This is a genomic window from uncultured Jatrophihabitans sp., assembly GCF_964244045.1.
Taxonomy (GTDB): domain Bacteria; phylum Actinomycetota; class Actinomycetes; order Mycobacteriales; family Jatrophihabitantaceae; genus Jatrophihabitans.
Window position 1 is genome coordinate 122188 of record NZ_CAXTHK010000003.1, and the last position, 57137, is coordinate 179324.

Consider the following 57137-nt stretch of genomic DNA (forward strand, 5'->3'; position numbering starts at 1 on the left):
CGTTCGGGCCGGGCAAGCCGCCATACCCACGGTTCGCTCCGCAGGCGTCGCTCACGTGAGCACCTTGGCCAGCCGCAGCCGCACGATCGCGGCGAGCTCGCGGCGCACGACCTGGCGCTCGGTGTCGACGTCGTTGTCGAGCCGCTCGTTGAGAGCGTCGAGGATCTGGCGCGGAGTGCGGCCGGTGGCGCACACGAGAAAGACGTGCCCGAAGTGCTGCTCGTAGGCAACGTTGCCCTCGTGCAGCGCGGTGCTGTCGTCGACGGTCGCGGCCGAGGCCGAAGACTGCTCCTGGCGCGACCACGAGGACTCGCGGTCGGCTCCGGCCGCCCGCTCGCCGATGCGCGGGTGCGCGGTCATAGCTTCCTCGACGCCCGTCCACGGCACATCGGCGAGCACCGCGTCCGAGCGCTCGACGACCGCCCCGAACTTCCCGTAGGGCCGGCCGTCGGCGAGCGCCTGCAACCACTGCGTGCTCGCGCAGACCGGCCGGAGCAACTCGACCGCGGCGGGCGTCGAGACGGCGTCGAAGGCGACGACGTTGATCAGGGCCTCGCTCACAATCGCCGATCCTAGGGGCCGGCGGCGGCGGCTAGATCGTCGCGTCGACCACCACGGCCGGCACCGGTGCCGACCAGTAGTAGCCCTGGGCGTACACGAAGCCGTGTTCCCGCGCGGCGAGCAGATGCGCGGCGCCCTCGATGCCCTCGATGGTGGTGCTGATGTCCAGGTCGGCAGCCATTCCGACGACGGCGCGGCAGACCGCGTCGCCGGCTCGGGTGCCGAGCGCGGTCGTCACCGTCCGGTCGAGTTTGATCCCGTTGACGCCGAGCCCGATCAGCCAGTCCAGGCTCGACCAGCCGTTGGCGAAGTCGTCCAGCAGCACGCGCATGCCGGCGTCCTGCAATTCGCGCACGGTCGCGGTGGCCCGTGCAACGTCGGACAGCATCCGCGTCTCGGTGATCTCGATAACGAGCGCCGAAGGGTCGAGCCGGGCCGCCTCGGCGGCCTCGACGAGGTAGGACGCGCCGTCGGGCAGTTCGAGGTGGCGGGTGGACAGGTTGACACTGACCTGCAGCGACGGCTCGGTGCGCCGCCACCGGGCGAGGTCCTCGATGGCCGCACGCGCCACGGCGCGGTCGAGATCGACGACCAGGTCGCTGTCCTCGGCCGCGCCCACGAAGTCGGCCGGGTTGACGAAGGAGCCGTCTGGTCGGCGCCAGCGCGCCAATGCCTCGAAGGCCACCCGGGCGTCGGTGCTGAGCTCGACGACCGGCTGGTACCAGGGCACGATTTCGTCGTTGTCCAGCGCAGCGGCGATCATCGCGCTGACCTCGCGCGAGGCGTCGGTCTCGGCGTTGCGGCGGATCAGGTCGAGCTGATCCTCGACGATCTCGCCGAACTCGGCGAGACGCTGGATGTCGCCGGCCGTGATGTGCCGCGCACGGTTGTCGGCGACGCAGAGGCTGCCGATCATGCTTGCCTCCCGGCTGACCAACGCGACACCCAGGTAGCTGACGGCCACGCCCTGGTGCACGCAGGGCAGGAATCGGTAGCGCTCGTGCTCGCGCAGGTCGTCGACGGCCAGCACTGCGACGCCGTCGTCGATCAGGAACTGGCACATGCTCTCGTTGCGCGGTACGGCGGTGACGCCGCTGCCGTAGTCACCCACGACGGACAGTTCTCGATCGTCGAGAATGTTGATCTGCCCGATCGGAAAACCCAGCGAGCGAGCAGCCAGCGACACGGTCCGCTGCATGCGGGCGACGTCGCTGTCGCTGCCCCGCAGGTAGTGCCCCGCGAGCCGACGCTGGCGTGTCGGATCGGGACTGCGCTTGACAACTCTGGTCATGCTGGCCGCCTCCGCACCGTCCGACAGGAACCCCCTCTTAGGTATCTTGAGTTACTGCGTCGACAGTGTCAAATTCGCGTTAAGAACGGTTCGCGGCGGGACCCACGCGATTGCATTCTCGACATCAGACGTACACCCCGACATGACACGATGTGGCCGATGCCGATCACCGTCTTTCGCGCCGCTCGCGTCGTCACTGGCGGCGACGAGCGCCCGGCGAGCGTCATCGTGCGCGACGGCGTGATCGCCGACGTCGTGGCGGCTGCCGACCCGGGAGGCGCCGAGGTCGTCGAGCTGCCTGCCGACCGGGTGCTGCTGCCCGGGCTGGTCGACAGCCACGTGCACGTCAACGAGCCGGGCCGCACTGAATGGGAGGGCTTCGCGACGGCTACCGCCGCGGCGGCGGCCGGTGGGGTGACGACGATCGTCGACATGCCTTTGAACAGCGTCCCCCCGACGATCGACGTCGACGCCCTGGCCGTGAAGCGCGCCTGCGCTCAGGGGCAGCTCGCCGTCGACGTGGCCTTCTGGGGCGGTGCGGTGCCCGGCAACGCCGACCAGCTGGCGGCCCTGCACGAGGCCGGCGTCGTCGGGTTCAAGTGCTTCCTGCTGCCCTCGGGGGTGGACGAGTTCCCGCCGGTGTCGAGCGCCGACCTCGCGTTGGCCATGCAGACGATCGCCGGCTTCGACGGGCTGCTGATCGCGCACGCCGAGGACGAGCACGTCATCGCCGCCGCCCCCGAGCCGCACGGCCGGCACTACGCCGACTTCGTCGCCTCCCGGCCGCCGCAGGCCGAGGTCCGCGCCATCGAGGCGCTGCTGGCCGAGACGCGACGCACCGGCTGCCGGACGCACATCGTGCACGTCTCAAGCGCCGAGACCCTGCCGCTGCTGCGCGCAGCCAAGGACGAGGGCATGCCGGTGACGGCCGAGACCTGCCCGCACTACCTTGCCCTGCGGGCCGAGGACGTCCCCGACGGCGCGACCCAGTTCAAGTGTTGCCCGCCGATCCGCGACGACAGCAACCGCGACGCGCTGTGGGCCGGTCTGGCCGACGGCGCGATCGACTGCGTCGTGTCGGACCACTCCCCCTGCACGATTGCCGCCAAGCGCCTGGACACCGGCGACTTCGGCGACGCGTGGGGCGGCATCGCGTCCGTCCAGCTCGGCCTGCCGGTCATGTGGACGCAAGCCCGCGAGCGCGGGGTGCCCCTGGCCCGCCTGATGCACTGGATGGCCGAGACGCCGGCCGCCCTGACGGGGCTCACGGACCGCGGGACGATCGCCCCCGGCCAGCGGGCCGATCTGTGCGTCTTCGCTCCGGATGAGACGTTCGTGGTCGACCCTGCGAAGCTGCGGCACCGGAACCCGGTCAGCCCGTACGCCGGCCGGACCCTCTACGGCGTCGTCGAGCAGACGTGGTTGGCTGGGGTTCCGATCACCGACGACGCACGCAGGGGGCAGCTGGTGAGGGCGAGGTGACGGCGAAGGCCGACTTCCGGCGCCTGCCCGACCTCGCGTCACGCACGCTCGGCGGCACGGTGATGTTCTCGAACGACGACTTCTACGCCGACGCCCACCGGCTCATCGCCCCCGGCCCTGCACGACACGACCCCGACCTGTTCGGCGACCGCGGCAAGGTCTACGACGGGTGGGAGACCCGTCGCCGCCGCGGGCCCGACGCTGACGGGGCCACCAGTGACTTCGTGATCACCCGGCTCGGCGTGCCGGGCGTCGTCCGGGGCGTGAACATCGACACCGCGCACTTCAAGGGCAATTACCCGCCGCACGCATCGGTCGAGGCTGCGACCGTGCTCGGCTACCCGACGCTGGACGAGGTGCGCGCCGCCGAGTGGCAGACCCTCGTCGACAAGACCGATCTCGACGGCGACTCGGCCAACGTGGTGCCGGTTGCCGCCGAGCAGCTCGCGACCCACGTCCGGCTGACCATCCATCCGGACGGCGGGGTGGCGCGCCTGCGGGTCTTCGGCGAGGCGGTGCCCGACCCGCGACGCCTTGGCGGCCGCGTCGACCTCGGTGCCCTGGTGCACGGCGGGCTGGTCGAGGCGTGCAGCAACATGTTCTACAGCTCGCCGGCCAACGTGCTGTCGCCCGGCCGGGCACGCGTGATGTCCGACGGCTGGGAGACCGCCCGCCGCCGCGACGACGGCAACGACTGGCTGGTCGTACGGCTCGGTGCGCCGGGCGTGCTGCACGAGGTCGTCATCGACACCTCGCGCTTCGTCGGTAACGCACCGGGTTGGGCGTCGCTCACCGACGCCGAGTCCGGCGTCGAGCTGCTGCCCCGCACCCGTTTGCTGCCCGACACCGAGCACCGCTTCCGGCTCGCTGCCGCCCCGGCCGCCAGCCTCGTCCGGCTCGACATCTACCCCGACGGCGGCATCAGCCGGCTGCGGCTGCTCGGCTCGGTGCCGGACGACGCTCGAGACGCCGTCGCCCGGCGTTGGCTCGACCTGCTGCCGCCCGAGCAGGCTGCGTCGATCGATCCCGTCGACCTGTTCGCCTGATGCTGGACCCGGCACTGTTCGACCGGCTCGACGCCCTGCTCGCCGACGACGACGCCCGCCGGGCGCGGATGTACCCCGGCGCGCTCCCGCGTCGGCAGCCCGTGCACACCGTCTACGTCCCGGCCGACCGCTACGCCGAGCACACCGTCACCGAGTGGCGCGCCGGCGCGCTGGCCGCGCTCGACGAGCACGGGCCACTGCCCGGCGTCGACGCCGCACTCGAGGCCCGGGTGCGCGACAAGCTCGCGGTCGAGCCGATCGAGGACCTGCGGATCGACTTCGAGGACGGCTACGGCATCCGCCCCGACGACGAGGAGGACGCTGCGGCCCGCGCCGCCGGCACCGCGCTGGGCCGCAATGCCGGCACCCCGTTCGTCGGGCTGCGGATGAAGTCGCTGGAGGGCCCCACGCGACGCCGCGCGGTCCGCACGCTGGAACTGTTCCTCGAGGAGCTGTTCGCGTTCGGCAGCCTGCCGCGCGGCTTCCGCGTCACGCTGCCCAAGGTGACGTCGGTGGCCCAGGTCGAGGCCATGGTCGAGCTCTGCGCGGCGCTGGAGTCCGAGCTCGGCGTGGCCCGCCTGCCCTTCGAGATCCAGGTCGAGACCCCGCAGGCCGTGCTCGGCGCCGACGGGACGGCGCTCGTGGCGCGGATGCTGCACTCGAGCGCCGGGCGCTGCGTGGGGCTGCACTACGGCACGTACGACTACAGCGCCGCGCTCGGCGTCGCAGCGGCTTACCAGTCGATGGCCCACCCGGTTGCCGATCACGCCAAGGCGGTGATGCAGGTGGCCGCGGCCGGCACCGGCGTGCCGGTCAGCGACGGCTCGACGAATATCGTCCCGGTCGGCAGCCGCGAGCAGGTGCGCAGCGCGTGGGAGTTGCACCTGCGCCTCGTCCGCCGCTCGCTCGAGAACGGGCTGTACCAGGGCTGGGACCTGCACCCTGCGCAACTACCGACCCGCTTCGCGGCCACGTTCGCCTTCTACGCCGACGGCCTCGAGGCCGCCGCGCGTCGGCTGCGGGACTACCTCGCGCGCTCGTCGACCGGGGTGCTGGACGAGCCGGCCACGGCACGGGCCCTCGCCGGGTTCCTGCATCGCGGGTTGACCTGCGGTGCCCTCGACGAACCGGACGTGCGCCGGCTGGCCGGTGTGGGACCCGACGAGCTGGGAGCTCTCGTCACGGCGTAATTGCGCCGTCTTGACGTCATGCGTTCACGCTGACTGCCGGTCTTTGCCCCTAATACCCGGTATGTCGGATGCCCCGCGCCAAGCTGCGACTGAGACGCGCACAGCGACGTGCCAGACGGCATGATTCGGCGCATTCGTCGGTGTTCAAGGGGTTGATCGTGCGAGGCCAGGGCCGCCATGCCCACAGCAGGGGGGGTCGTAGGCCCACACCTGCCCAGCGCCGGGGCGCGTTCGCCGGTACGGCCGTCACTGCATTGGTGGCTGCTTTCGCCACCCTTGGGTTGCACGCCAGCGCCGCCAGCGCGGCGACGATCAGCTCGCCTGGCCCGCTGACGAACATCACGATCTCCACGGATCTCAACTGCTCGGTCAACCACGTGGGCGATTCGTCCGGCGAGTGGTTCGGCAGTACCGCATGCGGCACCCTGGTCGCGGTCGGCGACCTGCTGTTCGGGCCGGCGAACATCCCGGCCGGCGGGGGCGCCACCGGGAGTTCCGGCTATACGCCGTACACCCCGGTCTCGCAGTCCTCCGACCCTACGGGTGCAGGCACGGCCGAGAACCCTTACAGCATCACCACGACGGTGGCGCTCACCCCAACTCCGCAGCAGGAAGAGAACGCCAGGGTGGCCGGGACGTCGGCGACGGACAGCCCGAGCGAGGCCGACAACCCGACCCGGACCGACAACCCGACCCGGACCGACGATCCGACCCAAATCGTCGATCCGACTCCGACCGACGATTCGACCTCGAACAACCCCACGGGCAGCGCGAACTCGACGGGCGAAGCACCTGCGAGCGTTACAACCGACCCCACCCAGACCGACGACCCCACCCAGACCGACCCCAGCGACAGCACGAGCTCGACGAACCAGTCCGCCCCGGGTCAGATCAACGAACCCACCCAGACCGACCCCAGCGACAGCACCACCTCGGTCGAATCGTCGTCGGCGACGGAAGCTGCGCCGGCCGCAGCCCGGTACCGGCCACTGGCCGAGGGGGATCCAGCCGACGCCACCAGCAGCTCCAGCGGGTCCGCCAGTGAGAGCACCAGCGACGCCGACGAGCCGGTCGACGACACCAACTCGTCCGACGACACCGAGTCCGTGGCCGCGTTGGCCGAGACGACGCCGTTGCTCACCCTCACCGAGGTCGACACCTACGTGACCGGCGAGGAGAGCTATCGCACCAGCGTCACCCTGAACAATCCGGGCGGCGAGCCCGTCGACGCGATCATCTACCGCGCTGGCGACTGCTACCTGCAGGATTCGGACACCGGGCTCGGCGCGCTCCAGAACGGCGACTCGCCGGTGTGCCAGGCCGAGCCCGACTCGACCGATCCGAACCGCATCGAGGCGATGTACCCGCTGACCTCGGGCAGCCACTACCTCGAGGACAACTTCGACACAGTCTGGACTGCGCTCGGAGCCAAGACTGACCTTCCTGACACGATCTACCAAGGCAGCACCGACAACGGCCTGGCCCTGAGCTGGGGCAAAACAGTCGCACCCCAGGGCTCCACCTCGATCGCGGCGGTCACCACCTTTTCGCCGATCGGCGCGGCCCCGCTGACCTTCACCAAGACAGCTGACTCAGGCACGGCCACCCCCGGCGCCTCGGACGGCTACACCGTGATGGTGAGCAACCCGGGCGCGGTGCCAGCCACCTTGACCTCGGTCACCGACACGCTGCCGGCCGGATTCAGCTACGTTCCGGGGTCGTCAACAGCGGCGTTCGGCACGCCGACGGTGACCGGTCAGACAGTCACCTGGAATCCGCAGAATGTCGTCGTGCCCGCAGCGGACACCAGTCCGGGGACGCAGCAACTGCACTTCGACGTCACGGTGTCCACGACCCCAGGTACGTACACGAACTCAGTCACCGGAGAAGCCAGCTCGAACGAGCAGGCCGTCACCGTCTTCCCTGCGGTGGACACTGCCCCCATCACAGTCAGCGCCACCACATCGTCGGTCAACGCGGTCAACGACGCCTACGGCACCCCCGAGAACACGAGCCTCACCGTCGACGCACCGGGCGTGCTCGGCAACGACACCGGCCCGTCGGACACCCTCAGCGCGACCAAGCTGACCGACCCAACACACGGCACCCTGACCTTCAACACCAATGGCTCGTTCACCTACACCCCGAACGAGGGCTACACCGGGCCGGACTCCTTCACCTACCAGGCCCAATGCTGCGAAGGCTCCTCCTCAACGGCCACCGTGAGCATCACCGTCACCGATAGCAGCACGCAACCCACCGAGACCCCGACTCCGCCGTCGCCAACCGCCACCACACCGACGACCAGCACACCGCCAACCACCACACCGCCAACCACCACACCGCCAACGACGACACCGCCGACCACCCAACCGCCGGTCACCCAGCCCCCGGTCACCCAGCCCCCGGTGACCAACGAGCCGTCTTCGCCGAACACACCCGCCGTCACCACCCCGTTGCCGCAGGTCGTCCCGACGGCCGTGACCGAACCGTCAAGCTCGACGGTTCCCACGCCGCCGACGCAGGAGCCCAGCACGCCGGTGACGAACCCGCCCGCGAGCAGTGGCGTTGATTCACTGCGGCTCACCGCCCCGTCGGTCATCCCCGGCGGAGCTCTGCGCGCGGCCGGCATGGGCTGTGCGCCGAACAGCGCCGTTCAGCTCACCATCGCCGGACGGCCGGTCGGTAGTGGGACGGCCGACGCCGGCGGCCGGTTCACGGTGCCGGTCTCGACCACCGGTCTGGACGTCGGCTCGTACCGCGTCACGGCGACCTGCGGTGACCGCCAGTTGGCCGCCAACGTCGCCCTCGTCTACGTGACTGCCAACTCCAACGCCCCGACGGCACAGGCCCTGGTCGTGGCCGCGACGCTCGCCTTCTTCGTGCTGCTGCTCGGATTGATCGCCCGCCGCCCCACCTGATCGGCCCCCGGGTGCTGCCCGGGTGGTGCCGGGGAGGCGTGTTGATCACGTGTGCGCGGCTACCGCCCGCTTACCGCCGACGGAACCGGCCATCCCGCGCGCCAACCCGATCGACTTCGGCGACGGATGTCCCCACATTCACGTCGTCATTCACGCTGTCCGCCCGTCCCCATGCCCGAACGGGTCAAAGGGCGGACAACTCGGCCGGAGCAGCAGGCCGGAGCGGCGGGCGGGTCAGCGCAGGACGGGTGTGCGCTTGTTGATGCGGATGACGCGTCGGTAGGTGCCTGCGCGGGCGGCGGCCACCCCGAGTGCGATCCCGAACAGCGCACCGAGCACCGCGCCGACGATCGCCGTCGCGACACTGAGCTGGTAGCGACCGAGCACCCAGGCAAGACCGCTGAGCACCGCGCCGAGCAGCGCGCCGACGAGGCCCTGGCCCAACGCCGCCGACACCCGCCACTTGCCGAACTTCCACAGCGGGCGGGTGAGCGACTCGAGGTAGGCAAGGGCGAAGAGGACGGCCAGGACGAGCACGACGCCCGGGATGGTCAGGAAGCCGCTCTTGCTCGACTTCAGCGAGAAGTGTCGTTCGGCCACCGTCGTCTTGTCCGCGCTGCGCAGTTGCAGGTCGGCGTCAACGGGTCCGCCGACCAGGTACTTGGTCGAACCGAGTTTCAACGCAGCGCTGGACCCGGATGAGCTGCGGACGAGCGTGGCGTCGTCGGATGACCCGATCGATACCCCGTGCACCGTCAGAGTCGCGCGGGCGGTGGTCACACCCGCCGGGACGTTGCTGATGGTGAGCGGGATGTCCGAGCCCAGGTCGGCGGTGACGTCGCCCCCTCCGCTCACGTCGGTGCCTGCGACGGTCACAGCGCCAGTGGTCGTTCCGGACCCGTCCTTCGACGTGCCCAGACCGATCCACGTCACTACGAGCAGCAGGACGAGCAGCACTCCGGCCAGCGCGACCTCGAGGGCCGGGCGCCGCGGCACGTCCAGGATCTGGCGCACCGGCACCAGCGGCTGGGGCTTGGCCAGGATGGCGATCGATCCGACGAGGTGTTCGGAGTTCGCCGGCCGCACCGAGGGCAGCGCGGGGGCGGGGATCACCTCAGCAGGAACGATCTCGCCCGAGACGATCTCCCCGGAGTCGAAGCGCGCAGGCGGCCCGGCCTGGGCCGCGGGAACCGGCAGACCGGCGCCGCTGGACATGAAGTCCGGACGGGCAGGCGGAGCCTCGCCAGCGGGCAATCCGGGCTCGCGGCGCGTCTCGCGTCCGTCATGATCACCCTGGGCGAACAACCCGCCCGCTTGCGTCCTGGGCGACCGGTCGACCGTTTTCGGGGACTGCTGCACGGTGTTGGGTGACTGCTGAACCGTCGCCGGCGAGCTGTTCACCGTGCTTGCCGAACCGCGGCGCAGGCCCGGGCTGGTGAGCGTGCTCATCACGCGGTCCGACCCGATGACCCGCAGGCCCGACGCCGAATACCAGTCGCCGCCGAACCCGTCGACCGCCGCCTCGCCGATCGCGACCGCGAACTCCTCGGCGGTGCCGAAACGGTCCGCCGGCTCCCTTGCGAGGGCTCGCATGACGACGTCGGCCACCTGGCGGGGCACCTGGGGGGCGGTGTCCTGCAGCGGGATCGGTGCCTCGTGCAGGTGCCGGTAGACGATGGCCAGGCCGCCGCCCTCCTGGGAGTAGGGCAGTTGCCCGGAGAGCAGCTCGTACAGCATGACGCCGGCGGCGTAGACGTCGGCTGCGGCCGTCAGGTTGCCACCGACCGCTTGCTCGGGCGCCATGTAGGCCGGGGTGCCCAGGATGTCGCCACTGCTGGTGGCCACCGCGTCGGCACCACCGATCACCTTGGCAATACCGAAATCAGTGACCTTGAGGTGCCGGTTCGCCGTCAGCAGCAGGTTCTCGGGCTTGACGTCGCGGTGCAGCACCCCGTTGACGTGCGCGTGGTGCAGCCCCGCCGCAGCGGCAACCACGATGACGCAGGCATGGCCCGGGTTCATGCCCTCCTTGCGGAAGACGTCCCAGACGGTGCCACCGGGCAGGGACTCCATGACCAGCAGGCACAGGCCGTCGGCCTCGACGAAGTCGTAGACCGGGACGATGTGCGGGTGATCGAGCGCGGCGAGCACCCGCGCCTCGGTGACGAAGCGGTCGCGGATCTCTTCGTCATTGGCGAACGCGGGCGGTAGTTGCTTGATCGCGACCTCGCGACCCAGCCGCTTGTGCCGACCGCCGTAGACGATGCCGAAGCCGCCACGTCCGAGTTCGGTGCCGATCTCGATGCCGGGCAGGGCCGCGGCGAGGGTGCCCGCTGCGGTCATCGTTGGTCGCGGTCGTCGGGCCGGAACTGCGATCCGAAGATCGAGTCCACGTCGGACCGCGAAGCCTGAACGGTGGTGTCGCGACCGGGCTCGGCGTTGGAGTCCGGTGCCGCGGACGGCAACTGCCCCTGCTCTTCGCCACCCAGTGCAGGCGGGTGCTGGGGACCGGCGTCGACCGCCGACTGGGGCGTCGCCGTCCCGAGCTCGGGCTGCGCGCCGTGGCGGTCGAGGTACCGATCGTCCGAGCCGCCGCTGATGCGCGCGTACTGACGTTCGCGCGCGGCGATGAAGTCCGCTTCCTCGTCCGGATCAACGAGGCGCGGGCCGGGCGTGATGTAACCGACGGCGAGCCCGATCGCTCCAGCGCCGAGAACGAACGGTGCCCAGACGGCAGCGCTGGGAGTGAGCAGGCGCAGGGCCGAGACGCTGAAGGTCAAGGCCAGCCCGACACCGAAACCGGCAGCGCTGAACTGCACACCGCGCTGCCACCGGTTCGCCGGCAGGGCCCGCCGGCTGACCCGGTAGAGCAGCGACACGAGCCACAGCAGCGTGATGGCGGCAATGGCCAACCCGAAGATGCCGTAGATCGACGTCAGCTTGCCCTTGACGTCGACGGTGATGTCCTTCGAGACGATCTCGTCAGAGTTGCGGTCGAGCAGCGCGACCTCGGTAGGCAACAGCCCGTCGGCCTGATCGGCCAGCCCGGTGAGACCGACCTGGAACTTGGTGCTGCGCGAGCTGTTGGGCGCGATCACGAGGTTCAGTTGCGTATCGAAGCTGAAGAAGCTCAACCCCATGACCCGACCCTGGACCCGCGCCGCGGCGATGGTGACCGCCCGCGTGGAGCTGTTGCGCACTGTCAGTGCCACCGTCAACGGTGAGCCACGACGCAGCACCAGTGGGTCATTGGTGCTCAACGACGAGGTCGACCGCCCGTTGAGGGTGGCACTGAAAGACACTGAAGACGCCGCTTGTGCCGCCGTGACCGGCAGCGTCAGCAGCGCACCGGCCACCAGCGCTGCCGCCCACAGTCGTATCGCAAACCCACGCATGGCGACGACCGTAAACCCCCACTGCGTCCAAATGAATAGCGTGCAGTCGACGCTCCGAGATCCGGCACTCAAGGCCCAGGTGCATATCGGACAGAACCGGTAAACCCTGCGGATCTGTGCTGCGGCGCGGCGTACTGGCCGGCGCGGCTGGTGGACAGCCCCATTCGCACGAGGGACTCGGCGGCGCCGGCCGCAGCGGCCACGTCGTCGATCACCGGGACGCCGAGTTCGTCCTGCAGCGCGGCCGCGAGCCCGGCCATGCCAGCACAGCCGAGCACAATGACGTCCGCTCCATCGGACTCGATGGCCTCGCGCGCCTCGTCGCGTACCTGCTTGAAGGTCTCCGGATTACCGTCCAGATCGAGGACGGCGATCTCGGTGGCCCGCACGCTGCGGCACTGCGCACGCACGCCGTAACGATCGAGCAGCCGCTGCGTGTGCGGCACCGTGCGACGCAGCGTGGTGATCACGCTGAACGCCCCGCCGAGGTAGCCCGCCGTGCGCATCGCCGTCTCGGCGATGCCGACAACGGGCCCGGTCGCCAGCTCACGAACAGCGTCCAGTCCCGGGTCACCGAAGCAGGCCAGGACGTAGGCGTCGGCCCGAGGCCCGGCCGCGATCTCGTAAAAATAGGTGCCCTTCTCGTCGAGGGTGAACAGGTCGTCGACGATGATCTCCTGCTTGCGGATCAGGTAGAAGTCGCAGATCAGGCCTCGTTGGTCGGGCGCGGGTGATAACCCGCCTTGATCTGCGCACCGCCCAGGTCGGCGGCGCCGGCGCCCGGTGGTTGGCTTGTCGAAGCGACCGGCGCGGCGGCCGGACTCGTGAGCTGGTCGGCGGTCTGGGTCATCGGCACTCCTCGGGTGAGGGCGGAGAGCGGGACGGCGCCGGCCCGGTCGTTCGGGCAAACCTGAGACGCGGGTGTTGCCCGTCGATGACCGAATCGATATTTCCGGCGGATATATCCGCCCCTCAGCACAGCAGTTCGATCAACACAACGGGCCGGTTTCGCGGGGCACCGAGACCAGCGCCTCCTGCAGGCGGCGGTAGTGCAGCGCAGACGCTTCGGTGAGCGCGGCCGCGTCGCGCGCCAAAAACGCCGCGAGGATGACGTCGTGGTCGGAGCAGGCGCTGCGTCATGTCCGCGGACACGAAGGACATCGGCTGCAGCGGCTCGGTGATGTTCCACGCGGACTCGAACATGCGCAGCAAGCGGTGCATGCGCGACGGCGCGGCCAGGGCCACGTGGAAACGCCGGCTCTTGCGGTCGTGACCGCGCGAGTCGCCGCGCAGGATCGCCGTGCTCAGCGCGTCGTGCGCGGCAGCCACCTCGGCGTCGTCGGCCGGTGTGGCCTGCCGTACGGACACAGCCAGCGCCGCGCCCTACAGCGCCTCGCGCACCACGTAGAACTCGACCAGCTCGTCGTGGGTCAGTTGGCGACGACGTACCCCGCCCGTGGTCGATGGTCGACCAGTCCCTCGCCGACCAGCGTCTTCAGCGCCTCTCGCACCGGAATGCGGTTGACAGCGAACCGCCCGGCCACGTCGTCGACGTTGATGACGACTCCGGGCGGCGCATGACCCGCCAGGATCACCGTCCGCGACTCGTCGAGCACCACCTCGTGCACGGTGCCCTCACGGTCGACGGCGAGCCTGAGCAACCACGGCGCAGGACGTCGACGCGATGTCACCCGGGGCAAGCTAGTGCGCAGGTGTTACACCGCGAAGTCCGAAGCCCTGGCGCCCCTCGCGCGCTTGTCCGTCAAGATGGTCGCGAAAAGTCGGTCTGGCGCGACCATCTCGACGGACAAGCGCAGAACTTGAGTCAGAAGGAAGCCTCGGCGACGTCCATCAGCGCGTTGTCGATGCTCTCGGCCACCTGTCGGCGCGCCGACAGCTCGGGCAGCACGGTGCTGGCAAAGAAGTGCGCCACGGCCGGCTTGCCGGCGTAGAAGGTGCGGTCGGCTGCCGAGAGACCGTTGCCGTCGAGCTTGGTCAGCGCGACTGAGGCCTGGCGCAGCAGCAGGTAGCCGACCATCAGGTCGCCCGCCGACATGAGCAGGCGGGTGGCGTTCTGGCCCACCTTGTAGACGTTGGCGACGTCCTCCTGGCCGCTCATCAGCTGCTGGAACATGGCGCCCACGATGCCGCCGAAGTCCTCGAGCGCCTTCTGCAGCGAGGCCGCGTCCTCCTTCAACCGGCCCTCGTCGGCGATCGACTCCAGGAACGAGGTGATCTCCGCGGACAGCGCGCCGAGGGCGGCACCCTTGTTCTTGACGATCTTGCGGAAGAAGAAATCCTGCGCCTGGATGGCGGTCGTGCCCTCGTAGAGCGTGTCGATCTTGGCGTCGCGGATGTACTGCTCGAGCGGGTAGTCCTGCAGGTACCCGGAGCCACCGAAAGTCTGCAGCGCCTGGGCCAGCTGGTCATAGGAGCGCTCGGACCCGACACCCTTGACGATCGGCAGCAGCAGGTCGTTGATGGCCTCGTCCAGCGTGGTGTCAGTGCCGTTGTGCTCGCCCACGATGATGCGGTCCTGCGCCGACGCGGTGTAGTAGACGAGCGCGCGCAGGCCCTCGGCGTACGCCTTGTTCTGCATCAGGCTGCGGCGCACGTCGGGGTGGTTGATGATCGTGACGCGCGGCGCGGTCTTGTCGCCGGCCTTCGTCAGGTCGGCGGACTGCACGCGGGTCTTGGCGTAGTCGAGAGCGTTGAGGTAACCGGTCGATAGCGTGGCGATGGCCTTGGTGCCGACCATCATGCGGGCGTTCTCGATGACCTGGAACATCTGCACGATGCCCTGGTGGACGTCGCCGACGAGCCAGCCCTTTGCCGGGATGTTGTCGATCTCACCGAAGCGCAGCTCGCAGGTGGTGGAGGCCTTGAGGCCCATCTTGTGCTCGACGTTGGTGACGAAGGCACCGTTGCGTTCGCCGAGTTCGCCGGTCTCGATGTCGAAGTGGAACTTCGGCACGACGAACAGCGACAGGCCCTTGGTGCCCGGCTGCGCGCCCTCTGGACGGGCCAGTACCAAATGGATGATGTTCTCGGTCATGTCCTGCTCGGCCGAGGTGATGAAGCGCTTGACACCCTCGATGTGCCACGAGCCGTCGGGCTGCTCGAAGGCCTTGCTCTTGCCCGCGCCGACGTCGGAGCCGGCGTCGGGCTCGGTCAAAACCATCGTCGCGCCCCAGCGGCGGTCGATCATCAGCTGGGCGATCTTCTTCTGGGTCTCGTTGCCGTTGTGGTGGAGGATGCCGGCGAATGGCGCTCCGGCGCCGTACATGTGCACGGCCGGGTTGGCGCCGAGCACCATTTCACCGGTGGCCCAGACGACGGTGCGCGGGACGAGCTGGCCACCGAGCTCGGGCAGCGTCTGCAGGCGCCACCACTCGCTGTCCAACCAGGTCTGGTACGACTTCTTGAACGACTCGGGCATCGTCACCGAGTAGGTGTCGGGATCAAACACCGGCGGGTTGCGGTCGGCGTCAACGAAGGACGCCGCCAACGGGCCCTCAGCCAGCTTCGCGACCTCGGCGATGATGCCGCGGGCGGTGTCCTCGTCGACCTCGTTGAACGGTTCGTGCCGCAGGGTCTCGTCGGTCCCGAAGACCTCGAACAGGTTGAACTCGATGTCTCGAACGTTGCTCTTGTAGTGGCTCATGCCGGTCTCCTTGCGAGTTACTCGTCAGTAACATAAGGATATTACCGGCCAGTAGCTTGTGCAACATGAGGTTGCTTACGCGAGCTACCCGCGCACCTTTACCCCCGGGTGGTCGCGTTGCGGGCTGCGTGAGAGCGCCTCAAAGGGGAAAACCGGAACCCAGCCGCCGACCCTGCTCGTCCCCCGCTGATCAACTGCCGATTCCCGTCGCTGGGCGACGCTAATCCGCAGTTGATCACCTGGGGCAGGGACGGGGACGGGGACGGGGACGGGGACGGGGACGGGGACGGGGACGGGGACGGGGACGAACCTCAGCGAGCTTGCGGAGATCGACGAAGTCGATCGGTCGGGCGCAGGATCGACCCGAGCGAAGCGAGCGGGCGAGACCAGCCCGACACCTGGCGGATCAGAAGATCACCCGCAAGTTGATGGTTTCGGGCATGGCGCGGATCTTGTCGACGATGGTCTGGGTGGTGCCGCTGGCGGAGTCGGTGACGACGTAGCCGACGTCGCCGCGGGTGCCGAGCAGTTGGGCTTCGACGTTGACGCCGTGCTCGGCGAGCAGTCCGTTGACCCGGGCGAGCACGCCGGGGACGTTGCGGTGCAGCAGGATGAGCCGCAGGGTGCCTTCGGCGCGCGGCAGCGACAGCCCCGGCACATTGACGCTCATGGCCGTCGAGCCGTCGCGGACGTAATCGCGGAACTTGCCGGCCACGAAGCGGCCGATGTCCTGCTGGGCCTCCTCCGTCGACCCGCCGATGTGCGGGGTGAGGATGACGTTCGCCAGCCCACGCAGCTCGGAGACGAACTCGTCGCCGCGTCGCTTGGGCTCAACCGGAAAGACGTCGACGGCCGCACCGGAGATGTGACCGGACTCGATGTGCGTCCGCAGCGCCGCGTAGTCGACGACAAACCCCCGCGAGAGGTTGAGGAACAGCGAACCGGGTTTCATCGTGGCGAAGTCACCCTCGCCGAAGAAGTTCTCGTTTGCCGGCCGGCCGTCGACGTGCAGCGTGACGACGTCTGACTCGGCCAGGACCTCTTTCATGGACAGGCAGCGTTTGGCGTTGCCGAGGGCGAGCCGGTCGGCGGTGTCATAAAACAGCACCTTCATGCCGAGGTTCTCGGCAAGCACGGACAGCTGCGTGCCGATGTTGCCGTAGCCGATGATGCCGAGGGTGCGGCCGCGGACCTCATGAGCACCGGTGGCCGACTTGTCCCAGACGCCCTCGTGCATCAGGGCGTTCTTCTCGGTCAGCCGGCGGGTCAGCGAGATGATCTCCGAGATCGCCATCTCGACGACCGAGCGGGTGTTAGAGAAGGGCGCATTGAACACGGTGACGCCGTGCAACGACGCTGCGTCGAGGTCGATCTGGTTGGTGCCGATACAGAAGGCACCGACCGCGATCAGCTTGTCAGCGGCAGCGATGACGCGATCCGTGACCTGCGTCTTGGACCGGATGCCGAGCAGGGACACACCCTGGATGCGGACGATCAGCTCGTCCTCGTCCAACGCCCCGTCGAGGCTCTCGATGTCGAAGCCGCACGAGGTGAGGATCTCGACGGCGTCGGGGTGGATCTGCTCGAGCAGCAGGACTCGGACGGGCGCGTCGGGCATGTGGCTGCTTTCGAGTGGGGACGGTCAGACCGCCCCCACTCTAGTGACGTGCCATTACGGGTTTGCCGACGTGCGTCAGGCACGCACCGAGCGGCGTCCGCCGAGCTTGCGGTAGATGAGCAGGGCGATGACGCCACCGACGATCGACCCGATCAGGCCGGACGGCTGGAAGTAACCCTCGGCGTGGTCCTTGCCGAAGATCACGTAACCGAGAAACCCGCCGATGAATGATCCGACGATGCCCAGCAGCACGGTGCCGCCGAAGCCGAGGTGATCCTTGCCCGGCACGAGCAGGCGGGCCAACGCACCGGCGATCAGACCGACGATGACGAGCGTGACGATGAAGCCGAACATGGTGTCCTCCTTGGGCCGCACCACTGCGGCGACTGCGGGAGGAATACCCGAAAACGGCGCGGATGCTAACTGCGCGCCCTGCTGACGCCGATGCCGCCGGCAGTGTCGGCGCCGTACCGCTCGATCTCGCGGGCTAGGTCGAGCGGACGGGCACGGCCCCGGCCGGCGAGCGCGACATCGTCGAGCCGGTCGGCGGGCACGATCCAGGCGATCTCGAACTCCAACCCGTCCGGGTCCCTGCCGTAGAGCGACTTGGTCGTGCTGTGGTCCGAGGAGCCGACGAGCGCGCCCGCCTCGGCGAGCCGGTCGGCAAGCCGCTCGAGGTCGGTGAGGGTGTCGACTTCCCAAGCCAGGTGGTAGAGCCCGACGGTCGAGCGCCCCGCCTGGGACGGCCCGGCGGCGCCGAGCTGGAACAACCCCAGATCGTGGTCGTTCGTCGAGGCCTCGGCACGCAGGAAGGCCGCCTGCCCGGCCATCTCGATGTCGACGGTGAACCCGAGGACATCGCGGTAGAACGCGACGCTGGTCGCGACGTTGCGGACATAGAGGACGGCGTGGTTCAGGCGGTGGATAGGCACGGTGACCCTTCCTGGGATCGACGACTCACGATAACCATTACTTGAGCGTTCAACAATTGCGGTGCCCTAAACTTCCGCCATGCCGGACCCGAGGTGGCTGAATCGCGACGAGCAGGCGGCGTGGCGCGCGTTCATCGAGTCGACGAAGCTCGTCTTCGATGCCCTCGACCGGCAGCTGCAGCGCGACGCGGACATGCCGCATGCCTACTTCGAGGTGCTTGTGCGCCTGTCCGAGGCACCGTCTCGTTCCATGCGGATGAGTGACCTCGCCGAGGTCACCCTGTCCTCGCGCAGCCGCCTGTCGCACGCCGTCGCCCGGCTCGAGGAGCGTGGCTGGATCGAGCGGAGCATCTGCGAGACCGACCGACGCGGGCAGAACGCCACGCTGACTGACGAGGGTTTCGCAGTGCTCGCGGCCGCCGCGCCCGGCCACGTCGAGACAGTGCGTCGGGTGATGATCGACGGGCTGGACGTCGAGCAGCTGGCGCAGCTGACCGAGATCGGCCGGCGGATCGTCGCGCAGCTGCAGCACGCCGAGTCGGCCTGACCGGGTCAGCGGACGGCCGCCAGCAGCGCCCGCCAGGTGTTCTGGTTCATGGCGCCGCTCGCCGGCAGGTGGTGCGCCTGCTGGAACGCGGCGACGGCCGCGGCAGTCCGCGTTCCGTAGGTGGTCGACGTCGGGAGGTGGAACGCCTGCTGCACCGCGGTGACGGCCGGCCCGGTCGACGTCCGGCCCAGCCAGGCACCGGACCACGTCACGAGCGCCCTCTTGATTGCGGACGCGCCCTTCGGTGCCGTCACCCTCGCGTAGCTCGGGCACCCGGCCGGGTTGGCCCGGACGTAGGGCGGGCCGAAGTTGAGGTCGGCAGGGCGGCACGGTCCGTAGTCCTCGGCGGCCACCTGCTTGGCCCAAAACGACGTGCGGCCCTGAGCGCCTGCCCAGCTCAGCGAGATGTGGAGGTGTGTCCGGTGGCAGGAGTTGGCGTAGGCCGCCCGCTGCATCGATGACGCCTGGCAGCCGTTGTAGTCCTCCCACTGGCCGTCCCAGGCGCCCCACATGCGGTTGTCGAAGATCAAATACATGACGCCGAGTCGCCTGGCCATCGCGAAGCGGTTGCCCTGTGCATCCGTGGCCAGCAGCCAGGCGATCGTGGCGTTCGCCGCAGCTCGCTGCCTGGCGTTGGTGACGTCGACCATCCAGTCGATGGCCCGTCCGTCGTAGTGCTCACTCGGCATCCCGTCGGTGCCGCAGGAGTAGACGGACGACCAGGTCGTCTGCGTGCTGGCGCGGTAGGTGCTCGCGAGCAACGTCGCGAGCTTGCGAGTGCCGGCGCCGATGCGCGGGTCGCACGACACCTGGGGCACGTAGTCAGCCATGCCCTCGATCGCACTCGGCAGACCGGCCGGCGTTCGCGGGGCGATGGGCGCGGCGCTCGCCGGAACAGCCAGGACGAGAACGCTCGAGACGAGGGAGCTCATCAGGATTGCGATCCTGACGACGCCGATCTTCACGTCGCCGATCTTCACGTCGCCGATCTTCACGTCACAGGGGCGAAAGGACATCGGACGACCTCGGCGATCCTCGGCCCCGCAGCCTTTCCCGCGACACACTGTTACCCGCCACCGCGACCAGTCAAACGCGCTGAGGCATATCGGTGTGCTGATGGTTCAGCGGCCGCTGAGAGACCTTCGTCCCGTTTGAGGGCTGTGGGCATCGGGTATTCCCCGACGCAGCCGCCATGGGCGGAATGACAAGCGGGATGACAAGGGGAATTCATGGCCGCGTCCGCGCCTCACGAGCACCGACCGGCCGAAGCGGTGCCGTTCGTCGGGGTTGAGGTCGCGACCCTGAGCGCCGACCACCTGCGCGCGAGTCTCCGAGTCACCGGAACGGTCCTGCCGAGCAGCGCGCCGATGCTCACCAGCGTGCTGCGTACCCACCTGGCCAGCGGCCGTCGCTACCTGCGCGTCGACCTCGCCGCGGCGAGCGTCACTGACCCCGAGGTCATTCAGACGCTGGTGGCAGCGCGGCGTTCGGTGTCCGCCCTCGGCGGCATGCTGGTGTTCGACAACGCCGGTCCTCGCGTCGTCGACGCGATCCGTCGCGCGACCCTCTATGTCCGGGCCGATCAGCTGACCTCAGCGTCCTGACCGGCGGGGTCCTGCGCCCGGTCCGGTAGTCTCGCTCCCGTCCGCGGGTGTAGTTCAATGGCAGAACATCAGCTTCCCAAGCTGACAGTGCGGGTTCGATTCCCGTCACCCGCTCCACGCTGGAAGCCAATGATCCCGGGGGTCTGAGTGCTGCGGGGCTTGCGCCGTCGGCTGGCCCGCGGGGTGTCGTGCGCTCCGTGTGCGCTAAGTGCGGTCACGTTGGCGGCCTCGGTTCCGGTGCCGACGGTGTCCGCTGAGCTCATGCGCTCGGTGAGAGTCGGCGATGCGACGGCCAGCGTCACGGGTGGCGTGGCTGATAGCTGAGAGCGGCGCGCATGCTGTCGTGCCCCATCCTCTCCATCAGGTCGCGAAGTGATGTGCCGGGTGCACCAGCGGCCAGAGTTTGCCAGTCTGCCGCAGGTCGTGCGGGGTTGCAGCGTGCCGGTTGGCCGGCGCAGCGTTCCGATCGCGACGTTCATGGCCTGCCCACCGACGTCGAGCAGGCACTGCTCGGCCTCAGTTGACCGGTGGGCTCGCGGCCGGCGCCGTGCTCGTCGGCGTAGCCGTCGGCGCACTCGGCGGGGCGGTGTCGGGCGGCAGGTAGCTGAACTGGTCACCGGGTGCGATGTTCGATGTGCCATACAGGGTGATGACCCGCAGGTCGACGGTGCCGGACGGTCCCGCGGGCACGATCACGGTCGCGTTGCTCGACGACGTCACCCGCGCCACGGCAGACGTCGTGCCGAACTGGACGCTCACCCGCCCGACGAAGTTCTGGCCGCCTACCGTCACCGTCGCGCCGGCCGCGGCCTGCCCTGGTGACACCGAGGTGACCACCGGCGGTGCGATGTAGGTGAACGTCGGTCCGTACGCGCTCGAGCGGCCCAATGGGGTCGTGACCCGCACACGTGCAGCTCCGGCGGCATGTGCGGGCGTGCTCACGGTGACGGTGTAGCTCGACACCCGACGCAGAATCCTGGCCTTGACGCCATCGAGGTAGACGGCCGTGGTGGGACTGAGATTGCGTCCATGCACCGCGATCACGGTCCCGCCGGCAGTGCGGCCCGTGGTGACGACCCCCAACGAGGTCACGATCGGTGCCTCGCTCGGGAACACGCCGCCGGGCAACAGCCGCTTGGCGGTCGCGGTCAGCATGGCGCTGATCGGGCCGCCGTAGGTTCCGGCCGGGCCGCGGGCCAGGATCGCGATCGCGTAGCGGTCGCCGTTGACGAAACCCGTGGTGTTCTCGTCCGCGCTGGAGCCCCAATTGTCGTAGTCGGTGCCCCAGCCCTGCTTGATGGCCGCGTTCGAGTTGGCGGCTTTCAGCCCGAACCACTGGTAGTAACCGTCCGAGCCGCGCCTGGTTGCGTGATGCATCGCAGTCAGCAGCCAAGCCCCGAAGCGCGGCAGCTTCTTCAGCTTGCCGTACAGGGCGACCATGCCGTCCGCGGTGATGTGCGTGTTCCCCCACCACCCGGACCGCCGCGGTCCCGACCCGAGATTCGGCACGTTGAACCGCTTCTTGATCCACGCGACCAGTCCGTCGCCACCCACGCTGCCGTACGTGCTGCTCGCGATCTGGTCGTCGGACTGAGCGATCATCGTGTACATCCGCCGGGCGGTACTGCCGTGCAACCGGCCCTGCAGGTAGACCCTCGTGGCGATCAGGACCTTGACGACCGACTCGCTGGCGAACGTGCCGCCGTGATCACCCGCGCGGTACGTCCGGCCGGTCTTCGTGTCGAGCACAGCAATGCCGACGTGATACCCCCGGTTGTGACCGATGGCGTACGCCGAGGCGAGCACGTCGGCCCGGGTCGCGGTCGCAGCCGCCGCAGGCCCGGGCCCCGTCAGCACCACGACCGCAGTCGACGCCACGGACAGAACGACGGCGCAGAGCACCGTCCTGAACGTGGGACGGCGCGCGATGCGAGATGCGGGCACGGCGACCTCTCCGGGCGAAACCTCATGCGGGGGACGTCCGAAGAACGCTGGTTGTCGCTGTTGTACGTGCTCGTTCAGTATGCGTCAAGATCAGCAGCCGTTCGTGCGTCTCGGGCTCGCGCGCCGCGCGCCGCGCGCCGCGCGTCGACCGTGACCGGGCCCAGCTTCGCGTGTCACTATCTCGGCCAAGCCGGGCTCGGCCGACAAGGGAGGTTGACGTGATCGACATGCTCGCTGGCATGTTCGTCGCCGCCGGGGCGCTCCTGCTCGTGGCGTCCGGCGCAGCCAAGCTGCGGCACCCGAGTACCGCGGCCACGCTGGTCGTGCGCCTGCTGCGCCGGCCTGCCCGCGAGCGGTTGCGGGCGGTCTTGCTGGTGCGGATCGCCGGCGCCGGCGAGCTTGTGGTGGGGCTCGCCGTGCTGATCACCGGTGCGCGGCCCGCCGTGGCGCTGCTCGCTCTCGCCTACCTCGCCTTTGCGGCAGTAACTCTGACGTTGCTGCGCGCCGGCGCCCGCGCCTCGTGCGGGTGCTTCGGCAGCGCGGACAGCCCGCTCGGCCCCGGACACCTTGTCCTGAACGTCCTGGCCTGCGTCGCCGGGTTCGTGGCGGTGCTCCGCCCACCCGGACCCGGTGTCGGGTTGCTCGGCGGCAGCGCCGCGACCGCGGTCACGGCCACGGCGCAGGCGGTGCTGCTCGCCGCGCTCGGTTATCTTGCGGTCACGTCGCTGCCGACTCTGCTCGCCGACCGGCGGGCGCTCGTTCGATCGATCACACCGCAGGAGTCCTGATGCTGGCCCTCGTCCTCGTCGAGACCGTGCTGCTCGCCGTCCTCACCGTGCTCGTCGCCGGGCTGTTGCGCGCGTACGGCACCGTGCTGCAGCGGCTGCACCAGCTCGACGGCAGCGGCACGCCTGGTCGCCAGTTCGACCTGCTGCCACTCGCCCGTCCGATGCCTCCGCTCGACACCCCCGAGCCGGCTATCACCGACTCGGGTGCAGCGCACGACATCGCCGGCGAGACGCTGGACGGTCAGCTGGTCAGCGCGCGCGTCACCGACGTCGAGCACGACACCCTGCTGCTGTTCCTGTCCAGCGGCTGCTCGTCGTGCGAGGTGTTCTGGACCGAGCTCGCCCAGCCGGTGCCGCTGCCAACCGGCACCCGCCTGCTGGTCGTCCCGCAGGGGCCGCGCGAGGAGAGCCGGTCCGACCTGCTCGCCATGGCGCCGGACGGGCTCGACGTGATCATGTCCTCCGACGCCTGGCGCGACTACGAGGTGCCGGGCTCGCCCCACATCGTGTTCGTCGACGGCCGGACCGGGCGCATCCGCGGCGAGGGCACCGGGCAGTCGCTGCGTCAGGTGTGCGAGCTGCTGGCCCGTTCCACCGGTGACGTCGCCTTCGTCAACGGCATCGGCGTCGGGGTGCCGAGCGCCGACGTCCGCAAGCCGGCGCGCGACGCCGAGCAGGAAGCACTCGTCGACCGCGAACTGCTCGCGGCCGGCATCGTCCCCGGCGACCCGCGCCTCTACGGCGGCCCGTGATGGCGACGATCGCCGCTCACGGGCTGCGGGTCGAGCTGCCGCACCGCTTCGAGGCCCGGCTGTACCTGCGTCCGGCCGAGTTCGGGCATCCGGACGAGTCGATGAACCCGGTGCTGCACCTGGCCAACTTCGCGCTACCGCCAGGGCGCGGCGACTTCGGCACCGGCGCCGTCGAGCGCATGGGACCGGCGCACGTGTTCTCGTCGCTGCTGGAATACGACGCTGAGGAGGCCGGCCGGCCACTGTTCGCGGCCCGCGGCCTGCCCAGGCCGGTCGTTACGGAGTTCGCGGCCAACGCGTTGCAGCGCCGCCTGCCCGGCCAGCTCGGCGTCCAGCGCTTCTTCACCGAACAGCACCGCGCCTTCTGCCTGTACGTCGTCCTCGGCTCGCGCCGGCACGCGAGCTCACTCGTTGCGCAGCTGCACGACGTCCTGGATGGATTGGAGGTGCAGGCGTGGCGACAACCCTCGTTGAACGTCTAGTCACCAAGCTGGCCGGCACCGGCTCGCGGAAGGCAAGCCGGCGCGGGTTCCTGGCCGCGGCCACCCTCACCGGCACGGCTCTGGCCGTCGATCCCTGGGGCTATCTGACGAAACCGCAGAGCGCGTACGCGTCGGTGTGTGGGCCGGGTGCCAGCTGCAGCGCCGGCTGGTCGGCGATGTGCTGCTCGATCAACAACGGGCAGAACACCTGCCCGCCCAACACCTACCCGGGCGGGTGGTGGAAGGCCGACCGCTCGTCGTTCTGCGGCGGCGCCGCCCGCTACTACATCGACTGCAACGCCAAGCCCGGGCACCACTTCCACTGCCATTGCAACCAGAGCAACTGCGACCACCGCTACGTCGCCTGCAACGTCTTTCGCTACGGCCAGTGCAACACCCAGGTGCACGGCGTCACCGCAGTCGTCTGCCGTCAGATCAGTTGCCTGCCACCCTGGCAGCTCTACCCGGGCAAGTGCGGGCATTCGAGCGCCACCGACAACAACACCGCGAAGCACAATGCGCCGTGCCTGACGAAAGCCAACACCTACCCCCGCTACGTCACCTTCCCGAAGGCCGAACACGTGCTGCACCGCGACGAGTCGCTGCGCGCCGGGCAATACCTGACGTCGACGGACCAACACACCACCTGCGTCATGCAGGCCGACGGCAACTTCGTCATCCGCAACGAGCGCGGCGTCATCTGGCAGACCCGCACCGCCGGCGTCGCTCGGGGCGGACGGGTCACCATGCAGGCCAACGGGCGGTTGGCGGTGCTCGACGTCGACGGCGTCGTCCGATGGCAGAGTCCGGCCCCGCGAAGCAGCGGACGGCCCGCGATGCGCCTCGACAACGACGGCCGCATGTCGGTGTGGTTGAACCACGGCACCGTCCTGGTCTGGCGCACGAACACCCGGACGCCGTGAGAAGGGGAGTCCGATGATCGTCGTCGTGGCCCTGGTAGTCGCCGCCGCCGCCGCCGTTCGCGGCGTCTGGTCCCCGTGCGGGCTGTCCATGCTGTCGGCACTGAACCCGATGTCCGAGCGAGCCCGCGGACACCGCTTCGGCGGCACCGTGGCGTGGTACGTGGCCGGCGCCGCGGTCGGCGGTGGGTTGCTGGGCGCCGGCTGCGCGCTCGTCGCCTCTGGGGTCGGTCGCCTGCCGCTCACCGAGCGGTGGACGTGGGCGGTGGTGCTCGGCGCAGCGACCGTCGCGGTGCTGTCGGACTCCGCGCTGACCCGGTTCGCCCTGCCCGTACATCCGCGCCAGGTCGACGAGCGCTGGCTGAGCACCTACCGGCGCTGGATCTACGCGGGCGGGTTCGGGCTGCAGATCGGCACCGGCTTCGCGACCTACGTCATGACCGCCGCCGTCTACCTGACCGCAACCCTCGCCGCGCTCACCGGCAGCGCAGGTCACGCCCTGCTGGTCGGGCTGGTCTTCGGCACCGTCCGCGGGCTGGCCATCCTGCTCGCGGCGGGCGCCCGCACGCCCGACGCGCTGCGTGCGCTCATGGCCGCGATCGACCGGCGTGCGACGACGTCGCTGCTGACCGTGGCCGCGCTCGAGGCCGCAGTCGGCGCGGGGGCGGCCTGGTTCGTCGGCGGCCCACTAGCCGCCGGAGCTGTCGCGTTGGCGCTGGGCACACTGACCGCGTGGCCGTCTATCTCGCCTGGACCGGGACGCCTGTTCCCCTCGATACCCCTGGGCCATGGCGAGAGCTACTGGCCGGCCCGCCGAACGTCGTCCTCATCGACAGTGACGACCGCCAATCGCGGGTCTTCCACGAACTGAAGTGCGCGCTGCCGCCGGACACCGCCGTGTTCGTCACCCGCCTGGACACCCGGCCGAAGGTCAAGAACGTGCCGCCCGGCACGCTGGCGTGGCTGCGAACCCGGTTGCCCCTGCCCGACCGATAGACCTGCCGGACCGGCGGGACTGACGGCCCTGCGACGGGGTAACAAATCGCTGCATGCAGACGCTGCGCACCCCGTCGAGTGGATGCGCGAGCTCGTCCTCGACCGCCTCGGGCTCACCGGCATCACGCTGGTCGGGCAGGACTGGGGCGGGCTGATCGGCCTGCGGCTGGCCGCCGAGCATCCCGAACACGTCACCCGGATAGTGGCCGCCAACACGTGCCTACCTACCGGGGACGTGGACATGCCCGAGATCTGGCAGCGATCCTGACCTTCGTCGGCCGGACCCGGTAAGTGCGATTTGCCCCCCTCGTCACATTGACGGAAAATAGGAGCGAGGGAGGAATTGCTGATGATTGTTCTCGGTCTGCGCCGCTCCGTGCGCACGATCGCGGTACTGACCGTGATCTGCGAGCGCTGCGGCAACCCCGCCGCCCACCGTCTGGTCCGCCGCAGCCGCCGCATCGTGGTGCTGTTCCTGCCGCTGGTCGCCGTCTCCCGGTCCTGGGCCATGACATGCACCTACTGCGCACACGCCACCGCCCTGTCGCCGGCTCGGGTGGACGAGCTGCTCGACGGTGCCGCACCGCGCCCCGTACCGCAGATCCGACCCGCGCAGCGCTACTGACGCTCCTCAGCGGGCCAGCAGGGCAGCGGGCCCGCAGGGCCCGCAGGCCAGCGGATAGCCTCTGCGCCATGCTGCTCAGCGACCGCGACATCCGCGCCGAGGTCGAGGCCGGTCGGCTGGCCGTCGAACCGTGGGACCTGGCGCTGGTGCAGCCCTCGAGCGTCGACATGCGCCTCGACCGCTTCTTCCGGGTTTTCAACAACTCCCGCTACACCCACATCGACCCCGCCGCCCAGCAGGACGACCTGACCACTCTCGTCGAGCCCGAGGGCGAGGACCCCTTCGTCCTGCACCCTGGTGAGTTCGTGCTCGGCTCGACGCTCGAGATCGTCACCCTGCCCGACGACCTCGCCGGGCGGCTAGAGGGCAAGTCCAGCCTTGGCCGCCTCGGGCTGCTGACCCACTCGACCGCCGGCTTCATCGACCCGGGGTTCACCGGCCACATCACGCTCGAGCTGTCGAATGTCGCCAACCTGCCAATCACGCTCTGGCCGGGCATGAAGATCGGCCAGCTCTGCCTGTTCCGGCTGTCCAGCGCTGCCGAACACCCGTACGGCTCGTCGGTGTACGGCTCGCGCTACCAGGGCCAGCGCGGACCGACCCCGAGCCGCTCGTACCTCAACTTCCAGCGCTGGCCCACGGCCTGAGCGACGGGTGACTCAGCCGGCGAACTCGCTGGCCAGCACCTTGCCGACCTTGACCAGGACTGCCTGCGACTCGGCGAGCCCAACCTTGTTGCCCACCGGTGAGCGCAGCGCGACCTCGAACAGCCCCTGGTCGGCAAGCAGATCGAGGTTGACGGTCGGTGAGCCGCTGACGGGGTAGATGACGGCCGCCTTCCCGACGCCGGCCACCCGCTTGGGACCGAACCGGCCGGTGTTGTCACGGACCCGGTCGTAGGCCTCGCGCTGGTCGTTGCCGATGCCAAGGATCGTCACGGTCAGCGTCGGGAAGGAGTCGTTCTTGGGAATGTAGAAGCACCGCCGGTGAAACGCCTTGGGTGTCACCGCGTTCCCGACCGCGGCCGCCGCCGACTCCGTAGTCAGCAGTGAGCACACGTTCGGCCAGGCTGACCTCGCGACCGAGCCGGGCGCGTAGACGTAGTGCTTGCCGTTAGCGGTAACGGCCGGCGCAGCCCTGATCTCGGCCGGTGCGCTGCTCGAGCAGCCCGTCAGCACCGTCGATGCCGTCAGTGCGGCGCCAATCAGCGCGCTCAGCAGGACCCGGGCCCGGCGGGGCGCAGCAGCGACCACGGCACCTTCTTCGTCGAAGATCAAGCAGGGCTATCGGGACGGAGTATCACAGGTAGCGGGCGGTCAGCGCGACGTCATCCGCTCAGTTCTTCGCTGGCGGTCAGGATCTGGACGAGCGTCCCTATCTCGCCGTCGGAGGCCGCGAGCGTGATAGCGGGCAGCGACTTGGTCAACATCTCGAGCAGCTCCTCGCGCCCGACCGAACCGGGCCCAGGCTCGACGTTGTCGGCGATCCAGCGAACGACGCACTCCTCGACGAATGCCACCCAGCCGTGGACCGCCAGCGAGGCCCGCGCGCTCAGGGTGAAGCCGAGCTGATCGACGACGGCGATGATGCGCTGGGCCATCGTTGCGCGGGTTGCGTCGAAGATCGCCCGCATCTCGGCGTCGCCGCTGGCCGCACCGCGGACCAGCGACTTGTAGTTGTCGGGATTCTCCTCGACGTAGGACATGAAGGCGTCCAACGCATGGCGCAGTGCCTCGACCGGGGGCTGGGCAAGGTTGGGCTCGGTGCGCCGGATCATCTCGCCGGCTGCGGCCCGGGCCACCTCGACGTGGAACTCTCGCTTGGAGGCGAAGTAGTGAAACAGCAGACCGCGCGAGATGCCGGCCTTCTGGGCGATCAGCTCGACGGAGAGCTCGTCCAGGGTGCGGGTGGCCAGCATCTCCACGCCGAGCTCGATGAGCTGCGCGCGCCGGGCCTCGGGGCTGAGCCGGACCCGCTTCGCCGGGGGGTGCACGCCACCAGCTTAACTGCTATTGAACGCGAGTCAACGACGCTCCCGCGGTTCTGTCGTTTAGGATCATCGTGATCGGTCTCGGCCGGTCGACGTGCTGGGGGCGCGTACCTGTTCATGACGTGCTGCACCCCGACAAGGAGTCGACCATGACGCGCAGAGCGTTGGCCGTGTTCGCCGTCGTCGCCGCCGGCCTCATCGCCCCGGCTGGCGTAGCCCAGGCCTCCCCGGCGCCGGCCGCCCCCACCGGGCTGCACGTCGCGAGTGCGGGTGCCACCTCGTTCACGGTGGCCGTGAATCGCTCGGCGAACGCCACCGGGTACCGGCTCTACGCCTCGACTACGAAGTCCGACCTGTACTACCCGATCACCCGGGGCTACCACTCCCGGCTGTACGCCGCGCCGAGAATGACGCTCGCCGGCCTGCCGCGCACCTCGCGCCCGTACTACTACCGCGTCGTCGCGAGCACCAAGACCCGCACGAAACTCTCTGCCGCGATCCCCACCGCCGGCCTGCAGCCGTCAGCTCCCTCTTCGCTGGCTGCCGCCGCCGGCGCAGCCGGGAACCGGCTGGCCTGGCGCAGCAGCTGGGCGACGTCGTTCGTCATCGCGCAGGCCACGAACTCGGCCATGACGACCGGTCGGCGCAACTACTACGTCGGCAACGTGCACCGCTTCACGCCGTACGGGCTCACGCGTGGCGTGACCTACTACTTCCGCGTCCAGGCCGCCAACTACGGATCGCGCTCGGCGTGGTCGGGAGTCACCAAGATCGCCGCTACGACGAGCGAACAGGCCGTGCGGGTGATCACGTACAACTTGCTCAAGAAGACCTCGGACGGCACCCGCAACGACAACGCCACCGAGGTGATCGCGCCCTACGCCCAGCGGGTCGTTAAGCAGGCGGCGCTGCTCAAGGCCTCACCGGCCGATGTCATCGGCGTCCAGGAGGCCGGCTACTACCTCGGCTCGGGCGCACACCCGTCCGACCGGCAGGCCGACGCGCTGACCCGGCTGCTGCCCGGTTATCGCGTCGCCCCAACCGAGAAGCTGAGCTATCCCAACTACGGCACCAACTTCCAGGGCTACGTCATCTACAACACGGCGACCGTCAGCCTCGTCGATCCTGATCCTGCCCACTGCTCCTGCGGTGTCTTCGAGATGGACAGCACGCCCGGGCACCGGGCGATCTACGCGCAGCTGCAGCTGAAGTCCGGGGCCCGGTTCCTGTTCGTCAGCCCGCACCTGGCGAACCCGTTGAACAGCGACGCCACGCGACTGGCTGAGGTGCACAGGTTGTTGGCCGAGGTGGCGAGCTACAACACCGCCCACCTGCCGGTCGTGTACGCCGGTGACTTCAACTCCGACATGCGCAAAGGCAAGATCGACGTACCGGGCAACGCGATGCATGTAACGCTGGACGAGGCGAGCCTGGTCGCGCAGACGAAGTACAACGCCGCTTACGACAGCTACAACCAGTACCGACGCACGCCCCCGCGCTACGGGATCTACCTCGATCGGATCTTCGTGACGCCGGGCGTTGCCGTCCCCGCGTGGGGCGTGGTCGTCCAGCTGAGTCACGGCCGGTTCGTGGGCGCGATCCCGTCGGACCACAACCCGGTCTATGCACGGGTGATCCTGCCGTCGAGTTGACCGTCGCGCTATTGAACTAGAGTCAACTACCTATTGACTGCAGTTCAACGACCTGGTTAGGCTGACACCATGACGCAGGCACCCGCGCGCCCGGCCACCTCCCCCCCACCCACCACCCGAGACGGGCGCCGGCACCTCGGCGTGCTCGTCATCGGCTCGGGCTTCGCCGGGCTCGGCGCGGCAATCCGACTGCGTCAGGACGGCCGCGACGATTTCCTGGTCATCGAGCGGGGCAGCGAGGTCGGCGGCACCTGGCGCGACAACACCTACCCGGGTGCGGCCTGCGACGTGCCCTCACACCTGTACTCGTACAGCTTCGAGCTCAACCCGCGCTGGTCGCGTTCGTTCTCGCCGCAACCCGAGATCCAGGATTACCTGCGCACCGTGGCGGCCAAGTACGACGTTGCCCGCAAGCACCTGTTCGACACCGAGGTCACCCAGGCCCGATGGGACGCCACGACCACCCGCTGGCTCGTCGACACGACCAACGGCGAGTTCAGTGCCGACGTGCTCGTCGGTGCGGTCGGGGCGTTGGCCGAGCCCAACCTGCCCGACATCAAGGGGATCGAGAACTTCCAGGGCGAGATCTTCCATTCCGCCCGCTGGAACCACGACGTGTCGCTACGCGGGAAACGGGTCGCCCTCATCGGTACGGGTGCCTCGGCCATCCAGGTCGGGCCGGCGATCGCAGGCAAGGACAGTTCGGTCGGCGTCGCGCAGCTCGACGTCTACCAGCGCACCGCACCGTGGGTCATGCCCCGCCACGACCGGCCGTACTCGAAGCTCGAGTCGCTGGCCTACCGGCACGTCCCGGGTCTGCAGCGGGTCGCGCGCGAGGCCATTTATTGGGGCCGCGAGACGTACATGATCGGCTTCGGCTACAAGCCAGGAATTCTCAAGGCGGCTCAGAAGATCGCCGAGCGCAACATCGCCAAGGGCATTGCGGACCCGGAGCTGCGGGCCAAGGTGACACCCGACTGGCAGATCGGCTGCAAGCGCATCCTGATCTCGAACACCTGGTACCCGATGCTCGCGCAGGACAACGTCGAGCTGGTCACCGACGGCATCGCCGAGATCCGCGAGAACGCCATCGTCAGCACCGACGGCACCGTGCGCGAGGTCGACGCGATCGTGGTGGCGACCGGATTCCACGTCACCGATTCGCCGACCTACGAGCGCATCATCGGCGCCGACGGCCGCTCGTTGGCGCAGGTGTGGGCCACCCACGGGCAGCAGGCGTATCGCGGCGCCGCCGTGCACGGCTTCCCGAACCTGCTCTTCGTCGTCGGCCCCAACACAGGCCTCGGGCACAGCTCGATGGTTCACATGATCGAGTCGCACCTGAACTACCTGTCCAGCGCGCTCGCCACGATGGACGCTGCGAACCTGGAGACCTTCGAGGTGCGCGCCGACGTCCAGCGCCGGTACAACGACAAGCTGCAGAACCACATGAAGCAGACCATCTGGACGACCGGCGGCTGCGCAAGTTGGTACCTCGACGCCCGCGGGAACAACACCACCCTGTGGCCCACGTTCACGTTCGTCTTCCGCCGTCAGACCAAGCATTTCGACGTCACCGCGTACGAGACCACCACCCGCACGACCCAACACACGGAACTTCTAGGGAGCACCTCATGACCGACTTCAAGGGAAAGGTCGCCGTCGTCACCGGCGCGGGATCGGGCATCGGCCGCGCGCTGGCCTACGACCTTGCACGTCGTGGGGCGAAGCTGGCGGTGAGCGACGTCGACGCCACCGGCCTGGCCACCACCGTCAAGCAGATCCGGGTCATCGGCGCGCCGGTGCACAGCGCGTCGCTCGACGTCACCGACCGCGCCGCCGTGCTCAGCTACGCCGACGAGGTCGCCGCGCACTTCGGCGGCGTCAACCTGATCTTCAACAACGCCGGCATCGCCTTCACCGGCGACATCACGGCCATGAGCTTCGAGCAGATCGAGCGGGTCATGGACGTCGACTTCTGGGGTGTCGTCCACGGCACGAAGGCGTTCCTGCCGCACATCATCGCCTCCGGCGACGGGCACGTCGTCAATATCTCCAGCCTATTCGGGTTGCTCTCGATCCCCGGCCAGAGCGCCTACAACGCGGCGAAGTTCGCAGTGCGCGGGTTCACGGAGGCGCTGCGCCAGGAGATGCTGATCGCCGGCCACGACGTGCGCGTCACCTGCGTGCACCCCGGCGGCATCAAGACCGCGATTGCCCGCAACGGCGGCGCCGTCGAGGGTCAGGACGCCGCGAAGCTGGCCGAGTACTTCGACGCGAAGCTGGCCAAGACCACACCCGAAGCCGCCGCCAAGTCCATCCTGCGCGCGGTGCAACACAACCGACCGCGGGCCGTCGTCGGCATCGATGCCAAGGTGCTGGACGTCCTCGTCCGCATCGTCGGGCCGGCCTATCAGCGTCTCGGTGCCGCCCTGGGCGGACATGCGAACAAGCTTTCCGCCGCTGCCTCGACTCCGGTCGGATCGACGGACACCGCCGACACCCGCGCGAGCGCCTGACCCCCCTCCCCTGCCCTCCCAGCCGCTGCCCTTTTGGTGATCGGGAGATCGTAAGCTCCGGCCATGACATCACCGTCGGTAGACGCCGCGGGGCGCACCGTCCTGACCGGCATCAGCTCCCGCGCGTTCGAGCACCCGGCCGATCGAGCGGCGCTGACCGCGCTGCGCTCAGTGCCCGGCTTCGACCAGCTCATCAAGCTGGCGTCGGGCATGCTGCGCGAACGGCAGTACCGGCTGGCCTACCTGGCCTCCTCGGTGCGGGTCGGCCCGCGCCAGTTCCCTGATCTCGACGCGCTGCTGAGCGAGGTCGTCGGCGTACTCGACACGTCGGAGCGTCCCGAGCTCTACGTCGTGAACGATCCGGTGCCGAATGCGATGACCCTCGGCGTCGACCGGCCGTTCATCACCATCACCAGCGGACTGTACGAACTCACCGACAACGACGAACGGCGCTTCGTGCTCGGCCACGAGGTCGGCCACGCAATGTCGGGGCACGCGCTGTACCAGTCGCTGCTGATGCACCTGCTGAACCTGGCCGGGTCGTTCGGCTGGGTGCCGGCCGGCGGGCTGGGCCTGCGCGCCCTGATCGCGGCACTGCGCGAATGGCAGCGCAAGGCCGAGCTGTCCGGCGACCGGGCCGGGCTGCTCGCCGGCCAGGACGTCGACGCCGCGCTGCGACTGCAGATGAAGATGGCCGGTGGCGCACACCTCGACCGCATCGACGCCGACGCGTTTCTGGCCCAGGCAGCGGAGTACGAGGGCGCCGGCGATCTGCGCGACGGCGTGCTGAAGCTGCTGAACACCGAGCGCACCACGCACCCCTTCTCTGTCGTCCGGGCGGCCGAGATCCGGCGCTGGGCCGCGTCGGAGGAGTTCGAGCGCATCCTGGCCGGCGATTATCCGCTGCGCGCCGACGACCGCGACGCGTCGTTCACCGAGACGGCCAAGGAGGCAGCGCGGACCTACCGCACCCGGATCGAGGAGTCCAGCGATCCGCTCGTCGGCGCGGTGCGCAACGTCGGGGCGACGGTGGGTACTGCGGCCGAGAGCGTCGTCGATTGGTTCAACCGGGTCGCCCGCGGCCCCGAGCCGGCCGGGCGACACGCCACCGACGACTCCGAACCGACCCCCGATCCGGGTCTGTAACTCCTGCGGGAACCCGGCGGCTGCGTCGCGGGTTGAACACACGAGGGTCGCGATGACCCGGGCCGGAGGTGCGCGATGAACGTCGGCAAGGTACTGCTCGTCCTGCTGGCCATCTGGATCCTGATGGGTGTTGTCGGGTTCCTGATCAAGGGTCTGTTCTTCCTGTTCATCATCGCCCTCGTGCTGTTCGGGTTCACCCTGGCCACCGAGGGTCGACGGCGGGGCATTCTGAAGCGCTGACTTCTGCCTTTGGAAGGCAAGGCACAGCGACGAAGGACTCCATGTAGCCGGTTCGGCGCGCTCTCGGCTCGCGTTTCGTTCGGATCTTCATGCAAGAATCCCCGAATTTGCTGGGCTCAGGGTGGTGGGAGCCCGCCTTTTCCGCTAAAATCGAATACGTGAGCGAAACGCTGGAGCGGCCCGACCTGACGGTCGCGCTCGCCGCCGCCCACGCCGCGATCGACGCACTCCGAGCGGGAGAGCTGACCAGTTACCCCGACGAGGATGTCACCGCGCTGCTGCGCGAGACCGAACGGCTGCGTCACCGCCTGGAGACCGTGGATCACGCCCAGATTCTGGAACTGGAACGCCGCGGAATCGCGATCACCGTCGGAGCGCGCACGGTGCCGCGATTGCTGGGTCACCTGCTGGACATCGATCCAGGGGAGGCCCGCGCCCGCCACCACGCCGCCGGCGCCCGCCGCGCGTTGACGGGCGAGCTGCTGCCACCGGCGTACCCGGTGGTCGCGGCAGCCCAGGCTGCGGGGATGTTGTCGGCGCGGCAGGCTCGGGTGATCACCGACTGCATCGAGAAGCTGCCCGACGCAGTCAAAGACCAGGGTCCCGTGGTGGAGGCCCGCCTGGTCGGGCTCACCCGCGAACTGCACCTCACCCCGCAGCAGCTGGCCCAAGCTGCGCAACGCGAGACCGACTGGCTGGATCAGGACGGCAAGTTCCGCAACGTCGACTACCGCCGTAAGCAGCGCACCCTCAGCATGCACACCCGACCCGACGGTTCCTGCACCGGTTCGTTCGAGGGCACCGCCGAGCTGGGCGAGTTCCTGCAGGTCGTCTTCGACTCCCTCGCCGCCCCCAAACCCGAGAGCAACGGCGTCAAGGACACCCGCACCCCCGGGCAGCGCCGCCACGACGGGCTGCTCGACGGAGTGAAGATGATCGTGCGCGGCGGCCTGCCGGACGCCGGCGGCGTGTCCACCACCGTGGTGCTCACCATGACCGAAGAACAGTTCACCCGCCGGGAGGGATTCGCGACCACCGCCCACGGCGCGCAAGTCCCGTGGCTGAGGCGCTGTCCTGGTCCGACGGCGACACCCGCGTCATGACCGTCGTGTTCGACAGCCTCAAAGCGGTCACCGCCTACAGCACCTGCCACCGCATCTTCACCGAAGGCCAACGACTAGCCATGGCCGCGAGACGGCGGCTGCAGCTTCCTCTCCTGCACCGCACCACCAGGCTGGTGCGAAGCCCACCACGTGAACGAATGGCAACACAGCCACCGCACCAGCATCGACGACGGTGTGCTGCTGCGTGGATATCACCACCGCGAGTTCGAACGTCTCGGATTCCGCCTGGACATGCGCGATGGCCGACCCGTCTGGGTTCCACCACGATGGCTCGACCCGCAACAACGACCCATCAGCACGTAACGCTCCCGCTCGTCACTGCGGTACGGCCAGGCCGGAGACGAACGCGTCCCGGACCAGCGTCTGCGCCGTCACCGGGTCATCGACTGCGGCTGCGGAGCAGAGCACGCAGCCGGGGCGCACCCTCGCCCACCACACGCCGTCGACGGGCAGGAAGACGATGTGCGCCCGCACCCGGTCGATGCTCACGCGGTGGTCGAAGGCCACGTCCTCGGCGGTCTGCTTCAGCAGTGCCCAGTCCAACTCCGTCCGTCGCTGCGGCAGCAACCGACCCCACACGTGGTGATCGTCGAAGACGGCTTGTGCCGCCGCCTGGAGCTCCGGGCGGTCAGCGAGGGCGTCGAAGTCCGGCGGGTCGCACACCGCCTGCCAACGCGCGAGAAGGTAGCGCGCCCGATTGCGCCCACGGTCGACGCCAGGCGCCGGTGCCGGTCGATCGGCGAACTGCACCTCGAGTAGCTGCTGCCACCAGGACGCCCACTGCTGACCGGCCGCGCGCAAGTCGACAGCGACGTCGGCAACCGAGATACCCGCCAACGGCGGGATATCCAACGCGCCCGGCACGTCGAGCCCTGAGATGTCGAGACCGGCGGCGTCCCGCACGAACAGCCCGATCTGCAGAACGTCGCTGTCGCCCTGGTCCACCCGCCAGGACAGCGGTGGGTCGTCCAGCAATCTCACGACCCGCAGACTACGCGCGGATCGTCCCGGCCAGGTGCGGTTTGCCGGAGCGGGCGGCGCGGACGTCGAGGTCCCAGCCGCCGTGGGTCGCTACCGCACCGATCGCCACCGTCGAGGGCAGCGGGACGGGCAGCTTGAATGCGACATCGGCGGTGAACGCGTCCGGCAGGCGACCCTCGAGCGAAGCCAGCGTCCGGGCCTTGAGCCACATGCCGTGCGCGATGGCGCTCGAGAACCCGAAGGCTCGGGCGCTCAGCGAGTGCAGGTGGATGGGGTTGCGGTCGCCCGACACGGCGGCGTAGCGGCGCCCCTCATCGCCCGGCACCCGCACCTGGGCCACGGCTCCGACCTGGGGGCCCAGCTCGGTCCGCTCACGCTTCTCGCCCGCCGCCGGCTTGCCGCGACGCAGGTAGGTGCTGCGGCCCGTCCACACCGACTCGCCGTCGACGGTGACGTCGGCGAGCAGGTCGAGGGCCCGGCCGGCCGGGTGCGGGCGCAGGTTCGCGGCCCGCACCGAGTACGAGAACATCTCGTCCGCGGTGACCGGCCGGTGCACGGTTATTGCGTTGTTGACGTGCACCAATCCGACCAGGGGGAACGGGAACGTCCCCTCGGTCATCAGCGCCACCGACAGCGGGAACGCCAGCACGTGCAGGTACGTCGGCGGCAGCACATCCGAGACGCGGAACCCGCAGACGTCCTGATAGGCCCGCAGGTGGTCACGGTCGATGGGCTGGTCGGCCAGCGTGTAGCTCGACTCGGGTAGCGACGACCCGCGGTGCAACGGCCCCGTGACCGCGGCCTTCGCGTACAGCGGCAGCAGCGAGGGCGCTGACGTCAGCTCCGGCACGGTCAGGCTCCGACCAGGTTCTGCCCGCAGACTCGCAGCACCTGCCCGTTGACCCCACCGGCCCCAGGCGAGGACAGCCACGCCACCGCCTCGGCGACGTCGACGGGCAGGCCGGCCTGCTGCAGGGACGACAGCCGGCGGGCTACCTCGCGGGTGGCAAGCGGCATGGACGCCGTCATCTCGGTGTCGATGAACCCGGGCGCGATCGCGTTGATCGTCGACGCGCCGTGGGCGGCGAACGCCGATGCTGACGAGCGCACCAGGCCGATGACGCCCGCCTTCGTTGCGCCGTAGTTCGTCTGGCCGCGGTTGCCGGCGAAGCCGGTCGTCGACGACAGGCACACGACCCGCGACTGGTCGTTGAGCTGGTCGCTGTCCAGCAGCGCAGCGTTGATGTTCAACTGCGATTGCAGGTTCACAGCGATGACCGAATCCCACTGCTCGGGCTTCATGTTGGCCATCAGCTTGTCGCGGGTGATACCAGCGTTGTGGACGAGGATGTCCAGGCCGCTCGTGTACGCGGTGAGGTGTGCGAGCAACCGCTGCGGCGCCTCGGCGGCGGCGACGTCGAGGTGCAGAGCGGTGCCACCGACCTCGTTGGCCACCCGGGCCAGCGCCTCGCCGGCCTGGGTCAGATCGGCGACGATCACGTTGGCACCGTCGCGGGCCAGGACGCGGGCGATGGCCGCGCCGATCCCGCGGGCCGCGCCGGTGACCAGCGCGGTCTTGCCCGCGAGCGGCTGGTCCCAGTCCGCCGGGGCGGGCGCAGTGCCCGGGCCGAGCAGCAGTGGCTGCCCATCGACGTACGCCGAGCGGCCGGACAGCAGGAAGCGCAGGGCCGCGGGCAGCGAGGCCTCGTCGGCGACCCACACTAGGTTGGCCGTCGAGCCCAGGCGCAGCTCCTTGGCCAGCGAGCGGACGATGCCGTCGAGCGCCTGCCGGGTGGCGTCGACGGTGATGTCGGCGCCGTCGGCCGGCAGCCCGAGGACGATCACCCGTCCGGACGGGCCCAGCCGCTTGACGCCCGGCGCCAAGAACTCGCGCAGCGCGGCCAGCTCGGCGGGTGTGGTCAGCGACCGCGCGTCCAGGACGACGGCCGCGACCCGCTCACCGTCGGCGACCTTCTCCAGCGAGTCGACGACTTCGAGCCCGGCCTGGGTGAACAGCTTTTTGAGAGCAGCGCTCGGCCTGCCGGTGGTCGAGCCCACCAGCACCGGCCCCGGCAGCAGCGGGTCGCCGGCCTTGAAGCGGCGCAGCACCGACGGCCGCGGCAGGCCGACCCGCGACGCGACAGCCGAGCCGACCGGGGAGTTGACCAGGTTCAGGTAGCGGTCAGACATCAGTTGGCCTCCAAGATCGCGGTCACGCCCTGGCCACCGGCCGCGCAGATCGAGATCAGGCCACGGCCTGATCCTTTCTCGTGCAGCAGCTTGGCCAGCGCGCCGACGATGCGCCCGCCGGTGGCGGCGAACGGGTGCCCGGCGGCCAACGACGAGCCGTTGACGTTGAGCTTGCTGCGATCGATCGAGCCGAAGGCGCCGTCGAGGCCCAGTCGGGTACGGCCGAACTCGGCGTCCTCCCAGGCAGCGATCGTGGCGAGCACGGTGCCAGCGAAGGCCTCGTGGATCTCGATGAAGTCGAAGTCGTCGAAGGTGAGCTTGTTGCGCGCCAGCAGGCGCGGCACGGCGTAGACGGGCGCCATCAGCAAGCCGTCGTACTTCTTGTCGCCGTGGACGTAGTCCACAGCCGCGGTCTCGGCGTCGACGAAGTGCGCCAGCACCGGCAGCTTGTGCTCGGCGGCCCACTCGTCGCTGGCCAGCAGGACGGCCGAGGCGCCGTCGGTGAGCGGGGTGGAGTTGCCGGCCGTCATCGTCGCCTCGTCGCCGTACTTCTTGCCGAACGCAGGCTTCAGCTTCCCGAGCTTCTCGACCGTCGAGTCGGCCCGCAGGTTCTGGTCGCGCGAGAGGCCGAGGAACGGCGTGATCAGGTCGTCCTGGAACCCGCGCTCGTAAGCGGCGGCCAGGTTGTGGTGCGAGGCGGCGGCGAGCTCGTCCTGCGCCTCGCGGGTGACGCCCCACTCAAGCGTCGTGATCGCCTGGTGCTCGCCCATCGACAGCCCGGTGCGCGGCTCGACGTTCTGCGGGATGGCCGGTGCCAGCTGGTTGGGCCGCAAGCCCGCAAGTGCCTTCAGCCGGGCGCCGGCACTGCGCGCCCGGTTGACCTCGAGCAGCACCGCACGCAGGTCCTCGTTGACGGCGATCGGCGCGTCGGAAGTGGTGTCGACGCCGGCGGCGACGGCGGAGTCGATCTGCCCGAGCGTGATCTTGTTGGCGGTGAGGATGACGGTCTCCAGGCCGGTGCCGCAGGCCTGCTGGACGTCGTAGGCCGGGGTGTCGGCCGACAGCCGTGAGCCGAGCACGGACTCCCGGGTGAGGTTGAAGTCCCGGCTGTGCTTGAGCACCGCGCCGGCGGCGACCTCGCCGAGGCGCTCGTCCTGCAGCCCGAAGCGAGCGACGAGGCCGTCGAGCGTGGCGGTCAGCATGTCCTGGTTGGACGCATGCGCGTAAGGGCCGTTCGACCGGGCGAACGGGATGCGGTTGCCACCGACGATGGCGGCTCTACGACTGTCCACGATGTGACTCCTCAAACGGTTGTTACTGTCCGGTAACAACGGTATCGGCTACTTTTGGTCACGGCAAAGTCGGTGTGACCAAGACGGCCTACCCGAGGGGCGGATATGAGCGAGCGGGAGGTCGGCTGGACCGACGGCCGCAGCTCGCGCTGGGACAGCCACCGCCTCGCGCGACGCGAGCAGCTGATCGACGCCGCGATCGTCGCCGTCAAGGAGCACGGCACCGACGCCGGGATGGACCAGATCGCCGCCGCAGCACGCACCAGCAAGCCGGTGATCTACCGCTACTTCGCTGACAAGAACGAGCTGTACCGCGCCATGGGTGAGCGGATCATCGGCGTGATCGCCCGGGCGCTGCAGCGGGTGGAGGATCAACAGCGCGTGCAGGACCAGTCCGAGCCGCAGGTCATGGTCAAGGCCTCGATCGACGCCTATCTCGAGCTGCTCGGCGACAATCCCGAGCTGTTCCACTTCGTCACCGCACACCGGGCGCTGCACGAGGCCCGGCCCGGCGACCCGACCGCGTTCGAGTTCGCCCGTCCGGTAGCCGACGTGTTGACCGAGTCCCTCGGTCGTCGCCTCGCCGACGTCGGCCTCGACCCGTGCGGCGCGCAGCCCTGGGGCGAGGCCATCGTCGGCTTCATCCAGGCCGCCAGCCTGTGGTGGATCGAGCACCCCGAGGCGATGACACGCGATCAGCTCAGCGACTACCTGGCCGCACTGCTCTGGGGCGGTGTCGCCGGCGTCCTGCAGGGCGCAGGGCAGGACGTCGACGCCCGCCCGGCGCCGGGGATCTTTCCGCCCCTGTGATCGCGGCCTGACTCTGGCCCCTCCCAAGGTGATCAACTGCGGATTCGCGTCGCTCACCAGCAGCAATCCGCAGTTGATCACCTTGCGGCGGGTACAAGTCTGCGCATGACTGCTCTCGCGCCGCTCGAGTCCGTTGACGCCGGCATCATCCAACGCGTGCTGGACGGACGCTGGCACGAGATCCGCGACCGCTCACGCGAACTGGCTAAAGACGCCCGCTTCGCCGTCGAGTACGGAGAAGACACCGAGACCCAGCGGGCCCGGGTGCTCGAGCGGCTGCAGGTACTGGCCGAGCAGGGTTACTCCAGTCATGGCTTCCCTACGCGCTACGGCGGCGGCAACGAGGTCGGCGCGTCGATCACCGGTTTCGAGATGCTGGCCATGGGTGACCTGTCGCTGCTGGTCAAGGCCGGCGTGCAGTGGGGCCTGTTCGGCGGTGCGATCCTGCACCTGGGCACCGAGGAGCACCACGAGCGCTACCTCGCTGATCTGATGACGCTGCGCACCCTCGGCTGTTTCGCGATGACCGAGTCAGGCCACGGTTCCGACGTCGCGTCGCTGCGCACGACGGCCACCTACGACCCGGCCGCCGAAGAGTTCGTGGTCCACACGCCCGAGCCGCTCGCCCGTAAGGAGTACATCGGCAACGCTGCCCGCGACGGACAGCTGGCCGTGGTCTTCGCCCAGCTCATTACCCGCGGCGAGTCGCAGGGCGTGCACGCCTTTATCGTGCCGATCCGCGACGACGAGCACAACGCGATGCCGGGCGTGCGCATCGAGGACTGCGGGCTGAAGGCCGGGTTGAACGGCGTCGACAACGGCCGGCTGTACTTCGACGAGGTACGCATCCCGCGCGCCAACCTGCTCAACCGTTACGGCGACGTCGCTGCCGACGGCACCTACTCCACGCCGATCGAGAACAAGACGGCGCGCTTCTTCACCATGCTCGGCACGCTCGTGCAGGGCCGGATCAGCGTGGCCGGCGGCGCGGGCAGCGCCACCAAGGTCGCCCTCGCCATCGCGGTCCGCTACGGCGACACCCGTTTGCAGTTCGAGCGCCCGGATGGCGCCGAGATCGTCATCAACGACTACCTGGCCCACCAGCGCACGCTGCTGCCCGCCCTGGCCAAGAGCTACGCGCTGCACTTCGCCCAGCTCGACCTCGTCGCCGGGCTGCACGACACCACCCCCGATCTGGACGCCCCGCTCGAGCGCGATCCCGCCGAACAGCCCGGCCGCCGCGAGCTGGAATCCCGAGCGGCCGGTATCAAGGCGGTCGGCACGTGGCACGCCACGCGCACCATCCAGGCCTGCCGCGAGGCGTGCGGCGGCGCGGGCTATCTGGCCGAGAACCGGCTGCCCGGCCTCAAGGCCGACACCGATGTGTTCACCACCTTCGAGGGCGACAACACCGTCCTGTTGCAGCTCGTAGGCAAGGAGCTGCTCACCGGTTATCGCGACCACTTCGGTGCGCTGGACTGGCTGGGCACCACCCGGTTCGTGGCCGACGCCGCGATCGAGTCCGTCGTCGAGCGGATCGGCGGCCGGCGCATCCTGCAGCGGCTCATCGACGCGACCCCGGGCCGCGGCGACGATGCCGATCTGCTCGACCGCGCCTGGCACCTCGAGCTGTTCGACTTCCGCGAGACCCACCTGCTCGACACCCTCGCCCGCCGGCTGCGCAAAGCGGCCGGCGCCGACGACCCGTTCGAGATCTTTAACGCCGCCCAGGACCATATGCTCGCCGCCGCTCGCGCCCACGTCGACAGCGTGCTGCTGCAGTCCTTCCTGCAGGGCATCGAGCGCTGCGACGACGCGGCCGAGCGGGCGCTGCTCGAACAGGTGTGCGACCTGTTCGTGCTGTCCACGATCGAGGCCGAGCGCGGCTGGTTCGCCGAGCACGGCCGGCTGACCAGTCCGCGCTCCAAGGCGGTCATCGCCCAGGTCGACGCGCTGTGCGCCGCCCTGCGTCCGCACGCGCGGGTGCTCGTCGACGCCTTCGGCGTGCCCGACGCAGCACTGGCCGCGCCGATTGCTTTCTCCTAGTGGCCGACGTTCTCCGACCGCGGCTAGACAGCGAGATCGGCCGGCTGAGGCACGTCATCACGCACCGCCCGGGCCGCGAGCTCGACCGGCTGACGCCGTCGAACATGCACGACCTGCTCTTCGACGACGTGCCGTGGGCGGCCCGCGCTCGCGAGGAGCACGACCAGTTCGTCGACGTGTTGACCGGCCGCGGAGCGACCGTCCACCGCTTCGAGGAGTTGCTGGCCGGCGCGCTGGACACCCCCGACGGGCGGCAGTTCGTCGGCGACCGCACCTGCACGCCTGAGCGCTTCGGCGAGCAGATGGCCCATGCGTTACGCAGGCTGTTCGACGACGTCGACGCCCACACCCTGGCCGGGCTGCTCATCGGCGGCGTGCTGAAGTCCGACCTCGGCCTCGGCTCGCTGACCGGCCTGCGCTGGCAGGCGCTGGCCGACGACGACATCGTGCTGCCGCCGTTGCCCAACACGCTGTTCCAGCGCGACAGCTCGGCCTGGATCGGCGACGGCGTCACGGTGAACCCGATGGCCAAGCTGGCGCGCCAACGCGAGTCTGTGCACGCCCGCGCGGTCTACCGCTACCACCCGCTGTTCCGCGCGGCGCCGTTCACCTTCTTCTACGGCGACGACGACCGTGACCACCGCCCAGCCACCCTCGAGGGCGGCGACCTATTGGTGGTGGCGCCTGGCGTCGTCCTGCTCGGGATGGGCGAGCGCACCACGCCGAGCGCCGTCGAGCTGCTGGCGCGCCGACTGTTCAGCGCCCGGACCGCGCACGTCGTCATCGCACTGGACCTGCCGCAGGCGCGGGCCATGATGCACCTGGACACCGTGCTGACGATGGTCGACCGCGCGACGTTCGTCGCCTACCCGCACCTCGACCTCGCCGGCCTGCGAGCCTGGACGGTCACCCCCGGGCAGGACGAGGCCGAGCCGCTGCACGTCGAGGCCGCCACCTCGCTGGCAGCGGCCCTGGGCGACGCCATCGAGGTCGACAAGGTGACGATCCTGCGCGCCGGAAACGACGCCCGGGCCGCCGAACGCGAGCAGTGGAGCGATGGCAACAACTACTTCGCCCTCGAACCCGGCGTCGTCGTGGGCTATGACCGCAACACCGTCACCAACGCCCTGCTCGAGGCACACGGCATCGAGGTGCTCGCCATCTCCGGCGGGGAGCTGGGCCGCGGCCGCGGTGGGGCGCGGTGCATGACGTGTCCCGTCGTGCGCGACCCGCTCGACTGATCAACGATCGTCGACCGAGCCGCCAGCACGATGTCGAAGCGGGTGCGCGTCCACGGGCCCTCGACAGCCCGGCCGTCCGGCGTGGCCGTACCGGGGACTCCTGCCGTGCGAACGGCTTGACCAGCGATTCGCGGACCCCGAACACGCTGTCGCCGCCCAGCTCGGTGCCGGCCACGAAGATGTGCGTGATCACGGTGTCGCAGCCTCGCCAGACGCCCCGAACGCCATGGCGCCGCCGTTGTCGATCCGCGGGGCGCCCCCGACGAAGAACGGGCCGAGCACCGTCGACTCGGTGATGGTGCCGTCGACCTCATGGTTGACGGTGACCGTCTGCATCGACAGTCCCAGCACGTCCGAGAGCAGGACGAACTCCTGCCTCTTTCGTCGGTGATGCGCCCGGTCGCGGTGAGGACGTCGATGGGCGCCGTTCACTCCGCCTCGCTCAGCTGCACCTCTCGGGCGAAGGCGTGCAGGTTGGTGACGAGGGAGGTCAGCACCTCCCGCAGCGGTTCGTCGGGGGTGTCGGCGAAGCTGGCGAGCACGGTCTCGGTGAGCGCCTGCTCGCGCTTGCGCTGTGCGTCGTCGATGGCGGTGTGCGTGCTCATGCAGCGGTGCCCCTCGCGTACGTGGCAACGTCGGCCTACAGGTGCCGAGCATGCGGCGCGTCCGATCCGTCGCCAAGATCGAGCTGTCGGCCTGCGTGTCCCCGTCCGTTCACCTGCCCGTCGCCCAGTTGACACCAACGTCTCGCGCTGATGTATCGTCGTGATACATCGTGTCGAGACGTTTCACTGTCACGACAACGACCAGACAGTCACAGACAGGAGGGTGATCGCGGTGCTCGAGATCGCCGTCCTGGGTCTGCTCAACGAGAGCCCGATGCACGGCTACGAACTGCGCAAACGGCTATCCAGCCTGCTCGGCACGTTCCGCGCGTTCTCCTACGGCTCGCTGTACCCGACGCTGCGCAAGCTGTCGGAAGCCGGCTGGATCTCCGAGGAGGCACCGGTCGAGCCGACCGCCGCCGCCGGTCGTTCGCGGCGGGGCAAACGGGTCTACCGCCTCACCGCCGACGGCAAGGAGCACCTGGCAGAACTGCTGGCCGAGGTCGGTCCGGACGCCTTCGAGGAAGAGGGTTTCGGCGCCCGGCTGGCGTTCTTCGCCCAGACCCGCTCCGACATCCGGCTGCGCATCCTCGAGGGCCGGCGCCGCCGGGTCGAGGAACAGCGCGACGGGATGAAGTCGGCACTGAGCCGCACCGGCCAGCGCGTCGACCGATACACCCGTGAGCTGCACGACCACGGACTCGAGTCCGTCGACCGCGAGGTCCGCTGGCTCGACGAGCTCATCGAGCACGAACGAACGGAACGCCCCGAGCAGTAACCCCGTAGTACCGGCACCATCACCCGCTCCACAGACGCACCATCCCAACTCGAAGGAGGACCCAGATGGGTTCGCAATCATCGGCCGGAAGCATCCGGGTCGCCATCGTCGGCGTAGGCAACTGCGCCGCGTCCCTGGTCCAGGGCGTGCACTTCTACCGCGACGCCGACCCGACGCAGAAGGTCCCCGGCCTCATGCACGTCGAGTTCGGTCCGTACCACGTACGCGACATCGAGTTCGTCGCCGCGTTCGACGTCGACTCCAAGAAGGTCGGCCTCGACCTCTCGCAGGCCATCGAGGCCAGCGAGAACAACACCATCAAAATCTGCGAGGTCCCGCAGCTCGACATCCCCGTCCAGCGCGGCCACACCCTCGACGGCCTCGGCAAGTACTACCGCGAGACCATCACCGAGTCCGACGAGGCCCCGGTCGACGTCGTCGCCGTGCTGCGCGAGACCAAGGCCGACGTCCTGATCTGTTACCTGCCTGTCGGGTCCGAGGACGCTGCGAAGTTCTACGCCCAGTGCGCCATCGACGCCAAGGTCGCGTTCGTCAACGCGCTGCCGGTGTTCATCGCCAGCACGCCCGAGTGGGCCAAGAAGTTCGAGGACGCCGGAGTTGCGATCGTCGGCGACGACATCAAGAGCCAGGTCGGTGCCACCATCACGCACCGCGTCCTGACCAAGCTGTTCGAGGACCGCGGCGTCGAGGTGCAGCGCACCTACCAGCTCAACGTCGGCGGCAACATGGACTTCAAGAACATGCTCGAGCGCGACCGCCTCGAGTCGAAGAAGATCTCCAAGACCCAGTCGGTCACCTCGCAGGTCCCCGACCGCGATCTCGGCGCCCGCAACGTGCACATCGGCCCGTCCGACTACGTCGAGTGGCTCGACGACCGCAAGTGGGCCTTCGTCCGCCTCGAGGGCAAGACCTTCGGCGACGTGCCGCTGAACCTGGAGTACAAGCTCGAGGTCTGGGACTCCCCCAACTCGGCCGGCATCATCATCGACGCCCTGCGCGCGGCGAAGATCGCCAAGGACCGCGGCATCGGCGGCGCGCTGCTCTCGGCGTCGAGCTACTTCATGAAGTCCCCGCCCGTCCAGTACTCCGACGACGAGGCTCGCGTGGCCGTGCAGGACTTCATCGACGGCACCGTCGAGCGCTAAGCAGTTCCTCCCGAGTTGTCCGCGCTTGACCCGGCCGAGTGCTGAGCAAGCGCGGACAACTCGTGACGGAGGATGGACGCGCCCCAGCGCTGCGCCCTACGGTCTTCAGCCATGGGGAACAACGCAGCTGATTCGGTACGCAAGGCGGTCGTGGTCAGTGGTGTCGCCCTGGGGGCGGTCGCGGTGGCCGCGCCAGGAGCATTTGTCTCGACCTACGGGCTGAGAGCCACTCCCGCGACGAAGATCATGACCCGGTTGTGGGGCAGTCGCTCCCTCGCCCTCGGCGCGCTGACCCTGGGCATCACCGACGCCGCATCACGGCGAACGTTGACCACGGTCTCGGCCGCTCTGGGCGTCGGCGACGCCGCGCTCATCCTCGCCGCGGGCGAGGTCGCCGCCTCGTCGCGCGTCCGAGGTGCGCTCACCGCGGCCGCCTTCGTCGCCGCCCACAGTTACCTGCTGTCCCAGGACTAAGGCGCTAGGACGCTCCCACCCGCACCGAGTTGTCCGTGTGTCCCGGAGCTGGGGCAAGGGGACGCGCGGACAACTGCGTCTCGGCGGCCGGGTCGGTCACCAGCGCGTCGAAGGAGTGCTCGTCCGGCGCCGGCCAGCCGAAGCGGTCGCGCAGCTGCGCGAGGTAGTCCTGGTAGGTCGCGCTGTCGACGTAGTTGGCGTGCCGCGGGCTGTCCACATAGGACATGCCACCGCGCAGGTCGGGGTGATCGTCGCGCTTCAGCGCGCGCCACTCCGCCCGGTGCTCGCCGGTCTCGCGGGCGCGGATGTCTATGACGACCAGCTGGGCCATCTCGTCGAAGCGTTTGTACGCGGCGTCGGCGAACTCGATGAACCCGAGCACGTACAGGCTGTCGTGCTCGCGCGAGAAGACGTTGAGGTACAGCTGCGGGTGTCCCTGCCGCCAGGTGAACAGGTCCTCATCGAGGAACGGGACGCGGTGTCGCGAACGTCGTCACGGATCTGGCGCCATGTCGGGTAGTCCGGGTAATCCGTCGGCATGGGGTTGCCGTAGAAGCCCGAGGTGTACTTCGAGCTGATGAAGTGGGCGCTCTCCACCCTGGCTCAACCCGTCGGTTGATTCCCCGGGCGCTCGATCGGACGAGTGTTCTGGTCATGACAACCACCGACTGGATCATCGACATCACGCTCGTGCTCATCGTCCTGCGTCAGGTCCGCGAAGCGCGGATCGATCGCCAGTTCGTGCTCATTCCGGCCGCGATCGTGGCCTTCACCGCCAGCAAGTACCTGCACGCCATTCCCACCGCGGGCAACGACCTGGTACTCATCACCATCTGCGTAGCCGTTGGCACCGCGCTCGGAGTGGCCGGCGGGCTCACCACCCACGTCCGGGTCGTCGAGGGCCAGGGTTACGCCCGGGCCGGCGTTGTTGCTGCCACGCTGTGGGTCGCCAGCATGGGCGCCCGGCTGGCGTTCATCGTCTGGGCCTCGCACCCGGCCGGTGCGGCGGACCTCGGCCGCTTCAGCATGGCCCACCACACCACCGGCGCCGACGCCTGGCAGGACGCCCTCGTGCTGCTAGCACTGTCCGAGGTCGTCGTCCGCCTCGGCCTCATCGTCGCGCGAAGTTACCTCCTCCGTCGGCGCACCGTCGCCGCCGACAACACCCGGCAGCTCGTCACCGCCTGACCTCCCCTCAGTGATCAACAGCGCCGAAACGTCCGCAGCGGACGTTTCGGCGCTGTTGATCACGCATAGGGGTTCAGTTGACGGAGGCGTCTGACGGGTACGTCGAGATGAGCGAGAGCGGCGGCGGCTGCCGGCGCAGCACCCGCGCCCACATGGTGCGTGGTTGCTCGCTGAACAGGTCGTCGGGGCCGCCGGGCAACACCCACCAGGCGCCCTCGGCCAGCTCACCGTCGAGCTGGCCCGGCGACCAGCCCGCGTGCCCGGCGAACACCCGCAGGCTGCGTGCGAGCGGCGCGATGACGGTGACATCGCCGTCCAGGTCGACGGTCGACACGCCGTCCACGACCTCACGGCGATCGGCCGGGTCGTCCCCGGGGCCATCATGACCGGGGCCATCATGACCGGGACCGGCGTCGGCGGCGTCCAGCTGACCGAGGCAGAGCGCGCCGTCGGGCTGCACCGGACCGCCACCGAACACCACTGCCGGGCCGCTGGCAAGATCGACCGCGTCGTGCCAGTCCGGCAGTACCTGCCCGACCGGCGTGTGGCTCGGGCGGTTCAGCACCACGCCGACCGTCCCGCCGCCGTCGTGCTCCAGCAGGTAGATGACGGTGCGCCCGAAGTGCGGGTCGGTCAGCAATGGAGTGGCCACCAGCAGCCGTCCGGCCGCAGGCTCGAGCACCTGCAACGCCGCCCAGTCCGCCGATCCCATAGGCACATCTTGCCTTCGCCGTGCGCGACCGTCACCGGCTGGGACACTGGAGACGTGGCCCTGCGGACGCATCACCTGTTGTCCGCGCTGGGCGACTCCCGCTTCCGGCGGCTGTTCCGGGTGCGGTTGGCCGGGCAGTTCGGCGACGGGGTCTTTCAGGCCAGCCTGGCCGGCGCCGTCCTGTTCGACCCGCAGCGGGCCGGTCACGCCGCCGATGTCGCGGCGGCGTTCGCGGTGCTGCTGCTGCCGTATTCACTCATCGGCCCGTTCGCCGGCGTCTTCATCGACCGCTGGTGGCGGCGCCGGGTGCTCGCGGTGGCGAACCTCGTCCGGGCGGTCGCCGTGCTGGGGGTCGCGGCCGAACTGGCCGCGGGCGTGCACGGGGTGCCTTTCTACGCTTCCGGCCTGGTCGTGATCTCAATCAGCCGGTTCGTGCTGTCGACCCTGTCCGCAGCACTTCCCCGGGTGGTGGCCGAGACGGAGCTCGTCACCGCGAACGCCCTGAACTCCACCGCCGGGACGATCGCGGCGGCGACCGGCGGCGGGCTGGCCATCGGCCTGCGCTCGCTGCTGGGCAACAGCAGCGTCAACTACGGACTCGTGGCCACTCTTGCTGTGGTTCCCTACGCCGTGGCTTCGTTGAGCGCCCTGCGCTTCACCCTGCGCGAGCTCGGGCCGTCCGAGGACGAGCGCCGCCGGCGTGAGACGCCGCGCGAGGTAGCGCGCGGGTTGGCAGCCGGCGCCCGCACCGTGCGCAGCCTGCCGAACGTCGAGCGCGGGCTGGCCATGATCGGCGTGCACCGGTTGCTCTACGGGGTGTGGACGGTCTGCACCGTCCTGCTCTACCGCAACTACTTCGACAACGACGGCGTGTTCCGTGCGGGGCTGGCCGGGCTCAGCCAGATCGTCGCCGGCGTCGCCATAGGCGGCGGGCTGGCCTCGGTAATCACCCCGAGCGCCTTCCGCCGGTTCGGCCCCACGGCCTGGCCGGGAGCCATGCTGCTGGCCAGCGCGGTGATCGAGGTCGTGTGCGGGTTGCGGTTCACCCAACCGTGGCTGTTGGTGGCCGCGCTGCTGCTGGCTTTCACCTCGCAGAGCATCAAGATCAGCGTCGATACCGTCATCCAGCACGACACCCCCGACGCGTTCCGCGGCCGGGTGTTCGCGCTCTACGACATGCTGTTCAACGTCGCGCTGGTCCTGGCCGCCACATTGACCGCCGTCGCCCTGCCCGAGACCGGCCGCAGCTCAACCGCCGTTGCAGTGCTCGCTCTGGCGTGGGCGCTCGGCGCGGTGCTCTACGTCAGCCGTTCGCGGTCGGGCCCTGCGTTGCGTACCAGCGTCTGAGTTCGGCCTCCGCGCCGTCGGCCCCGAGCGGGCCGTGCTCCATCCGCAGGGCAAGCAAATGTTTGTAGGCCCGGCCGACGAGCGGCCCCGGCCGGATCCCGAGCAGCTGCATGATCTCGTTGCCGTTCAGGTCGGGGCGGACGGCGTCGAGTTGCTCCTGCTCCTGGAGCGCGGCGATGCGCTGCTCGAGGGTGTCGTAGGCCGTGGACAACGTCGCCGCCTTGCGCTTGTTGCGAGTGGTGCAGTCGGAGCGGACGAGCTTGTGCAGGCGGGGCAGCAGCGGCCCGGCGTCGACCACGTAGCGGCGCACCGCGGAGTCCGTCCACTCGCTGCTGCGGTACCCGTAGAAACGCAGGTGCAGAAACACCAGCCTCCCGACGTCGTCGATCAGCTCCTTGCTCGCGCGCAGCGCCTTGAGCCGGTCGCGGGCCATCCGCTTGCCGACGACCTCGTGGTGGTGGAAGGTCACCCGCCCGCCGGGCAGGAACGCGCGGGTAGCCGGCTTGCCGACGTCGTGCAGCAACGCGGCCCAGCGCAGAACCAGATCCGGCCCGTCGGTCTCCAGTTCAATCGCCTGATCGAGCACCTGCAGGGTGTGCGCGTAGACGTCCTTGTGCTGGCCGTGCTCGTCGGCGGCCATTCGCAGCGCCGGCAGCTCCGGCAGCACGACGGCCGCAAGCCCGGTATCGACAAGTACCTCCAGACCCGCGCGCGGGTGCGCGCCGAGCAGGAGTTTGGTCAGCTCGGCCAGCACGCGTTCCGGCGTGATGCGCGCGAGCTCGCCCGCCATGTCCGTCATCGCCGCCCGGACCGCGGGTTCGATGGTGACTCCCAACGTTGAGACGAACCGCGCCGCGCGCAGCATCCGCAACGGGTCGTCGGCGAAGGATTCCTCCGGCGTGCCCGGCGTCCGCAGCGCGCCGCGCGCCAAATCGGCCAGCCCACCGTACGGATCGCTGAACAGCCGGTCACCGGTGACGGAGACGGCCATCGCGTTCATGGTGAAGTCGCGCCGCCGCAGGTCGTCGACCAACGAATCGCCCCATGCGACCTCGGGATTGCGGCTGATCCGGTCGTAGCGGTCGGCCCGGAACGTGGTGATCTCGCACATCAGGCCCTCGACGCGGGCGCCGATGGTGCCGAACGCGATCCCGGTCGTCCAGACTGCCGATGCAAGCGGCTCGACAACAGCGCGGATCTGCTCGGGGCGGGCGTCGGTGGTGAAGTCGAGATCGGTGCACGGGCGACCCATCAACGCGTCGCGTACCGGGCCGCCGACGAGGTGCAGTTCGTGACCCGCCGCGGCGAAAGCGCCCCCGAGGGTCGCCGCGACCGGCGGGACGGGGACGAGATCGGCGGGGGAGCCTGCTGGCGGTGTCACGGACGGCCAGCGTACCCAGTTGCCAGGCATTACCGAGGCCTGCCGGTTACCATCGGGCCATGTCCCCTGGCCCCGACGCGCCGCAGCCCCGGCCGGGACCACCAAGCGATCGGCACAAGGGCGGCCGAGCGGCGCAGGGCACGGGCGGACGCACCGGGGGCGGTGGTGAGGGCGCGAGCGGGGCTCGGCGACGGCGCAGGCCGCGCCGCTGGCTGCGTCAGGTCGATGAGTTCAGTGCCGGCGGTCTCGTGCTCGACCTTGCCGGTGACGTCCCGCGTGGTGCCCTCATCGGGCGCACCGACCGGCAGGGCCGGTTGCTCTGGTCGCTGCCCAAGGGTCACATCGAGGCCGGCGAGACCGCCGAGCAGGCTGCCGTCCGCGAGGTCGAGGAGGAGACCGGCATCGCCGGAGTCATCGTCGCCGAACTCGGCACCATCGACTTCTGGTTCGTGGCCGAGGGCCGTCGCATACACAAGACAGTGCAGCACTACCTGATGCGCCGCACCGGCGGGGAGCTCTCCGACGCCGACCTCGAGGTCGACGAGGTCGCCTGGGTACCGCTGCCCGACATCCGTGCCCAGCTGGCCTACCCGGACGAACGCGGTCTGGTCGACACCGCGGGCAGGTTGCTCGCGGACAGCGCGTGAGCAATACCCGTAGTTGGGCAGCGATGCTCGGCACCCTGGTTGCCTTGCTGAGCACCTCGATCCTGTCACCTGTTCCGTTGGTGACTCCGGCGGTCGCCCAGGCACGTGCTCCGGTCACGGTGACCGTGCTGTCGGTGAACCCGTTGACCCCGGCGATCACGTCAACCGCGCGTTCCCTGACCATCACCGTATCTCTGGACAACACAACAGATGCCACGCTGTCGAACGTCACGTTGACGGGTGAACGTGGTACGCCGATCGGCACGCAGACCGCCTTGAACTCCTCGCTCGCCGACTCGGCCGCGCGGACCGACGGTAAGCCGATCATCACGTTCCAGGAGGCGACGGTGTCACTGCCCCCTGGCGGGTCCGTCACCACTACGTTCCGGACCACGACCAGCAAGGAGGACCACCAACGCATCTGCCTGTGCGCCAACGCGGTTTACCCGATCGACCTGACGGCGCGAACCGTCGTCGATGGAGCAGCTGAAGTGCTTGGTGGCACCCGCACCTACCTGCCCGTTTTCGACGAGCCGCCGTCGCGCAAAATCGGCGTGACCTGGATCTGGCCGTTGATCGACCGGCCGCATCGCGACGCCGACGGGACCGTGTTCACCGACGACGATCTCGCCACCTCGGTCGCGGGCGGTCGCCTGGACCGGGCCCTGCAGGTCGTGGAGAAGGTCGAGCAGGTCCCCAACGCCGTTCCGCTGACCCTGTTTGTCGATCCAGAACTCCTCGACGAGCTGCAGACCATGTCGCTCGGCAGGTACACCGTGCGGGCGAGCAACGGCACGGTCACGGCGGGCACCGGCCAGCAGGCCGCCGCCGGCTGGCTGACGCGGTTGCAAGCGGTCCTCGCCGACAATTCAAGTGTCGACGTGGAGCTCACCCCGCTCGCCGATCCGGATGTGACAGGGCTGTCCCAGCATCACCTGTCCTGGTCGACAGGTCTTTCCACAGCTGTCGCTGCGAACGTGAGCACCGCCCTCGGCGGCGATCGTGAACCGACACACACCCTTGCCTGGCCCCCTGCCAATTCGGCAACCGTCAAGACGCTGGACAGGTTGGTGGCCGGCGGCGCGGACACGGTGGTCCTCGACGGGTCACGTGTACGACCCAGCACCCGTGCCGGCATTCCGGTCTCCGTAGCCCGGTTGCGCACCTCGGCCAAACCTGTCACCGCACTGCTGACCTCACCAGCGCTGCAGCGGTACGCCCAGGCCGCCCTGGGCGGATCCACCGGCGCGCTGCCGGCCCTGGTCGCCGAGCTGGCGATCCGGGTGGCTCAGAACCCCGGTTCCCTGCAGAACGCTGTACTCACCGCGCAGCGCTATGTGGATCCGCCGTCCATAGACGTCGCCGCGAACACCATCCTCACCACCTCGAGATCGGTGTTCAGTCAACCTGTCAGCGCGATCGCCGCGACGGACGCGCTTCCCGCGTCGACCGCCCGCAGCTCGGTCCGCTCGCTCGTGGCCACGTCGACCGGTCTGACCACGGAGCAGCTGGACACCATCAGTTCGGTGACCGGTTACCTCAAGCCGGTCGAGTCCTTGATCGGCGGCGTCGGCGGGTCGGCTGCCGGCAGATTGGTGGTGGCCGCCCTGCCCAGCGCGGTACAGCGCACTGAATCGGCAGCGTGGAGCCGGGCAGGAGCGGGTCCCGGCGTCGGTGGCGGGCCCACACCAGGGGCGGAGCGGGCCCGTGTCCTGGCCGAGCAACTGTCCGGCTATCTGACCAAGGTCAACATCCGTAAGCCCTCGTCCGGTAGCTACACCCTGGCCTCCAGCGACGCGCCGCTGCCCATCTCGGTGCGTAACGACTCGCCGCTGAGCGTTCGGGTGCGCGTCTCGGTGGACACCGTCGGCGGGTTGCCGGGCCTGCCGGCCAGCGAGATCGGCGTTGTCCAGGTCGCCGGCAATTCGACGAGGACCTTCAAGATCCCGACCCGCGTGCAGCGGTCCGGGCGCATCCCGGTGCAGGCGCAGCTGTACACCGCCGACAACTACCGGCTCGGCGATCCGGTGATGCTCATCGTGCACAGCACCGTGCTGGGCACAATCGGCGTAGTCATCACCATCACGTCCGGCATCGTCCTGGTACTGGCGCTGATTGTGCGCTATGTCCGACGCGTCCTGCGCATCCGCACCAGGCGCGCCCAGGCGGCGTCCTCATGACTGCACCGGTCACCGAGGACGAGTGGGGCAGCCCCACGCTGTACAACGGCAGCCAGCCCTTCGAACCGCGGATGTTCACCGAGGCAGACCCGATGGGATCGGTGCTCGTCGACAGCGAGGTCGATCGTGACGTCGACGGCGGCGAGGCGGCGCGCTGGAGCGACACCACTTACACCGGGCGGCCTCGCCGCCGCCGCGCGCCGGCGCACGCTGCCCCCGAGCCGGCGGGCGAGGCCGCCGGGATCGAGACCGTCTCCCTGCAGGCCGCCGAGGCCGAGCCGACGCCCTCGGATACCGGTACGGACGCCGCGGCGCAGGAGAACACCACCCGCGGGCTGATGGCCGCCAGCGGGTCGATCGCGGTGGCGAGCCTGATCAGCCGGATCACCGGCTTCGTGCGGAGCATCCTGCTGGCCGCTGCACTGGGCGTCGGCGCGGTCGGCATCTCCTACAACTCGGGCAACAACCTGCCCAATATGATCTACGAGCTGTTGCTCGGCGGCGTGCTGTCCAGCGTGCTCATCCCGCTGCTCGTCCAGGCCCAGGCGCACGACGACGACGAGGGCATCGCCTACACCCAGCGACTGCTCTCGATCGCCACCGCCGCGCTCGCGGCGATGACCCTGGTCGCGGTTGCCGCCGCGCCGCTCATCGCGGCCGGGTTCGCCCCGGCAGGACCCAAACGCGAACTGACGAGCCTGTTCGCCACGTTGTTGCTACCCGAGATCTTCTTCTACGGCCTCGGGGCGATGTTCGTCTCGGTGCTGAACATCCGGCACAGCTACCGGGCTGGGGCTTGGGCGCCCGTGCTCAACAACGTGATCATGATCGTGACGGTCGGCGTGTTCTGGGCGCTGCCCGGCCCGGCGACCCTCGACCCGCGAAGCATCACCACACCGCAGATCCTGGTGATCGGCATCGGCACCACTCTGGGCATCGCAGCCCAGGCTCTCGTCCTGCTGCCCGCCCTGCGCCGATCGGGCTTCACCTGGCAGTGGCGCTTCCGCGCCCACCCCAACGAGGTCGGCCGGATGCGCGAGGTCGGTTCGTTGGCCGGCTGGGTGCTCACCTACGTGGTGGTCAGCCAGATCGGCGTGACGGTGATCCAGTACGTCGGCACCCGCAACGGCGGGTTCGGCATCTTCACCTACGCCGACCTGTTGTTCCAGATGCCCTACGGGATCCTCGTCGTGTCGCTGCTGACGGCGATCATGCCGCGCATGTCGCGCGCCGCCGTTCGTGGCGACAACGCAGCCGTGGTGGCCGACCTGTCACTCAGTGCCCGGCTGTCTGCGGTCGCGCTGCTTCCTGTCACCGCTTTGCTCATCGCGCTAGCACCGGCCATGACCGTCACCCTGTTCGCGTACGGCGAGACGTCCATCCTCGGGGCACGGTTGATCGGTTCGTCGCTGGCGTGGTCGGCCTTCGGGCTGTTCCCGTTCGCCGTCGTCATGCTGCAGTTGCGCGTGTTCTACGCCATGCGCGACGGTCGCACGCCGACGCTGATCAACGCGTTCATGGTAGGGACCAAGGTGACGTTGGTGCTCGTCACCAACAGCGTCTACGCAGCGCCGACCGGGACGAACGTCAACCTGCACCCGTCGGCCCGCGCCGTGGAGTGGCTGAACATCGCGACATCGATGTCCTACGTCGTCGGCGCCATCGTGGGTCACTTCGTGCTGACCCGTCAGCTGGGCCGGCTGGGCATGCGTCGCGTCGCCGCTACCGTCGCGCGCGTCGCCGGGGCGTCGGCGCTCGGCGGTGCCGCGGCGTACGGCATCGTGGTGGTGTGCCGCTCCTCGCTCGGCGCGGCCCGCTTCGGTTCCTGGGCCGGGCTCGTCGGGGGTGGGCTGCTCGGGCTGGCCGTCATCGCTGTCGTCATCTGGCGGCTGCGGATCCCCGACGTGCAGGAGGCGGTGGCGTCGGTGCGCCGCCGCTGACTCGCCGCCCGGGAACAGCGCGGCGCCCGCCATCGTTGCGCGGACAGCGTCGTAACAACGGAGGATGAAATCGTGACTCAGCACCGCAAGGTCATCGTCGTGGGCTCCGGCCCGGCCGGCTACACGGCTGCGCTCTACACCGCTCGTGCCGACCTCGCTCCGCTCGTCTTCGAGGGCAGCCAGTACGGCGGTGCCTTGATGAACACGACCGACGTCGAGAACTTCCCGGGCTTCCCGGACGGCATCATGGGGCCAGAACTGATGGCCAACCTGCGCACCCAGGCCGAGCGGTTCGGCGCCGAGCTCGTATCTGACGACGTCACCTCGCTCGACCTGTCCGGTGCTGTCAAAGTGGTGCGCACACACGACGCCGAGTACACCGCGGATGCGGTCATCCTGTCCATGGGCTCGGCCTACAAGTCGCTCGGCCTGGCACGCGAGGACGCGCTGTCCGGTCACGGCGTCTCGTGGTGTGCGACCTGTGACGGGTTCTTCTTCCGCGACCACGACATCGCGGTGGTGGGTGGCGGCGACACGGCGATGGAGGAGGCGACATTCCTCAGCCGCTTCGCCCGGTCAGTCACTGTGGTGCACCGACGAGACTCGTTGCGCGCCAGCAAGTTCATGATCGAACGCGCGGAGAACGACCCGAAGATTCGCTGGGCATGGAACAGCGAAGTTGTCGACATCCACGGTGAAACGTCGGTGTCCGGCGTGCGCCTACGCGACA

53 protein-coding genes, 1 tRNA gene and 2 pseudogenes (1 of these 56 running past the window's edge) are annotated in these 57137 nt (G+C 69.4%); 33 read left to right on the top strand and 23 right to left on the bottom strand.

Annotated elements, in window-relative coordinates; genetic code table 11:
- Window positions 1-51: 51 nt before the first annotated feature.
- Both uraD and ACFFC4_RS03735 read right to left on the bottom strand, forming a co-directional pair.
- A complete protein-coding gene (gene uraD, locus ACFFC4_RS03730) occupies window positions 52-561 on the bottom strand; it encodes a 2-oxo-4-hydroxy-4-carboxy-5-ureidoimidazoline decarboxylase (protein ID WP_375497913.1) in 510 nt (169 codons plus the stop codon).
- A gap of 31 nt (window positions 562-592) precedes the next feature.
- A complete protein-coding gene (locus ACFFC4_RS03735; RefSeq protein WP_375497915.1) occupies window positions 593-1852 on the bottom strand; it encodes an EAL domain-containing protein in 1260 nt (419 codons plus the stop codon).
- 159 nt (window positions 1853-2011) lie between these two features.
- Between ACFFC4_RS03735 and allB the strand changes: the two genes are divergently transcribed.
- The 4 genes from allB to ACFFC4_RS03755 all read left to right on the top strand — a co-directional run bounded on the left by allB (window position 2012) and on the right by ACFFC4_RS03755 (window position 8491).
- Window positions 2012-3334: an allantoinase AllB gene (allB, locus tag ACFFC4_RS03740; RefSeq protein ID WP_375497917.1), complete on the top strand. Its 1323-nt coding sequence runs from the start codon at window positions 2012-2014 to the stop codon at window positions 3332-3334.
- A complete protein-coding gene (gene alc / locus ACFFC4_RS03745; RefSeq protein WP_375497919.1) occupies window positions 3331-4380 on the top strand; it encodes an allantoicase in 1050 nt (349 codons plus the stop codon). Before allB ends, alc begins: the two co-directional genes overlap by 4 nt.
- Window positions 4380-5570 (top strand): DUF6986 family protein, encoded by a 1191-nt coding sequence (locus ACFFC4_RS03750; RefSeq protein ID WP_375497921.1) that lies wholly within the window; start codon window positions 4380-4382, stop codon window positions 5568-5570. Before alc ends, ACFFC4_RS03750 begins: the two co-directional genes overlap by 1 nt.
- A 257-nt stretch (window positions 5571-5827) precedes the next feature.
- A complete protein-coding gene (locus ACFFC4_RS03755; RefSeq protein WP_375497923.1) occupies window positions 5828-8491 on the top strand; it encodes an Ig-like domain-containing protein in 2664 nt (887 codons plus the stop codon).
- Window positions 8492-8725: 234 nt separating this feature from the next.
- Here ACFFC4_RS03755 and ACFFC4_RS03760 read toward each other — a convergent pair whose 3' ends face one another.
- The 9 genes from ACFFC4_RS03760 to ACFFC4_RS03800 form a co-directional block, all read right to left on the bottom strand.
- Window positions 8726-10834, bottom strand: a complete 2109-nt coding sequence (locus ACFFC4_RS03760) for a protein kinase (RefSeq protein ID WP_375497925.1) — start codon at window positions 10832-10834, stop codon at window positions 8726-8728.
- Window positions 10831-11886, bottom strand: a complete 1056-nt coding sequence (locus tag ACFFC4_RS03765) for a hypothetical protein (RefSeq protein ID WP_375497927.1) — start codon at window positions 11884-11886, stop codon at window positions 10831-10833. Before ACFFC4_RS03765 ends, ACFFC4_RS03760 begins: the two co-directional genes overlap by 4 nt.
- Window positions 11887-11954: 68 nt before the next feature.
- Window positions 11955-12794, bottom strand: coding sequence for an aspartate/glutamate racemase family protein (locus tag ACFFC4_RS03770; RefSeq protein ID WP_375497929.1), 840 nt, complete (start codon window positions 12792-12794; stop codon window positions 11955-11957).
- A 64-nt stretch (window positions 12795-12858) separates the two neighbouring features.
- Entirely contained in the window at window positions 12859-13254 is a 396-nt protein-coding gene (locus ACFFC4_RS03775; protein ID WP_375497931.1) for an FCD domain-containing protein, read from the bottom strand.
- 62 nt (window positions 13255-13316) lie between these two features.
- Entirely contained in the window at window positions 13317-13577 is a 261-nt protein-coding gene (locus ACFFC4_RS03780; RefSeq protein ID WP_375497933.1) for a GntR family transcriptional regulator, read from the bottom strand.
- A 134-nt stretch (window positions 13578-13711) separates the two neighbouring features.
- Window positions 13712-15550, bottom strand: a complete 1839-nt coding sequence (locus ACFFC4_RS03785) for an acyl-CoA dehydrogenase (RefSeq protein WP_375497935.1) — start codon at window positions 15548-15550, stop codon at window positions 13712-13714.
- Between the two features lie 406 nt (window positions 15551-15956).
- Window positions 15957-17168, bottom strand: a complete 1212-nt coding sequence (gene serA, locus ACFFC4_RS03790; RefSeq protein ID WP_375497937.1) for a phosphoglycerate dehydrogenase — start codon at window positions 17166-17168, stop codon at window positions 15957-15959.
- 75 nt (window positions 17169-17243) lie between these two features.
- On the bottom strand, window positions 17244-17522 hold the full coding sequence (locus tag ACFFC4_RS03795) for a GlsB/YeaQ/YmgE family stress response membrane protein (RefSeq protein ID WP_375497939.1): 279 nt from the start codon (window positions 17520-17522) through the stop codon (window positions 17244-17246).
- Between the two features lie 65 nt (window positions 17523-17587).
- Window positions 17588-18100, bottom strand: a complete 513-nt coding sequence (locus tag ACFFC4_RS03800) for a VOC family protein (protein WP_375497941.1) — start codon at window positions 18098-18100, stop codon at window positions 17588-17590.
- 79 nt (window positions 18101-18179) lie between these two features.
- On the opposite strand from ACFFC4_RS03800, the gene ACFFC4_RS03805 reads away from it, so the two are divergent.
- Window positions 18180-18647 (top strand): MarR family winged helix-turn-helix transcriptional regulator, encoded by a 468-nt coding sequence (locus ACFFC4_RS03805; protein WP_375497943.1) that lies wholly within the window; start codon window positions 18180-18182, stop codon window positions 18645-18647.
- Window positions 18648-18652: 5 nt separating this feature from the next.
- Here the strand turns inward: ACFFC4_RS03805 and ACFFC4_RS03810 are convergent, their stop codons facing one another.
- The gene (locus ACFFC4_RS03810; RefSeq protein WP_375497945.1) at window positions 18653-19663 is read right to left on the bottom strand and encodes a peptidoglycan-binding protein; all 1011 of its coding nucleotides are present in this window, start codon (window positions 19661-19663) and stop codon (window positions 18653-18655) included.
- Window positions 19664-19876: 213 nt separating this feature from the next.
- On the opposite strand from ACFFC4_RS03810, the gene ACFFC4_RS03815 reads away from it, so the two are divergent.
- Window positions 19877-20251, top strand: coding sequence for an STAS domain-containing protein (locus tag ACFFC4_RS03815; protein ID WP_375497947.1), 375 nt, complete (start codon window positions 19877-19879; stop codon window positions 20249-20251).
- A gap of 43 nt (window positions 20252-20294) precedes the next feature.
- Window positions 20295-20368: transfer RNA gene (locus ACFFC4_RS03820), tRNA-Gly, on the top strand.
- Between the two features lie 399 nt (window positions 20369-20767).
- On the opposite strand, the gene ACFFC4_RS03825 is transcribed toward ACFFC4_RS03820, so the two are convergent.
- Window positions 20768-22129 (bottom strand): IPT/TIG domain-containing protein, encoded by a 1362-nt coding sequence (locus ACFFC4_RS03825; RefSeq protein WP_375497949.1) that lies wholly within the window; start codon window positions 22127-22129, stop codon window positions 20768-20770.
- Window positions 22130-22422: 293 nt separating this feature from the next.
- Here ACFFC4_RS03825 and ACFFC4_RS03830 point away from each other — a divergent pair, with 293 nt between their 5' ends.
- The 8 genes and pseudogenes from ACFFC4_RS03830 to dcd all read left to right on the top strand — a co-directional run bounded on the left by ACFFC4_RS03830 (window position 22423) and on the right by dcd (window position 27405).
- Window positions 22423-22983: a MauE/DoxX family redox-associated membrane protein gene (locus tag ACFFC4_RS03830; RefSeq protein ID WP_375498144.1), complete on the top strand. Its 561-nt coding sequence runs from the start codon at window positions 22423-22425 to the stop codon at window positions 22981-22983.
- Complete coding sequence (locus tag ACFFC4_RS03835; protein WP_375497951.1) at window positions 22983-23735, top strand: hypothetical protein; 753 nt, start codon at window positions 22983-22985, stop codon at window positions 23733-23735. Before ACFFC4_RS03830 ends, ACFFC4_RS03835 begins: the two co-directional genes overlap by 1 nt.
- Window positions 23735-24217, top strand: a complete 483-nt coding sequence (locus tag ACFFC4_RS03840; protein WP_375497953.1) for a hypothetical protein — start codon at window positions 23735-23737, stop codon at window positions 24215-24217. Before ACFFC4_RS03835 ends, ACFFC4_RS03840 begins: the two co-directional genes overlap by 1 nt.
- Window positions 24190-25140, top strand: coding sequence for a hypothetical protein (locus ACFFC4_RS03845; protein WP_375497955.1), 951 nt, complete (start codon window positions 24190-24192; stop codon window positions 25138-25140). The genes ACFFC4_RS03840 and ACFFC4_RS03845 overlap by 28 nt, the downstream gene beginning before the upstream one ends.
- Before the next feature lie 13 nt (window positions 25141-25153).
- Complete coding sequence (locus ACFFC4_RS03850) at window positions 25154-26008, top strand: hypothetical protein (RefSeq protein WP_375497957.1); 855 nt, start codon at window positions 25154-25156, stop codon at window positions 26006-26008.
- A 177-nt stretch (window positions 26009-26185) separates the two neighbouring features.
- A pseudogene (locus ACFFC4_RS03855) lies at window positions 26186-26389 on the top strand (alpha/beta fold hydrolase); the annotation flags it as partial.
- A gap of 93 nt (window positions 26390-26482) precedes the next feature.
- A complete protein-coding gene (locus tag ACFFC4_RS03860; RefSeq protein WP_375497959.1) occupies window positions 26483-26758 on the top strand; it encodes a zinc-ribbon domain-containing protein in 276 nt (91 codons plus the stop codon).
- A gap of 68 nt (window positions 26759-26826) precedes the next feature.
- A complete protein-coding gene (gene dcd, locus ACFFC4_RS03865; RefSeq protein ID WP_375497961.1) occupies window positions 26827-27405 on the top strand; it encodes a dCTP deaminase in 579 nt (192 codons plus the stop codon).
- A gap of 12 nt (window positions 27406-27417) precedes the next feature.
- On the opposite strand, the gene ACFFC4_RS03870 is transcribed toward dcd, so the two are convergent.
- Together ACFFC4_RS03870 and ACFFC4_RS03875 are read right to left on the bottom strand one after the other, a co-directional pair.
- Window positions 27418-28011 (bottom strand): hypothetical protein, encoded by a 594-nt coding sequence (locus tag ACFFC4_RS03870; protein ID WP_375497963.1) that lies wholly within the window; start codon window positions 28009-28011, stop codon window positions 27418-27420.
- Window positions 28012-28085: 74 nt separating this feature from the next.
- On the bottom strand, window positions 28086-28751 hold the full coding sequence (locus ACFFC4_RS03875; RefSeq protein WP_375497965.1) for a TetR/AcrR family transcriptional regulator: 666 nt from the start codon (window positions 28749-28751) through the stop codon (window positions 28086-28088).
- A gap of 146 nt (window positions 28752-28897) precedes the next feature.
- Between ACFFC4_RS03875 and ACFFC4_RS03880 the strand changes: the two genes are divergently transcribed.
- From ACFFC4_RS03880 to ACFFC4_RS03905, 6 genes are all read left to right on the top strand, one after another.
- Complete coding sequence (locus ACFFC4_RS03880; protein ID WP_375497967.1) at window positions 28898-30400, top strand: endonuclease/exonuclease/phosphatase family protein; 1503 nt, start codon at window positions 28898-28900, stop codon at window positions 30398-30400.
- Between the two features lie 69 nt (window positions 30401-30469).
- Entirely contained in the window at window positions 30470-32038 is a 1569-nt protein-coding gene (locus tag ACFFC4_RS03885) for a flavin-containing monooxygenase (RefSeq protein WP_375497969.1), read from the top strand.
- Window positions 32035-32919 (top strand): SDR family NAD(P)-dependent oxidoreductase, encoded by an 885-nt coding sequence (locus ACFFC4_RS03890; protein WP_375497971.1) that lies wholly within the window; start codon window positions 32035-32037, stop codon window positions 32917-32919. The genes ACFFC4_RS03885 and ACFFC4_RS03890 overlap by 4 nt, the downstream gene beginning before the upstream one ends.
- Window positions 32920-32982: 63 nt before the next feature.
- On the top strand, window positions 32983-34065 hold the full coding sequence (locus tag ACFFC4_RS03895) for a M48 family metallopeptidase (RefSeq protein ID WP_375497973.1): 1083 nt from the start codon (window positions 32983-32985) through the stop codon (window positions 34063-34065).
- A 75-nt stretch (window positions 34066-34140) separates the two neighbouring features.
- Window positions 34141-34305, top strand: coding sequence for a hypothetical protein (locus ACFFC4_RS03900; protein ID WP_375497975.1), 165 nt, complete (start codon window positions 34141-34143; stop codon window positions 34303-34305).
- A 158-nt stretch (window positions 34306-34463) separates the two neighbouring features.
- Entirely contained in the window at window positions 34464-35408 is a 945-nt protein-coding gene (locus tag ACFFC4_RS03905) for a DUF222 domain-containing protein (protein WP_375497977.1), read from the top strand.
- Window positions 35409-35744: 336 nt separating this feature from the next.
- Here the strand turns inward: ACFFC4_RS03905 and ACFFC4_RS03910 are convergent, their stop codons facing one another.
- From ACFFC4_RS03910 to ACFFC4_RS03925, 4 genes are read right to left on the bottom strand one after another with little or no spacing between them, the layout of a single operon-like run.
- The gene (locus ACFFC4_RS03910) at window positions 35745-36410 is read right to left on the bottom strand and encodes a hypothetical protein (protein ID WP_375497979.1); all 666 of its coding nucleotides are present in this window, start codon (window positions 36408-36410) and stop codon (window positions 35745-35747) included.
- Window positions 36411-36420: 10 nt separating this feature from the next.
- Window positions 36421-37266, bottom strand: coding sequence for a MaoC family dehydratase (locus ACFFC4_RS03915; RefSeq protein WP_375498146.1), 846 nt, complete (start codon window positions 37264-37266; stop codon window positions 36421-36423).
- Window positions 37263-38600: a 3-oxoacyl-ACP reductase gene (locus ACFFC4_RS03920; RefSeq protein ID WP_375497981.1), complete on the bottom strand. Its 1338-nt coding sequence runs from the start codon at window positions 38598-38600 to the stop codon at window positions 37263-37265. The genes ACFFC4_RS03915 and ACFFC4_RS03920 overlap by 4 nt, the downstream gene beginning before the upstream one ends.
- Window positions 38600-39895 carry an acetyl-CoA C-acetyltransferase gene (locus ACFFC4_RS03925; protein WP_375498148.1) on the bottom strand — a complete coding sequence of 432 codons (1296 nt, stop codon included), beginning with the start codon at window positions 39893-39895 and terminating at the stop codon, window positions 38600-38602. Before ACFFC4_RS03925 ends, ACFFC4_RS03920 begins: the two co-directional genes overlap by 1 nt.
- 102 nt (window positions 39896-39997) lie before the next feature.
- Here ACFFC4_RS03925 and ACFFC4_RS03930 point away from each other — a divergent pair, with 102 nt between their 5' ends.
- The 3 genes from ACFFC4_RS03930 to ACFFC4_RS03940 all read left to right on the top strand — a co-directional run bounded on the left by ACFFC4_RS03930 (window position 39998) and on the right by ACFFC4_RS03940 (window position 43989).
- Complete coding sequence (locus ACFFC4_RS03930; protein WP_375497983.1) at window positions 39998-40702, top strand: TetR/AcrR family transcriptional regulator; 705 nt, start codon at window positions 39998-40000, stop codon at window positions 40700-40702.
- A gap of 105 nt (window positions 40703-40807) precedes the next feature.
- Window positions 40808-42748 (top strand): acyl-CoA dehydrogenase, encoded by a 1941-nt coding sequence (locus tag ACFFC4_RS03935; RefSeq protein WP_375497985.1) that lies wholly within the window; start codon window positions 40808-40810, stop codon window positions 42746-42748.
- Window positions 42748-43989: an arginine deiminase gene (locus ACFFC4_RS03940; protein ID WP_375497987.1), complete on the top strand. Its 1242-nt coding sequence runs from the start codon at window positions 42748-42750 to the stop codon at window positions 43987-43989. Before ACFFC4_RS03935 ends, ACFFC4_RS03940 begins: the two co-directional genes overlap by 1 nt.
- Before the next feature lie 20 nt (window positions 43990-44009).
- Here the strand turns inward: ACFFC4_RS03940 and ACFFC4_RS03945 are convergent.
- Window positions 44010-44594 (bottom strand): annotated as a pseudogene (locus ACFFC4_RS03945) (dioxygenase); the annotation flags it as partial.
- Between the two features lie 232 nt (window positions 44595-44826).
- Here ACFFC4_RS03945 and ACFFC4_RS03950 point away from each other — a divergent pair.
- From ACFFC4_RS03950 to ACFFC4_RS03960, 3 genes are all read left to right on the top strand, one after another.
- Entirely contained in the window at window positions 44827-45372 is a 546-nt protein-coding gene (locus ACFFC4_RS03950; RefSeq protein WP_375497989.1) for a PadR family transcriptional regulator, read from the top strand.
- Window positions 45373-45437: 65 nt separating this feature from the next.
- Complete coding sequence (locus ACFFC4_RS03955) at window positions 45438-46538, top strand: inositol-3-phosphate synthase (RefSeq protein WP_375497991.1); 1101 nt, start codon at window positions 45438-45440, stop codon at window positions 46536-46538.
- Between the two features lie 111 nt (window positions 46539-46649).
- Window positions 46650-47012 (top strand): DUF4267 domain-containing protein, encoded by a 363-nt coding sequence (locus ACFFC4_RS03960; protein ID WP_375497993.1) that lies wholly within the window; start codon window positions 46650-46652, stop codon window positions 47010-47012.
- A 4-nt stretch (window positions 47013-47016) separates the two neighbouring features.
- On the opposite strand, the gene ACFFC4_RS03965 is transcribed toward ACFFC4_RS03960, so the two are convergent.
- Window positions 47017-47394 carry a hypothetical protein gene (locus ACFFC4_RS03965; protein ID WP_375497995.1) on the bottom strand — a complete coding sequence of 126 codons (378 nt, stop codon included), beginning with the start codon at window positions 47392-47394 and terminating at the stop codon, window positions 47017-47019.
- 272 nt (window positions 47395-47666) lie between these two features.
- Between ACFFC4_RS03965 and ACFFC4_RS03970 the strand changes: the two genes are divergently transcribed.
- A complete protein-coding gene (locus tag ACFFC4_RS03970) occupies window positions 47667-48200 on the top strand; it encodes a hypothetical protein (protein ID WP_375497997.1) in 534 nt (177 codons plus the stop codon).
- Window positions 48201-48273: 73 nt separating this feature from the next.
- On the opposite strand, the gene ACFFC4_RS03975 is transcribed toward ACFFC4_RS03970, so the two are convergent.
- Window positions 48274-48912, bottom strand: a complete 639-nt coding sequence (locus ACFFC4_RS03975; RefSeq protein ID WP_375497999.1) for a YqgE/AlgH family protein — start codon at window positions 48910-48912, stop codon at window positions 48274-48276.
- 54 nt (window positions 48913-48966) lie between these two features.
- On the opposite strand from ACFFC4_RS03975, the gene ACFFC4_RS03980 reads away from it, so the two are divergent.
- Window positions 48967-50259: an MFS transporter gene (locus tag ACFFC4_RS03980; RefSeq protein ID WP_375498001.1), complete on the top strand. Its 1293-nt coding sequence runs from the start codon at window positions 48967-48969 to the stop codon at window positions 50257-50259.
- Here ACFFC4_RS03980 and ACFFC4_RS03985 read toward each other — a convergent pair.
- Entirely contained in the window at window positions 50216-51670 is a 1455-nt protein-coding gene (locus ACFFC4_RS03985) for a CCA tRNA nucleotidyltransferase (RefSeq protein ID WP_375498003.1), read from the bottom strand. The two genes, ACFFC4_RS03980 and ACFFC4_RS03985, sit on opposite strands and share 44 nt — an antisense overlap.
- A gap of 29 nt (window positions 51671-51699) precedes the next feature.
- Here ACFFC4_RS03985 and ACFFC4_RS03990 point away from each other — a divergent pair, with 29 nt between their 5' ends.
- The 4 genes from ACFFC4_RS03990 to trxB all read left to right on the top strand — a co-directional run.
- Window positions 51700-52287, top strand: a complete 588-nt coding sequence (locus ACFFC4_RS03990) for an NUDIX hydrolase (RefSeq protein WP_375498005.1) — start codon at window positions 51700-51702, stop codon at window positions 52285-52287.
- Window positions 52284-54467: a DUF6049 family protein gene (locus tag ACFFC4_RS03995; protein ID WP_375498007.1), complete on the top strand. Its 2184-nt coding sequence runs from the start codon at window positions 52284-52286 to the stop codon at window positions 54465-54467. The genes ACFFC4_RS03990 and ACFFC4_RS03995 overlap by 4 nt, the downstream gene beginning before the upstream one ends.
- Entirely contained in the window at window positions 54464-56407 is a 1944-nt protein-coding gene (gene murJ / locus ACFFC4_RS04000) for a murein biosynthesis integral membrane protein MurJ (RefSeq protein ID WP_375498009.1), read from the top strand. Before ACFFC4_RS03995 ends, murJ begins: the two co-directional genes overlap by 4 nt.
- A gap of 72 nt (window positions 56408-56479) precedes the next feature.
- A protein-coding gene (gene trxB, locus ACFFC4_RS04005; protein WP_375498011.1) for a thioredoxin-disulfide reductase crosses the window boundary here: on the top strand, window positions 56480-57137 show its 5' portion. Its footprint extends 320 nt past the window's final position; 658 of the gene's 978 nt are visible here — the first part of the coding sequence; the start codon lies at window positions 56480-56482; the stop codon falls past the right edge of the window.

What these genes read in the sequence shown, in the direction of transcription:
- ACFFC4_RS03735 (WP_375497915.1), bottom strand. Translation starts at nt 1,852, where the DNA reads ATGACCAGAGTTGTCAAGCGCAGTCCCGATCCGACACGCCAGCGTCGG.
- allB (WP_375497917.1), top strand. Translation starts at nt 2,012, where the DNA reads ATGCCGATCACCGTCTTTCGCGCCGCTCGCGTCGTCACTGGCGGCGAC.
- ACFFC4_RS03750 (WP_375497921.1), top strand. Translation starts at nt 4,380, where the DNA reads ATGCTGGACCCGGCACTGTTCGACCGGCTCGACGCCCTGCTCGCCGAC.
- ACFFC4_RS03760 (WP_375497925.1), bottom strand. Translation starts at nt 10,834, where the DNA reads ATGACCGCAGCGGGCACCCTCGCCGCGGCCCTGCCCGGCATCGAGATC.
- ACFFC4_RS03765 (WP_375497927.1), bottom strand. Translation starts at nt 11,886, where the DNA reads ATGCGTGGGTTTGCGATACGACTGTGGGCGGCAGCGCTGGTGGCCGGT.
- ACFFC4_RS03785 (WP_375497935.1), bottom strand. Translation starts at nt 15,550, where the DNA reads ATGAGCCACTACAAGAGCAACGTTCGAGACATCGAGTTCAACCTGTTC.
- serA (WP_375497937.1), bottom strand. Translation starts at nt 17,168, where the DNA reads ATGCCCGACGCGCCCGTCCGAGTCCTGCTGCTCGAGCAGATCCACCCC.
- ACFFC4_RS03795 (WP_375497939.1), bottom strand. Translation starts at nt 17,522, where the DNA reads ATGTTCGGCTTCATCGTCACGCTCGTCATCGTCGGTCTGATCGCCGGT.
- ACFFC4_RS03805 (WP_375497943.1), top strand. Translation starts at nt 18,180, where the DNA reads ATGCCGGACCCGAGGTGGCTGAATCGCGACGAGCAGGCGGCGTGGCGC.
- ACFFC4_RS03810 (WP_375497945.1), bottom strand. Translation starts at nt 19,663, where the DNA reads ATGTCCTTTCGCCCCTGTGACGTGAAGATCGGCGACGTGAAGATCGGC.
- ACFFC4_RS03815 (WP_375497947.1), top strand. Translation starts at nt 19,877, where the DNA reads ATGGCCGCGTCCGCGCCTCACGAGCACCGACCGGCCGAAGCGGTGCCG.
- ACFFC4_RS03830 (WP_375498144.1), top strand. Translation starts at nt 22,423, where the DNA reads ATGCTCGCTGGCATGTTCGTCGCCGCCGGGGCGCTCCTGCTCGTGGCG.
- ACFFC4_RS03835 (WP_375497951.1), top strand. Translation starts at nt 22,983, where the DNA reads ATGCTGGCCCTCGTCCTCGTCGAGACCGTGCTGCTCGCCGTCCTCACC.
- ACFFC4_RS03840 (WP_375497953.1), top strand. Translation starts at nt 23,735, where the DNA reads ATGGCGACGATCGCCGCTCACGGGCTGCGGGTCGAGCTGCCGCACCGC.
- ACFFC4_RS03850 (WP_375497957.1), top strand. Translation starts at nt 25,154, where the DNA reads ATGATCGTCGTCGTGGCCCTGGTAGTCGCCGCCGCCGCCGCCGTTCGC.
- ACFFC4_RS03860 (WP_375497959.1), top strand. Translation starts at nt 26,483, where the DNA reads ATGATTGTTCTCGGTCTGCGCCGCTCCGTGCGCACGATCGCGGTACTG.
- dcd (WP_375497961.1), top strand. Translation starts at nt 26,827, where the DNA reads ATGCTGCTCAGCGACCGCGACATCCGCGCCGAGGTCGAGGCCGGTCGG.
- ACFFC4_RS03880 (WP_375497967.1), top strand. Translation starts at nt 28,898, where the DNA reads ATGACGCGCAGAGCGTTGGCCGTGTTCGCCGTCGTCGCCGCCGGCCTC.
- ACFFC4_RS03885 (WP_375497969.1), top strand. Translation starts at nt 30,470, where the DNA reads ATGACGCAGGCACCCGCGCGCCCGGCCACCTCCCCCCCACCCACCACC.
- ACFFC4_RS03890 (WP_375497971.1), top strand. Translation starts at nt 32,035, where the DNA reads ATGACCGACTTCAAGGGAAAGGTCGCCGTCGTCACCGGCGCGGGATCG.
- ACFFC4_RS03895 (WP_375497973.1), top strand. Translation starts at nt 32,983, where the DNA reads ATGACATCACCGTCGGTAGACGCCGCGGGGCGCACCGTCCTGACCGGC.
- ACFFC4_RS03900 (WP_375497975.1), top strand. Translation starts at nt 34,141, where the DNA reads ATGAACGTCGGCAAGGTACTGCTCGTCCTGCTGGCCATCTGGATCCTG.
- ACFFC4_RS03920 (WP_375497981.1), bottom strand. Translation starts at nt 38,600, where the DNA reads ATGTCTGACCGCTACCTGAACCTGGTCAACTCCCCGGTCGGCTCGGCT.
- ACFFC4_RS03930 (WP_375497983.1), top strand. Translation starts at nt 39,998, where the DNA reads ATGAGCGAGCGGGAGGTCGGCTGGACCGACGGCCGCAGCTCGCGCTGG.
- ACFFC4_RS03935 (WP_375497985.1), top strand. Translation starts at nt 40,808, where the DNA reads ATGACTGCTCTCGCGCCGCTCGAGTCCGTTGACGCCGGCATCATCCAA.
- ACFFC4_RS03955 (WP_375497991.1), top strand. Translation starts at nt 45,438, where the DNA reads ATGGGTTCGCAATCATCGGCCGGAAGCATCCGGGTCGCCATCGTCGGC.
- ACFFC4_RS03960 (WP_375497993.1), top strand. Translation starts at nt 46,650, where the DNA reads ATGGGGAACAACGCAGCTGATTCGGTACGCAAGGCGGTCGTGGTCAGT.
- ACFFC4_RS03970 (WP_375497997.1), top strand. Translation starts at nt 47,667, where the DNA reads ATGACAACCACCGACTGGATCATCGACATCACGCTCGTGCTCATCGTC.
- ACFFC4_RS03975 (WP_375497999.1), bottom strand. Translation starts at nt 48,912, where the DNA reads ATGGGATCGGCGGACTGGGCGGCGTTGCAGGTGCTCGAGCCTGCGGCC.
- ACFFC4_RS03985 (WP_375498003.1), bottom strand. Translation starts at nt 51,670, where the DNA reads ATGCCTGGCAACTGGGTACGCTGGCCGTCCGTGACACCGCCAGCAGGC.
- ACFFC4_RS03990 (WP_375498005.1), top strand. Translation starts at nt 51,700, where the DNA reads ATGTCCCCTGGCCCCGACGCGCCGCAGCCCCGGCCGGGACCACCAAGC.
- murJ (WP_375498009.1), top strand. Translation starts at nt 54,464, where the DNA reads ATGACTGCACCGGTCACCGAGGACGAGTGGGGCAGCCCCACGCTGTAC.